We start from the raw sequence: 57,671 nt of genomic DNA, 5'->3' as shown, positions 1-57,671 counted from the left end.
CGATCCGAACCATGGGGTTGATGCAAACTCCCGAAGAGTTTAATAACATGGTGATCATCGAGGACAATTACCGGATTGTAAGGTTTGGCGATATCGGTACTGCCGAACTGGATACTGAAAACCGGAAAAATATCCTCCGGCGCAACGGCGTGCCGATGGTCAGCTGTGTAATCATCCCGCAGCCAGGTGCCAACCAGATTGAGATTGCCAACGAGGCTGCATTGAGAATCGAGCAGATGCGCAAAGACCTGCCCGAGGATGTCAAGCTGGATATTGCGTTCGATAATACAAAGTTTATCCGTGCTTCGATTGCCGAAGTGGAGGAGACGGTCCTGGTAGCCTTTATCCTGGTGGTTGTGGTTATCTTCCTCTTCTTGCGGAATTTCCGCGTTACGCTCATTCCTACGCTGGTTATCCCCATATCACTTGTCGGCACATTCTTCATCATGTACCTTGCCGGCTTCTCCATCAACGTGCTCTCCATGCTCGCGGTGGTACTCTCCGTGGGTTTGGTGGTGGACGATGCCATTGTTGTGGTTGAGAACATCTATTCCAAAGTGGAAAAGGGTATGACTCCCAAAGAGGCATCAATAGAGGGCTCGAAGGAGATATTTTTTGCCGTAATTTCGACAACAATTACCCTGGTAGCCATATTTTTCCCTATCATCTTCCTGGAAGGGATGACGGGACGGCTCTTCAGGGAGTTCAGCATCGTGATATCGGGTGCGGTAATCATCTCCTCGTTTGTAGCGTTGTCCTTTGTGCCGATGCTGTCATTCAAGCTGCTGAAGAAGAAAGAGAAAGAGAACAAGTTTTATGAAAGCACCGAAAAGATCTTCCTAGGCATGAATACTTTCTACAACAAGATACTGGGAGCTTTCCTGCACCGCAAGTGGTTGATTTATCCTGTAACGGGATGTGCGTTTGTATTGATTGTGATTCTCTGGAATGCCATTCCGGCCGAGATGGCTCCATTGGAAGACCGGTCACAGATAGGGATCCGTACATCTACCCCGGAAGGGGCCACATACGAGTTTACAAGAGATTATACCGAAGGGATCTCCAGGATAGCCGACTCGGTTGCTTGGGAAAGAGAATCGAATATCACGATGATCAGGGGCAATTTTGGATTGGTCCGGATGGTCTTGCCGGATATCAAGGAGCGGGAACGGAGCCAGATGGAAATTGCCAATGCGTTGTCGGTTGCCGTTAGGAACCAGACAGCAGCCCGCGCCTTTGTACAGCAGCGGTCCACTTTTGGTGGACGCCGGGGCGGGATGCCCATACAGTATATCTTGCAGGCTCCCAATATTGAAAAACTGCAGGAGTTTATACCGCCCTTCATGGAGAAGGTGAACCAGAGTCCCTATTTCCAGATGGCCGATGTGAACCTGAAGTTCACCAAGCCGGAGACCCGGATTGTGATTGACAGGGACAAGGCTGCATTGCTGGGCGTTAGTACCCGCGATATCGGTCAGACGCTACAATACGCATTGAGCGGCCAACGCATGGGTTACTTCTACATGAACGGAAAACAATATCAGGTGTTGGGAGAGATAAATCGCCAGCAACGCAATTCGCCGCTCGACCTGAAGACCATCTATCTGAAAAACAGTTCGGGTGAGATGATCCAGATGGACAACCTGGTCAAACTTGAGGAGACTGTCGCTCCGCCACAACTATACAGGTACAACCGTTTCAACTCGGCAACCATCACGGCCGGATTGGCAGAGGGTTATTCACTTGGAGAGGGACTTGAAGAGATGGACAGGATTGCGGCGGAGGTTCTGGACGATACCTTCCGGACCGCATTGGAGGGTGAGTCGAGAAATTTCCGGGAAAGCTCCTCCAGCCTGCTTTTTGCTTTCGGTCTGGCCATCATCCTGATCTTTCTGGTGCTCGCTGCTCAATTCGAAAGTTTCAAGGATCCGTTCGTTATCATGTTAACGGTTCCGCTGGCACTCTTTGGAGCCCTGCTGTTCATGTGGCTGTTCGATGTCACCATGAACATATACAGCCAGATTGGTATCATTATGCTGATTGGACTGGTGGCCAAGAATGGAATCCTGATCGTTGAGTTTTCCAACCAGCGGCAGTCTGCCGGGATGAGCAAGTATGAGGCGGTAATTGGTGCTTCTGTACAGCGGTTGCGTCCAATCTTGATGACCAGTGTCTCCACCATTCTGGGATTACTCCCCCTGGCCATGGCCAGCGGTGAAGGAGCCAACGGACGTATCGCCATGGGTATCGCCGTGGTTGGGGGTATGCTAATCTCCACCCTGCTTACCCTGTTTGTTGTTCCGGCCATGTATATCTATTTATCCACCGACAGAAAATCAAAAACAAGAGAAACCATCGACGTTCGACATGTTTAACTCAAAGAGATTCATACTTCCGGTCATTCTACTGCTGTTACCCTCCCTTTTGGCTGCCCAGACAGTTATCGATTTAAAGGAGGTGATACGTATCGGTCTGGAAAACAATTATGATCTGAAAATCAGCAGGAATGAACAACAGATTTCAGACAATAATGTAACGCCCGGTAATGCGGGTTTTCTCCCTACAATAGGATTGAATTCGGGATACAATTTCCGGAGTAACAATATCGACCAGTTTCCGGCCGACGGCAGTGAAACTGTATCGACGAGGAGTTCAGTCACACAGACGGTTGATGCTGGAGTAAACCTTAACTGGACAATCTTTGAGGGATTCAAGGTACAAACCAACTATAAGCGCCTTCAGGAGTTGAAATCGGTTGGAGAACTCAATACGCAGTTGGCCGTTGAAAACTTTATCGCCGACATCACGGCCGAGTATTACAACTATGTCCAGCAGGCACTCCGGATGCAGAACCTAAAACAGGCGCTAAGTCTTTCACGGGAGCGGTTGCGTATCGTGGAGGCCCGCTATCAGATCGGCTCGCTCTCCCGTCTCGACCTGCAACAGGCGCGCGTCGACTTCAATGCCGACAGTTCGCAGCTGATTCAGCAATATGAGGTGCTGCACTCCTCACGCATCCGGCTTAATGAGATGATGGGGGTGGATAATGTGGAGCAACATTTCCTGGCCGCCGATACCACCATCTCGTTCGATCCAACGTTGTCGAAATCGGAGCTTTACAATAATATGTTGAAGGTCAATACATCCCTGCTTCTTGCTGAAAAGAACAAGGTGTTGAGCGAGCTCGACTTGAAAATGGCACAGAGCCAGAATTATCCCTACCTGAGGTTAAATGGCGAATATGGCTTTACCCATTTCGACTATAATACGGGAGGAGTAGACAAGCAGCGAAATTGGGGGCCAACCGTGGGAGTTACATTGGGGTTCACTATTTTCGACGGATTTAACCGGAGCCGCGAACAGAAGAATGCCCGGCTCAGGATAAATAACCGGGAACTGCAGTTGGAGCGACAAAAACTGATGCTTCAGAGCGATTTTGCCAATATGTGGCTTGCCTATCAAAATAATATCGAGCTTACCAATCTCGAGAAGGAGAGCCTCGAAAATGCACAGATCAACTACGAGATTGCGATGGACAGGTACAAACTGGGTGATCTCTCGGGAATCCTGCTGCGTGAAGCGCAGGTAAGCCTCCTTCAGGCGGAACAACGGTTGCTCACCGCGCAATACCGTACAAAACTCTACGAAATTTCACTCCTGCAGATCAGTGGAAGAATAGGGGAGTACCTGTCAGCTCAGTGATGCATGCATCGCTTTGGCAGCCTTCCGGCCGTCACCCATGGCCAGAATTACCGTTGCCCCGCCCCTTACTATGTCTCCACCGGCAAAGATGGTCTCGTCGGCGGTTTGCATGGTCTCCGAATTGACCACGACTGTGCCCCACGAGGTGACCTCCAGTCCCGAAAAAGTGGAGGGGATCAGCGGATTGGGCGATACGCCCACACTCACGATAACTTCGTCAACATCTACCCAGATCCTGTCGCCTTCTATCTCAACCGGTTTCCTTCTGCCGGAAGCATCGGGTTCGCCCAGTTTCATCCGCTGCAGCAACATCCGTTGCACGCGCCCCTTCTCATCCCCTTCATATCTGATGGGGTTGTGCAGTGTGAGGAACTCGATTCCTTCCTCCTTGGCATGTTTCACCTCTTCAACCCGAGCCGGCATCTCGGCTTCAGAACGGCGATAGACGATCATCGCCTTTTCTGCTCCTAACCTGCGGGCGGTGCGCACAGCATCCATTGCCGTATTTCCACCACCGATCACAGCAACTCGCTTTCCCATCTGGACAGGAGTGTCGCTTTCGGGATCGGCAGCCTGCATCAGGTTTACCCGTGTGAGGTATTCGTTGCATGACATTACACCGTTGAGATTCTCGCCAGGAATATTCATGAAGTTGGGCAATCCGGCACCGCTGCCAATGAAAATGCCCCGGTAGCCGTCGGCTTTCAACTCCTCCTGGGTGATGGTTTTGCCAATGATGCAGTTGGTGATGAACTTGACTCCCATCTTTTTCAAAACTTCGATCTCCACCTCTACAATATCGTTGGGCAGTCGAAATTCGGGAATTCCATAGCGGAGGACGCCGCCAAGTTCGTGAAGTGCTTCGAAAACGGTGACATCGTAACCCAGCTTGATCATGTCGCCGGCAAAGGCCAGTCCCGCAGGTCCGGAACCCACAACTGCAATCTTGATACCATTGGGCGGAGCAATTTCGGGAATGGAGATGTTGCCGGTTTCACGTTCAAAATCGGCGGCAAACCGTTCCAGGTAGCCGATGGCAACCGGTTCCTTCCCCAATTTCTGTGTATAGAAACATTTGCTCTCGCACTGTCTCTCCTGTGGGCAAACCCTGCCACATACGGCCGGTAAGGCACTGGTCTCCTTCAACGTTTTCGCTGCCTCCAACACCTCTCCCCGTTCGATGTTCTTGATGAACTTGGGTATGTTGATTTCAACCGGACACCCGGTGATACAGGTGGGATTGACGCAGTCGAGACAGCGTTGTGCTTCACTCTTTGCCTGTTCTGGTGTCAGTCCCAGGTTTACCTCGTCGTATGTCCTGCTCCTGACTACCGGATCCACTTCCGGCATCTTTACCCGTACGAGGCTGATCCGATCTCTATTTTTTAATGTCCTGCGCAACTCTTCGCGCCACGATTGAGCCCTTTCGGCCTGTAAATATTCTTGTGTTGGCATTCGATTCTCCTTATTAATTATATGCTTTCAAGCGCATCAACATCTCATCAAAATCGACCTGGTGCGCATCAAATTCAGGTCCGTCAACACAGACAAAACGGGTTACTCCTCCCACCGTGACACGACAGGCCCCGCACATGCCGGTGCCGTCTACCATAATCGTGTTGAGCGATGCAACGGTAGGTACATTATATTTTTTTGTCAGTTCCGATACAAACTTCATCATGATGGCAGGTCCGATGGTTACGCACAGGTTTACCGGTTCACGCAGAATTACCTGTTCCACACCGGCCGTGATCAATCCCTGTTGTCCGTATGAACCGTCATCGGTCATCACAATCACTTCATCACAATTTTTCCTGACCTGATCCTCCAGAATCACCAACTCTTTGCTCCGGGCGGCCAGAACAGTGATCACCCTATTGCCTGCACCTTTCATGGCCTCGATTATCGGAAGCAATGGAGCAACCCCCACACCGCCACCTGCACAAAGAACGGTGCCGAAATTCTCGATATGTGTGGCTTTGCCCAATGGGCCGACCAAATCGGTGATGTAGTCCCCCGGTTCAAGCTGACAAACCTTCTCCGAAGATTTGCCTACACGCTGTATCACCAAAGTGATGGTGCCTTTCACCGGGTCGGCAGAGGCGATGGTGTATGGAACCCTCTCACCCTTTTTCCCCACCCTGACCATTACAAAGTGACCGGCCTTACGGCTTCTGGCAATCAACGGAGCTTCAATTTCCAGACTGACAACCTTGTTGGAAAAATTCTCCTTTGCTATGATTTTGTTCATGCGATCTGCTTAATTTTTTACAAAAATAAAGATTTTAATTCAGATAACGTGTCGCTGATTCTCAAAAATCGTTTAACCCGATACAATCGAGCATAATCGTTGCCAATCTATGGCTGTGGCAGAAAAATTTGCTCTTGTTAAACCAAATCATTAACTTTGTGTCGAATTTCATATTCAATATGGGCTTGACCGGTTTTGACAGCGGGCAGAAGTGGTTTGTAAGCATGCAGTGCATTGTGGGTTGGCACTTAAATCTCAATCTTCAAAACAATAACTGGCAATAACAATTACGCTCTTGCTGCGTAACCGAAGTAGAGTAGGTTAATCGCTTAATCCCGACCAAGGTGTCGGGACAAGACATCACCCGGAAGCTGTGGCTCCGAAGCGTGCCGATCAGGTGGTGCAGGTAAATCGGAGATAGGACGGGAGAGGCTTCGGCTCCCATCCGAAAATTAAGAAGATAAGGATGGAGTCTGGTGGTTTCAGTCGTGCTCCATCCCGACAATCAAAATGAAACTAAGCATGTAGAAAGCAAATTATTTCCTCGTTTGGACGAGGGTTCGAATCCCTCCAGGTCCACAGTATACGCTGTATGTCAGTGGTTTAGTTAATTTACGCACAGTTTTACGCACAGTTTAGCGTTTGACTGTGCGTTTTTTTTTGAAGTTAATCAAACAAGTCAAGTCTCATTGTGTGCTACCATTTTTTTGGAATAAATATGGATTCAATGGTGTTTCGCGTACAGAGTAAACTCATTTTTTATCCAACTCCACTATTTCACCCAGTTGGTAGCCGATGGTCCAGTAGCACAACTCTCCGTTTTCCCTGTACGATGTCTTGATAAATTCGCCTTGAGACATTGTTTCAACACCTTCGATCATCTCGTCGTTGAAACGATAAATCCTGCCGTCCTCTAACCTGTAGGGCATAATACAGGCTCCCTTCACACGGATCAGTGCCGTATCACGATCTTTTTTGTAGCCTACCGCCAGGTTGAGGTATTGATATATCCTGGGTACATAACAGAATATCCCGTTGTTGTATTCAAAAATACCCAGTAATCCATCTACCGGAAGATGCTCGTTCACCAAAATGGTATTATCTCCCCTGACAGTTAAATCGAGGTACTTTTTCATGGTTGTCTCCTTGATATCGCGGTACTCCACATTTTTGCGTCCGGCGACGATTTCATCGAACCATTTCTGCTTGATAGTCAGATAGAGTGTGTTCTCCTTTTTTGGGTGTTCTTCGGTCTGTTCGAATTTAAAATAATTGGGGCTGTTCAAAAACAGCTCGTCCACAACGTTTGTGTTTGGATTGTGATGTACAATGTTTTCCATGTAATATACTATTTGGGGTTTAAAACGGTTGTGTAAATTAAACTGTGTCAGGTTTTATTTTTATAATTAATTTGGCATCATTTATTAATGGGTAATGCCGAGACCTGAGTTTTAGTTGGTCAAAAACGGTTAGGGGTCGATCCCCTAATCGTTTTTAACTATCAATGGTTCAAAGCTTCGCCATCGTTTTGTTGGTCATCAGCAAAACTAATTAAATATATTGAAATCCTTGTATTATTATTTAATTCAAGTTTCGCAAGTTGCTAACTTGCCGATTTTAGTTCATAAAAGTTGATAAAGTGAGCCAGATTATCCGATTTATTAATGATTGCATCGAAGATCTCTTCCTCTTCAATGGAGAAGATCCCGGTCATGATTTTCACCATTTCGAGGATAATACCCCATATCCTCTCCGTTACGGAGAGCTCCATGCCAGAGTGTTGCACATCCCTGAAGATTCCGCCAATGGTCTCATAACTGGTGAACCTTTTAGCCAGGGAAAGCAAATTGTATTGCAATGCCGTGATCGTGGTTGCGGCAAGCTGCGCCGCGAAGTTCCGGGATTGACACTTGCCCATACCCAGCAACCCCTTGGTTTCCTTGAAGAAGACCTCGAGGGACCAGCGCATGGCATAAATCCGATAGGCTTCCAGGAACTCCAGGGAGAGGTTGGTCGTCATTATTCCATTCCAGGACTCCTTTTTTCTCTTCACAAAATAGAGACGTACATCTGTGCCCGCAAAGCGAACGTCAGCGGTAATATACTGACAACCAAGCTTTCGGCTCCTTCTGGCTTCACCCCTGGCTTCAAGCAGATTGATCAGTGCCCGGGCGGTGAGTTCCTTCCCTTCAAAACCGTATTTTGTAACTCCCTTCTTCCCAATCTTGATCATACCCAGGTAATGGCACTTGATGTGCCTGTCACGTATGAAGCGAATCACCTCCGAGCAGGTGAACCAGCTGTCGGCAAGCAGGTAGTCAAAGCGGATGCCCTTTCTAATGGCTCGCTTTATCATGGTTATCATCAACTGGATTTTGCTCTCCCCGTACTCTTTTGCCCGCGTTACAACGGGGGACGCTTCATCTCTATCCTTGGTAAACCGCGATTCGAGCTCCTTGTCGCTCATGCTGAAGTTGTTCTTCCTGCCCTTCTCCCCGAGGATGGCGAAGTCGAGGATGAACTGGCTCTTGCCATCCGTGATGCCCAGAAAGAGAGATTTGAAACCAAGGATCGTCTTGTGTCCCAGGTGGGAATAGACCCTACCGATGTTTTCAATACGCCTTCCCGTTTTGGGAAAGTCGGTATCGTCCACCATCAGGCAAACAGTTTGATGCTTGTGGTCACTTCTCACGCGAACCTTGTTCCATATTTGAATGGTGAAGTGGTAGAGTATCTTGCGCCAATCATAAATTTCGTAGTTTACGAAACGGTAGAAAACATCCTTTTCGCAGCCAAAGAAGCCGCTTAGGGATGATCGACAATAATTGTAAGGATTCTTGATCATGAAACAGGGGAACATAATCAGCAACTCGAGCACCTGCAGCAGGGAATACTTGCTGTTGCATTTGCTCCTGCTCCCGAAGAGGACCTTCTCCGACATGTTGAAACCTTTTAGCATATCCGTCAGGGTAAAAAGGGCACTGTTTGAATCATCTTTCTTGAAAAAAACGCTGATTTCTGATAAAATGGAGTTACTTTTGTATATCGGCATAGGGCTGTTAGTATTTTTGGTTTTGACGCTTAAATATACTAATAATCTGTGAATTACAGAAGCCTCTGTGCCGTTTTTTTATGCGATTATTTTTACTGAATTTTTACTTGCGAAACTTGAATTATTTAATTAAATCAATAATTTAAATCTTTCAGGAAAAAGAATAGCCAGCTGCTGTGCTGTCTGCCCCCAGTTGTGTAGTGGCATTACCCATTTTTTTCGGATATTGCGATAAGCCAGTTAGACTAGTTTTTCCAATGCGGTATCGTTGGTGAATACTCCCTTATTTTTGGTCACCTTTCGTATTTGGCGATGATACCCTTCAACTATGTTAGTAACGTGAGTTCGGGATAACATATTATCCCCAAATGGTTAATTGACTTGACTTTTCCACTTCAAATTTGATTGAAGGCTTTTTGGGAAAGAAACAATATGCCACCAATGCAGCAATTATGTTCATGATGAAATTATGTGTGGAACGATGCCTTGAATGTTCTATCTGGCAGATATTCTTCAGTTCATCATTGATGGACTCAATTACAGATCTTTTGCGTAAGAGAATCTTGTCGCGGAATGACATCAGGGAATTTTTCATATTTGAGCGTATACCGGTCACTAAATGAACTCCCTGGTCAAACAGCATCTCGAAGAGCTTTGTGCTGATGTAACCCTTGTCTGCATATAGTTTACCGAAAAGATCTTTGGTAAGAACATTGATTACGTCAGGGTTTCTATCGTCGACATTGCCTTTTGTGAGAGAGAAATTCAGCAATTCACCCTTTTCATTACAGACCAGATGAAGCTTGAATCCAAAAAACCAGCCCATCGTACTTTTCCCTCTTTGTGCCAGATCCCTGAATACTTTATTCGAGTGGATACGCTTGTTATGACATACTTTGATTGGAGTGCTATCCACATATGTAATGCCTGTGCATTCACCAAATCCAAAGAGTTTGAGCAACAGCATGAAAGGTACAATCACCCTGGGTTGCAACTCGACAAAACGGTTGTAGGAAACGGCATTTGGAAAATAGCTCTTCATGTGCTTGCAAATATAAAACAGGTAATAATTCTTGAAATTATGAAAGGTTCCACAGTGGAAGCAGACCATCACGGCAATAATCTCGCTCTGGGACATTTGCGTTTTCCTGTTTCTCCTTTTCGTTATGTCACCTGCTTGAAGTTGGTGATTCCGGATTTCATTCTCATATTCTGCACAAAAATCGTCGGCAATACAAAATATTTCAATAACTTTGTCTGTTGTGATCATAGGGTTGATGTTTGTTATTTGTTTGATTATCAGCTATAAATATACAAATAATCTCCCTATATCACAACTTTTTTTATGATTTTCTTATCCCGAACTCACGTTAGTAGTATAAATAAGCCGGCGGATAGAGTCAGTATACTGAAAATAAGCTGATAATTTATGCCAGTTGTCACGCCAGGATTTTATTACCAGGGGGTACTGCTCACCCCAGTTAAGTTCAAGATTGTCTAACTCATCCTCTGCTGTCTCTCGGTTTACGGCCTGATAAACCAGCTTCAGATCTTTCAGAAAAGACTTCTGATACTTGCTTGCAACATACTTAACTGAGTTACGTATCTGATGAACTATGCAACTTTGAACGATGGTTTCAGGAAAAACACTGTTAATGGCATCCGAGAAACCGTTAAGATTATCGGTGCTTGCAATTAAAATATCCTGTACCCCACGGGTTTGTAAATCTGTAAGAACAGACAGCCAAAAATTGGCACCCTCACTCTTGGAGATGTACATTCCCAGCAGATCTTTATGTCCGTTGCGATCAACACCAAGTACGTTGTAAATTGCACGGGTAGCAGGGCGATTCTTGTCATCCATCACTTTGTAATGAATAGCATCCATCCATACTATAGGGTAAACCGGATCAAGAGGACGAGTGCGCCAGGATTGGAGTTCAGGCAACACACGGTCAGTAATGGAGCTTATGGTATCGGCTGAAACACGGTTGCCAAGGTTCTCCTCCATCCAGTCGCTGATCTCTCGTGTACTGTTTCCCAGGGCGTATAAACCGATGATACGGTCAGCCACACCTTCTGCTAAAATACGTTCACGCTTTTTTATAAACTCAGGTTCAAACCGAGAGTCTCTGTCACGTGGAGTTTGAACTGTTACTTCACCAAGTGAGGTCTGAACCTGCTTGCGGTTGTAACCATTGCGGCGGTTACCGTTTGAGCGCTCTTCATCATCCATGTGAGCATCCATCTCACCTTCCAGGGCAGCATTAAGAAGGTTCTCCAATAATGGGGCAAATGCACCGTCTTTACCCAATAGAGGTTTACCGGATTTTAGCTGTTCCAGTGCCTTGGCTTGAAAGGACTTGTAATCAAAATCTTCCATAATGTAAACTGTTTAGTAAAAGTAATAAATAATTATTTTTATTCTTTGACACAGTTTAAATTACAGTCTCGCTTATTTAATTGCTTGCTGTTGCTTATCATTCCCTTTGCTTAGTTTGTGTTCTCTTCCTCTTTTTTGTTAATCAATTACATTTATTTAGCTATATTTGTGTGAATTTCTAATCAAATACGTAATGACTCCATTTAAAAAGATCCTAGAACGTTATCGTAAATACTCGTTTTCAGAAAGTGACAAAGGAACCAGATTCGAGAGATTAATGCAGGCATATCTTTTAACCGATCAAAAATATGCATCTCGTTTAGAAAAAGTATGGCTCTGGAATCAATTTCCTGGAAAAGTTGATTTTGGTAGTGGAAATGATGTAGGAATAGACTTAGTTGGTAGAACAACTGATGGTGAATATTGGGCAATACAATGTAAATGTTTTCAAGAAAACACCTATATCGATAAAGCTGCAGTAGATAGTTTTTTAGCTACCTCGGGCAGGTCATTTCTAAATGAAGAAATGAAAACCACTCGATTTAGTCAACGTATATGGATTTCAACTTCTAATAATTGGAGCTCTCACGCAACAGATGCATTAAAAAATCAATTTCCTTCAGTAACAAGAATAAATATTTATGATCTAATTGAAGCACCTGTTGATTGGGATAAATTAGATAAAGGTATTCATGGCGAAGTAGCCAGAACTCCTAAAAAGACCTTATATGCACATCAAAAAGAAGCACTAGATAAAGCCCACGAATATTACAAGCAAAATGATCGTGGCAAGCTAATTATGGCTTGCGGAACAGGAAAGACTTTCACATCGTTGAGGATAGCTGAAAATGAAACCAATAATAACGGATTAATTCTTTTTTTACTTCCCTCAATTGCACTATTAGGTCAAACTTTAAGGGAGTGGAGTGCTGATGCAAATGAACCGATAAATGCTATAGCTATTTGTTCAGATCCTAAAGTATCAAGTCAAAAACAATTAAACGATGAAACAGATTCATTCAGTATGATTGATTTGGCTTATCCGGCATCTACTGACGCTGATTATATTCTGCAGCAATTTGAACATATTAAACAACATAGACCGGCTGGAATGACTGTTGTCTTTTCTACTTATCAGTCCATTGATGTTATAGCTGAAGCACAAAAGAAATTATTAAAAGAGGGATTTTCTGAATTTGATTTTATTATTTGCGATGAAGCACATCGTACAACAGGTGTAACACTTGCCGGAGATGATGAGTCTAGTTTTGTAAAGGTACACAATAATGACTTTATAAAAGCAAAGAAAAGGCTGTACATGACAGCTACTCCGAGACTATATGATGACAATACAAAAAGTAAAGCGGGTGAAGCTGATGCTGTTTTATGTTCTATGGATGATCCTCTTCTTTATGGAGATGAAATTTATAGAATAGGATTTGGTGATGCTGTTGCAAGGGGTCTTCTAACTGATTATAAAGTTCTAATACTAACATTAAACGATCGGGATATTCCTCAAGGAGTACTTGATATGTTTACTAAAGATGAATATGAAGTAGATACGGATGATATTTCAAAAATAGTCGGCACAGTCAATGCTCTATCTAAACAATTCCTAGGAGATGAAGGAGTAACAAAACAGATAGATCCTGAGCCGATGAAGCGAGCTGTTGCATTTTGTTCTAACATTAAAACCTCAAAATCTATTTCTGCAGTATATAATTCTGCTTCCGAATCATATATTGATCAATTACCGGCAGAAGAACGAAAACAAATGGTTTCTGTAGACGCAAGACATATGGATGGGACTATGTCGGCTCCAAATAGAGATGAACTTTTGGGATGGTTAAAAGAAGATACTTCAGAAAATGAATGCAGGGTAATTACAAATGTCCGTGTACTAAGTGAAGGCGTAGACGTTCCGTCTTTAGATGCCGTTCTATTCCTTTCCGCAAGAAATTCTCAAGTTGATGTAGTTCAATCTGTAGGTAGAGTAATGCGCAGATCACCTGGAAAAAAATATGGTTATATCATTATTCCGGTAGTTGTGCCACCGTCAGTGGATGCAAATGTAGCTTTAGATGATAACAAACGATATGGTGTTGTGTGGACTGTACTAAATGCTTTACGTGCTCACGATGATCGCTTTAATGCTACGGTAAATAAAATTGAACTTAATAAGAAGAAACCTAATAATATCCTTTTAGCAAGGTCTAAATATGGATTTGATGAATATGACAATCCTATTAATCTAGACGGCTCAAGGAGTGAGGATAAGGAAGGTGAAGAATTTGCAAAGCAGCTTTCGTTACAATTTGAGAAATTACAAAGCGTAGTTTATGCCCGAATGGTTGAGAAGGTAGGAAGCCGTAGATATTGGGAGCAATGGGCTAAAGATGTTTCTATTATCGCTGAACGACAGATTGAAAGAATTACTTTCCTTGTAGAAAACAGGAAAGAACAGAGAAAAGCTTTCGATAAATTTCTGGTAGGACTACAAAGAAATATTAATCCCAGTATCTCTGAGCGGCAGGCAATAGAGATGTTGGCACAGCACATCATAACAAAACCAATTTTCGAAGCATTGTTTGAGGATTATTCTTTTGAAAAGAACAATCCAATTTCAGATGCGATGCAGAGAATGCTCAATCACTTGGAAGGTGAATCTGTCGCCGATGAATCTGAGAAACTGCAGAGATTCTATGAATCAGTTCGCAAAAGAGTAGAGGGCATAGATAATGCACAGGGAAAACAACGCATCATAATAGTTCCTATGTTTGAAATTGTAAAAGACGGATAGGTAGTCCAGTAAAAAAGCTATATCATTTTAGTTAACTTTGTTTTTGAGAGATAACAATCTTAACTTAAACAATATAGCTTATGAACAGAGGACAAAGTAACAAATTAGATTTCAAAGGGCAAAATATTTACGTAGGAATCGACGCCCATTTGAAAAGTTGGTCGGTGGCAGTGTTATCCCAACATTCTGTTCTGAAGAAGTTCAGGCAGGATCCGAGTCCGGAATCGCTGCACAAGTTTTTGACAACCCATTATCCGGGAGCGGATTATCATTCGGTTTACGAAGCGGGATTCTGCGGGTTCTGGATACACGAGAATCTGACAGGATTAGGGATCAACAACATCGTTGTCAATCCGGCTGATGTGCCGACCATGAGCAAGGAGAAATTACGCAAGACCGACGCGGTTGATTGCGGGAAACTGGCCAGGGAATTACGGTCGGGAACATTAAAAGGCATTTACGTGCCGGATGTCGCCACCCTGGAAATGCGTTCTTTGATAAGGTTGAGAAACAGGATCGTAAAAGACACCACGAGGGAAAAGAACCGGATAAAGTCGTTCCTGCGATTTCACGGGATAGACATCCCGGAAGAATTTACACGTCATTCGGTGGGGAACTGGTCAAAGCGGTTTTTGGCATGGCTGCGCGAAGTGTCGCTTTCCACCGAATATGGGCGGCAGGCACTGAACATACACATAGAGCAGTTTGTACGCCTGCGCGGCATGCTTCTCGAACAAACGCGGATATTGCGCGCATTATCCCGCAGTGAAGTACTCAAGGAGCCGATACGCCTGCTTGCATCGGTTCCGGGAATAGGGATAACCACCGCCATGTCGTTGGCGGTCGAGATAGACGATATCCACCGGTTTTCCAGCGCCGACGCACTGGCTTCCTACATCGGACTGATTCCCATGTGCCACTCCAGCGGGGAAAGTCAGGGCGACGGCAACATCACGGTTCGCAAGCACGCGATGTTGCGCTGTTACATAATCGAGGCTGCATGGATAGCCATAAGGAAAGATCCGGCAATGACATTGGCCTATGAGGGATACCGTAAACGGATGAATGCCCAGAAGGCCATAGTCAAGGTAGCCCGTAAACTGGTGAACAGGATATTTTTCGTGCTCAAACATGGACAGGAATATGTGCCGTGCGTTGTCAATTAACATACAATCCTACAGTGTAAGCAATTTTTCCACGGGGGAAACACTGTCATATTATTGCAGCTTTGAAGTCTGCTTAAATTAGTATGTGACCCCCGCCTATCGTAAACTGATACAGGAATTTGCAGCTCCCGCCGCAAGGCCGGGTAGTCTGCTGTGGAAAGATTGTTTACCGTAGGATGTAGGATCGGGTTTTCTTAGCCATATGGACAGTGTCAGTAATACTGAAAAAGGAGGCAGAATATCCACCTCCTAAAGTAGCATTACTGCATACCGTCAGGGTGCTTATTGCTGACAGGTTGCCCCCCGGCAGAGCCTGTTTCCTCTTAACACCCTGATGCAAAGATAAAATTTAAAAGTTAATTAAAATGAATTGTCCAATTTTATTGGGATTTTAAATGGAAAGAACTATATGATAAGTTTTTTAAAAATGCTTTCCCAAAAATGGCTGAGCAGCTTGGTATTGTGTATACACCAGTCGAGATAGTCGATTTTATTATCCATTCTGTCAATGATGTACTTAAAAAGGAGTTTGATCGTTCCATTTCTGATGAAAACATACATATACTGGACCCTTTTACCGGTACCGGTACGTTTATAACACGTTTATTACAAAGCGGCTTAATAAAAGATGTAGATCTTCAGAGAAAGTACAAACAAGAACTTCATGCAAATGAGATAGTTTTGTTGGCATATTATATAGCAACCGTCAATATTGAAAATGCTTATCACGACCTGATACCCAAGACCGAAGATAATGTCAAAAATCAAAACTATGTTCCTTTTGAAGGAATTGTATTAACAGATACATTTCAATTAGGAGAAACCAATGAAAGTGAAGTGCTTTTTTCGGAAACATTTCCACAAAACTCTGCACGAGCAACAAAACAGAAAAAGACACCAGTTCGTGTGATTATTGGAAATCCACCCTATTCCATAGGACAGAAATCAGCCAATGATAATGCACAAAATCAATCTTACCCCAATTTAGAGAAACGAATTGAAAATACTTATGTGGCATCATCATCAGCTGGATTGAACAAATCTCTTTATGATGCCTATATTAAGGCATTCCGGTGGAGTACAGATCGGTTAAAATCAGATCAAGGTGGAATCATTGCATTTGTTACAAATGGATCATGGCTCGATGGGAACAGCACCGATGGATTTCGCAAGACTATTGAAAATGAATTTTCCAGCATATGGGTTTTTAATTTACGTGGAAATCAGCGTACGAGTGGTGAATTAAGTCGTAGAGAAGGAGGAAAGATTTTTGGATCCGGTTCTCGTGCACCAATTTCAATTACTTTATTGGTTAAGAATCCTGATGCAACTAATAAAAAAGCCACTATTCATTATCATGATATTGGCGATTACTTGAGTAGGGAGGAAAAATTAAAGATAATTACCGGATTAGGCTCTGTTGGTAATCCTAGAATGAGCTGGAAAACAATCCACCCAAATAAGCATGGTGACTGGATAAACCATAGAAATGATGCATTTGAATCATTTATTCCACTTGCTCCGGAAAAGAAGTTTGATTTAAAAGGCCAGTCATTCTTTGTAGTTCAAGGTCCAGGAATCTTGACAAGTAGAGACATTTGGGTTTATGGTTTCTCGCGAAATCATATGGCTCAAAACGTCCGTGCTTTAATCGCTTTCTATAATTCACAGCGTTCTGAGTTTGAAACTAAGCGTATCAACAAGCCAGATATTAAAGTTGGAGATTTTATTAATTCTGACCCAACTAAAATAAGTTGGACTCGAGCGTTAAAGAAAGACCTTGAAAAGAACAAACCTCATAGTTTTCATGAAAGCAAAATTACAGAAGGGTACTATCGCCCTTTCTGTAAACAGTCATTATATTATGACAAAAGTTTGGTTGAAAGTCCAGGTTTAAATCAGATTTATTTCCCAAAACCTAAAACTGAAAATGTAATTATCTCTATACCAGGTGTTGGGGGTACGAAAGATTTCACTACCGTTATTTCCAATTCTCCTACCGATTATCAGGTGCAATTCAACAATCAATGTTTCCCCTTGTACTATTTCGAAGAACGCCAAAAAAACAGCCCAAGCCTATTTGATGCCGCAGGCGATAGAGAATACATTCGTAGAGATGGCGTTTCGGATTTTATTTTCAAAAGAGCACAAAAGCAGTATGGTAAAAATGTTACAAAGGAAGATATTTTCTATTATGTGTATGGTTTTCTTCATAGTCCAGATTATAGGACAACATTTGCTAACGACCTAAAGAAAATGTTACCTCGTCTTCCTCTTGTGGATGACGTCCGGGACTTTTGGAAATTCAGCAAAGCTGGTAGACAACTTGCGGAATTGCATATTGAGTATGAGAGTGTACCACCTTATCCGGAAGTAAAAGTTACGGGAGATGATTCCGGTTACTTCAAAGTACAGAAAATGCGCTTTCCAAAGAAAGGACAGAAAGATACCATCATTTTCAACAGCAAGATTATAATATCCAACATCCCGGACAAAGCTTATGAATATGTGGTGAACGGAAAATCTGCCATTGAGTGGATTATGGAAAGATACCAAGTCACTATTGATAAGAAAAGTCAAATTAAAAACGATCCTAATGATTGGTCTAAAGAAGTTGGTAACCCTCGTTATATTCTAGACCTTCTTTTAAGCATTATAAATGTAAGTGTTCAGACAGTAGATATAGTAAGTGGCTCTATAACGAATAGAGTGGGTAATCAAATTTGAGTTTGGCAGAAAGAAAGTATATCATGTTAATATAGTTGTGCACATCCCTATATCCTCTAGCTCTTCTTTTGGCCAATTGTATTTTGCTATTAATTCCTTCCAATACGCCATTAGTAACCCTTTTATCAAAATAAGCAGTGATCCCACTCCAATGCGATTTAATCATGGAAACAAACTTTTTGTATGGTTCTATTTTTTGATCCATTGCCATATCACACCAAAACCATAAATATCCTTTAGCTTCTTGTGGGTCGGCAATTGTAAAGACATCCATAAATAGTTCCCTTAGTCTATAAGCTTCTCCCAACTTGGGATACATCATAAGCACATAATCAAGTTCACTTTTGTTTTGTGAAGACAGGTTATCGTATTTCTTTAGTACTGTATATTTATGTCCTTTGAGAAGATCATTCCCTTTACGTTCCGCTATACGTACTTCGTCCAATGTTTTGTTTAATGATTGCACTAAGTGGAACTTATCAAAAACTAATTGGGCATCAGGAAGATTCTCCTTCACTCCGGAGATGAAAGCCGGAGACATATCCATGCTGACGATTTCAATTTTTTCTTTACTTCCACCTTTGGACTCTAGTGCTTTAGTGAAATCTTCGACAGTATTTGCATCTTTACCTTCACAGACATGAATGACCCTGCGCTGGTCTAAATCTGCGAAGATGGTAACATAATTATGTCCTTTTTTCCGAGAGGTTTCATCCATACCTATTTGGGTGACTGTGTCTAATTTATCTTTAGATAGCGCACGTTTAATCCAATAATTGAAAACTCTCCAAATGCGGGGAGCGGTAGCTTTGACGCATTCGGAAACCTTGGATACAGGCATCTCACTTTCTATCAAAAGCATGGCATAAGCTTCAAAAAGAAGTGTAAATCCACTGTTTGCACGAGCCCAGGGTACCTGTACCTGATGGATGGTTCCATCTCCTGATTTTATCCTGGGAACACGGGCGTGAAGGTAACAACGGTGTTGAAAAAAGTTTAGATGCTGCCATACCCTATCTACTGTATCATAGGCTGTAGTAGACAAGCCTGATGAATCTGAAAACTTATAACCTCTCTCAAAATTTAAATGCAAATGCAATTCTTTGCCTTTCTCTGATGTAGAATCCAAGAACTCGACACGTTCAACATACCATGGTGAACTTAACCCTAAAGCTATCCTAAATATATCTGTACTATTCATCCGGCAAAGTTAATAATTCAAGTTTCGCAAGTAAAAATTCAGTAAAAATAATCGCATAAAAAAACGGCATAGATGCTTCTGTAATTCACAGATTATTAGTATATTTAAGCGTCAAAACCAAAAATACTAACAGCCCTATGCCGATATACAAAAGTAACTCCATTTTATCAGAAATCAGCGTTTTTTTCAAGAAAGATGATTCAAACAGTGCCCTTTTTACCCTGACGGATATGCTAAAAGGTTTCAACATGTCGGAGAAGGTCCTCTTCGGGAGCAGGAGCAAATGCAACAGCAAGTATTCCCTGCTGCAGGTGCTCGAGTTGCTGATTATGTTCCCCTGTTTCATGATCAAGAATCCTTACAATTATTGTCGATCATCCCTAAGCGGCTTCTTTGGCTGCGAAAAGGATGTTTTCTACCGTTTCGTAAACAACGAAATTTATGATTGGCGCAAGATACTCTACCACTTCACCATTCAAATATGGAACAAGGTTCGCGTGAGAAGTGACCACAAGCATCAAACTGTTTGCCTGATGGTGGACGATACCGACCTTCCCAAGACGGGAAGGCGTATTGAAAACATCGGCAGGGTCTATTCCCACCTGAGACACAAGACGATCCTTGGTTTCAAATCTCTCTTCCTGGGCATTACCGATGGCAAGAGCCAGTTCATCCTCGACTTCGCCATCCTCGGGGAGAAGGGCAGGAAGAACAACTTCAGCATGAGCGACAAGGAGCTCGAATCGCGGTTTACCAAGGATAGAGATGAAGCGTCCCCCGTTGTAACGCGGGCAAAAGAGTACGGGGAGAGCAAGATCCAGTTGATGATAACCATGATAAAGCGAGCCATTAACAAGGGCATCCGCTTTGACTACCTGCTTGCCGACAGCTGGTTCACCTGCTCGGAGGTGATTCGCTTCATACGTGCCCGGCACATAAAGTGCCATTACCTGGGTATGATCAAGATCGGGAAGAAGGGAGTTACCAGGTACGGTTTTGAAGGGAAGGAACTCACCGCCCGGGCACTGATCAATCTGCTTGAAGCCAGGGGTGAAGCCAGAAGGAGCCGCAAGCTTGGTTGTCAGTATATTACCGCTGACGTTCGCTTTGCGGGCACAGATGTACGTCTCTATTTTGTGAAGAGAAAAAAGGAGTCCTGGAATGGAATAATGACGACCAACCTCTCCCTGGAGTTCCTGGAAGCCTATCGGATTTATGCCATGCGCTGGTCCCTCGAGGTCTTCTTCAAGGAAACCAAGGGATTGCTGGGTATGGGCAAGTGCCAGTCCCGGAACTTTGCTGCGCAGCTTGCCGCAACCACGATCACGGCCTTGCAATACAATTTGCTTTCCCTGGCCAAAAGGTTCACCAGTTATGAGACCATTGGCGGAATCTTCAGGGATGTGCAACACTCTGGCATGGAGCTCTCCGTAACGGAGAGGATATGGGGCATTATCCTTGAAATGGTGAAAATCATGACCGGGATCTTCTCCATTGAAGAGGAAGAGATCTTCGATGCAATCATTAACAAATCGGATAATCTGGCTCACTTTATCAACTTTTATGAACTAAAATCGGCAAGTTAGCAACTTGCGAAACTTGAATTAATAAGATTTCCAATTACCCACATCAAACGTTATAGAGCCTAGTAAGTGATTTACCAAAGATTGAGTTTGAATAAATATTTACAAAGAATATTATCATTTAAAAATATGATCCTCTCATGAATAAAGTAAAATATAATAACATACAAATTGAGGAGTGGGGTGCTGATGCAGTTAAGGCAGCGATATCTAAAACAGATACCTTACATGCATTTATTGAAAAAAATGATAAAAGACCTTTCTGGGATGGTGGTAAGCCCCCGATAAAATACCCATTTTAGCGAAAATGGTTTTTTCCGATCTTTGCCTGCAAACCTATTTTTTATGAAGCCTGTAAGCAAAGAAGAATTCCTGGCGATACTGGAACGCCAACAGAAGAGCGGGTTAAGCATCAAGGATTTTTGTGCTAACGAGTCCTATACGGTCTCCAGCTTCCACTACTGGAAAACCAAGTTCGGACTCACCCGGCCCTATAACAATCATGCGCCGGATGCACCCACGGACATGCTGGCACCAATCAACTTAAACCTGCCCATAAAAGCCCCTGTATCCTCGCCGGCTTCATCCCCTCGCAGCAGTCAGGGAGAGATCAGGATCAAGCTCCCGGGAGGTATCCAGGTCAGCTTCATTGGTAGTGCCCAGGCAGAGATCGCGATCAATTTACTGAATCAAATCTGCTCACGCCATGTTCTGCCTGAATGATAACATGCGCTACTTCTTGTGTCCTGGGAAGACAGACATGCGAAAAGGGATGAACTCGCTCTGTGGTGTGGTTCAAAACCTGATGGGATATGATGTCCGCATGGGTGATGTCTTCATCTTCATCAATCGAAACCGTACGACCATGAAGCTTTTGCATGCGGAAGATGGCGGGTTGGTTCTGTACATGAAAAGGCTCGAGGAAGGTACTTTCCGCATACCCGCGTACGATGAAAAGAGTCGTTCCTATCCCATGCAGTGGCGCGATCTGGTGATGATGGTGGAAGGGATACAGGATGATCCGGGCAGCCGCTTGAAGAGGCTCAAAGCGATGAGAAACGGGTAGTAAAAATAATCAGAAAAAGAGTGAAAATAATCTCCTGAAAGCTTGTCCAGGTCAGGGTTTTTTAGTATTTTTATGACTAAATAAAAGCCCGGTAAATGGACCAGATACAAGCAGTAGAGCTCCTCATACAATCGCAGGCGGAACAAATCCGTCAGCTCACTGAGGCTAACGCGAAGCTATCTGAACAACTCACCGGGATGCAGCAGCGGATGGATAAGCTGCTGGCACAGATCGCCTGGTTCACCCGCCAGTTCTACGGGCGTAAAAGCGAGAAACTCTCGCACCTGGATCCGGCCCAGCTCTCATTGTTTGAAACGATTGCAGACGAGGAGGAAAGGCTTGCCGAGATCGAAGCGGCCCGTGCTGCTGCCGAGAAGCAGATAGAAGAGCAGGCACCCGCCAGGAAGAAAGAGAGATCCAACCGGAAGATGTTGGAGGGTCTTCCCGTGGTGGAGGTTGTGCTGGAGCCGGAAGAACTTGATCCGGACAAGTACAAGCGTATCGGTGAGGAACGTACCCGTACACTTGAGTTTGAACCCGGGAAGCTGTATGTGAAAGAGCTTGTGCGCCCCAAGTACGCTTTAAGAGACAACGCTGCCCCGACGGTTGATGGCACACCCGGTGTGATCATCGCCCCCCTCCCGCTACTGCCCATATACAAGGGACTTCCCGGTGCCAGTCTCCTCGCTGAGATCCTGCTCCAGAAGTATGTGTATCATCTCCCCTTTTACCGCCAGGTACAGCAGTTGGGACATCTGGGGGTGAAGATACCGGAGAATACGATCTCCGGCTGGTTCAAGCCGGCCTGTGAGCTCCTGAAGCCGCTCTACGAGGTTCTGAAGAAAGAGGTTATTGATACTGATTACCTCCAGGTGGATGAAACCACACTTCCGGTGATCAACAAGGAAAGTCACAAGGCAAAGAAAGAATACTTGTGGATGGTGAGAGCGGTCATGAAGAAACTGGTTTTCTTTTATTACAACGATGGTTCCAGGTCACAACAAACCGTGGGTACCTTACTGAAATCCTTTACCGGTTACCTGCAAAGTGACGGGTGGCAAGCCTACAATGTCTTTGACAAGGAGGATCAGGTGTGTCTCGTTGGCTGCATGGCCCACATAAGGCGCTATTACGAGAAGGCCCTGAATGAGAATAAGGCGCTGGCAGAACATGCCCTGAAAGAGATCCAGCATCTGTACCGTGTAGAGAGGATGGCTGACGAGCGAAACCTCTCGTTCGAGGAACGGGCCAAACTCAGGGAGGAACTTGCAGCTCCTGTCATGAACTCGCTTGAAGCCTGGATGGAGAAAACCTACCCGAAGGTCCTTCCCCAGAGCCTTATCGGAGAAGCCATCGGTTACTCCTACTCACTTTGGCCTCGAATGAAAAATTACCTGCTGGATGGCAGGCTGAAACTCGACAACAACATGGCTGAAAATGCCATCCGCCCCATTGCCTTGTCTCGAAAGAACTTCATGTTCTGTGGCAACCACGAGGCAGCCGGTAACACGGCCATCATCTGTTCCCTTTTGACCTCATGCAAGGAGCAGGGGGTGAACCCTCGGGAATGGCTCATTGATGTGATAGGCAAGATGCCTTATTACCAGAAGCCGGGGAATGATGAAAACCTGAAGAAGCTTTTGCCGAATTACTGGAAAAACGAAGGAAACTAGCGAATCTCCAGTGAAAATCTAATAACGTGAGTTCGGGATAACATATTATCCCCAAATGGTTAATTGACTTGACTTTTCCACTTCAAATTTGATTGAAGGCTTTTTGGGAAAGAAACAATATGCCACCAATGCAGCAATTATGTTCATGATGAAATTATGTGTGGAACGATGCCTTGAATGTTCTATCTGGCAGATATTCTTCAGTTCATCATTGATGGACTCAATTACAGATCTTTTGCGTAAGAGAATCTTGTCGCGGAATGACATCAGGGAATTTTTCATATTTGAGCGTATACCGGTCACTAAATGAACTCCCTGGTCAAACAGCATCTCGAAGAGCTTTGTGCTGATGTAACCCTTGTCTGCATATAGTTTACCGAAAAGATCTTTGGTAAGAACATTGATTACGTCAGGGTTTCTATCGTCGACATTGCCTTTTGTGAGAGAGAAATTCAGCAATTCACCCTTTTCATTACAGACCAGATGAAGCTTGAATCCAAAAAACCAGCCCATCGTACTTTTCCCTCTTTGTGCCAGATCCCTGAATACTTTATTCGAGTGGATACGCTTGTTATGACATACTTTGATTGGAGTGCTATCCACATATGTAATGCCTGTGCATTCACCAAATCCAAAGAGTTTGAGCAACAGCATGAAAGGTACAATCACCCTGGGTTGCAACTCGACAAAACGGTTGTAGGAAACGGCATTTGGAAAATAGCTCTTCATGTGCTTGCAAATATAAAACAGGTAATAATTCTTGAAATTATGAAAGGTTCCACAGTGGAAGCAGACCATCACGGCAATAATCTCGCTCTGAGACATTTGCGTTTTCCTGTTTCTCCTTTTCGTTATGTCACCTGCTTGAAGTTGGTGATTCCGGATTTCATTCTCATATTCTGCACAAAAATCGTCGGCAATACAAAATATTTCAATAACTTTGTCTGTTGTGATCATAGGGTTGATGTTTGTTATTTGTTTGATTAACAGCTATAAATATACAAATAATCTCCCTATATCACAACTTTTTTTATGATTTTCTTATCCCGAACTCACGTTAATAATGCGCTAATAAATGCTTATAGGCACTCTAATAATACGCTAACAATTTACTAGAGAATCCGCAGTTGTCGGAATGAATAATCAGATCAAATCCGTGGGTGCGTATGCTCCGGAATAATCAAGAGGTAGTTACTCGGGTGCTTACAATTTAAGCAATAGATAAAAAGTTTTTCAATTAAATAGTTATTGCTCATTGCTGTGCATTTATTTAGCATATCGATTATATATTTTAGATGTCTGAACTGTATGATAGGGCTATGCTTTAGGACTTATTTTACTTATAATTATAAAAGATGAAAAAAGTTAAAAAGTCGGGATGTTTCACTACTTTAATTGGAATTGGATACTTGGTATATCTATGGAATAAATTTGGTGAAGGAACCCAGATAACTAGTGGTGACGCAGTAATTGCTTTATTTGAATATCTATTAGTAGTTGGGATAATATGCCTTATCCTAATTATACTGATATCTGTGATTGGGTTTAAGTTAGTGAAGAAAATTAAAAAATCACTAAACGATAAAAAACAATAATGACAAAAAGGAATCTTTAAGAGGAAGTGTTGATGGTAAAACTTGCAGACTTACTGTTCAATAGTAAATCTGCAAGCAGGTTCATGAATCAATTAATTCTCTAATTATAACTATCTCAGATTCTTATTCAAGTAAGCATTCCTTTTTTTATTTTATCTGATTCTTCACTTATCAAATATCTCCAAAGCATTGATTGCTGAAGTGATGACATTGGAATATAATTGATATATTTTTCCAGAAATTCTTTGTTATAATACTCTGTTAAATACCTATTATCAATAATTTCGTTCCAGTCCCAATAGTCAAGAAATTTATCTAATAACTCTATAGTACTTATAGATTTTGATAATTGCTGCCAGTCCCAGTAATCATGAAATTTATTTGCATTATCAAATGTGAAAGTCAGTTCATTGCAATATAAAGAAAATTCGTGCCAATCTATGTGTGCTTTAAATTTTTCAAGCATAGAAGTTGTCCACAGCATGTCGCTGTTTTGAGAAACAGCTTTCCAGTTTACTTTATTCTTATGCTTTTCCAGGAGTTGCTCTGTCCATAGAAACTCCTTGGAAGTCTCTTCCCAAGCGGACTCTTCTAATACAGCCGCCATGAAATCTGAATTAATGCTTTTTGTTGTTATAGACTCATATTTTAGTGTATAATATTTTGAATATCCTCAAAGTAAACAGAAGAATATGCCAAATAATGACATTAGTTTAAAGTATTTCAATTAATAAATTTAATACATGGCTATGCCTTAATTTGGCGTATCACTCTGTTATTTTTGAAGGAAAAATATTGATTATGCCAATTATAATATCATACGATACTTCTACCTCAACTAAAGAGAGGTGGGGATATTGGTTACATGAAGATAATAGCTCAGTTTATAAAACTCCTTTATCTGAAAGTGATTTTAACGATATAAATTATTTTGTGAAAGATATGAGTATTTCAATAAAATATGATCCTGATGATTTTGATAGAACTGATTTAATTAGTGATGTTTTTGAAGAGCAAAATTTCGAGATATATAACAAGTTGTCTGATTTCACACATTTCTATTTTCTGTTTGAATATTCTCCTGATAGTCCTTTACAAATTGATGAAATGAGTGAAATAATGATGAAGTTTTTTAAGTTAGTAATAGCTAATGATTCGGAGCCAAAATATTATTTTTTTGCAGCTGAATCACGCAATAAAATTGCAAATTCACTTTGCATTGAAATCCTAGCAGGAAAATTGCAATCTTATTAAAATTCTTTTTTTAAATAAATATTGTTTTTTATATAAATATGTTTCATATTTTTACATTAATTTAAATTTTCACCATGGCAAAAGTATTTAGAATTACACCCAAACGAATAAAGAGGAATAATGGAACAGTTCAGACACCGAATATGGTGATTACAGTAACAACTCTTCATCATACTTCAGATCCATTTTATAATGGTGCAAAAGAGATAAGAGAAGCATACATGAGACTCTACAGATTTGATTATACAAAGGCGAATTGTTATAAAAGTGATTTTAAGGTAGAGAGGTTGGATTAAGACATAAATAATAAAAAGAACATTAAAACTTTAATATTATGAGAATAAAAAGTATTGAAAAACTTTTAGCAGTAGTGTTAAGTATAAAGAAAAAAAATGATGCAGTTCTTGATGCAACAGGAGGTCGTTTTAATATATTCCAGACACTAGGCGTAAATCATTATGAAAACAAACATTCATTGATATTAGCAGCCTTATTAAACCCAGGTGGGACCCATGGACTAAAAGATGAATTTTTAAATTTATTTGTAAAAATGATAGCTCAGAAAAACAGTAGTTTAGATTTTGACTGCAGTAATGTGACTGTTATAACTGAGCATGTAATTACTGATGGAAGATTAGATATTATAATCAAAAATCCAGAACAAGCAATTATTATAGAAAATAAAATATATGCTCGTGATCAATCAGAACAATTAATAAGGTATAATAACTATGCTGAACAAAAATATGACATCGGAAAATATATAATACTTTATCTCACTTTATGGGGCAACGAAGCTAGCAAACAAAGTAGTGGAGCTACTGAATATATTTGCCTTTCTTATGAAAACGATATAATAGAATGGCTTGAAGAATGCTTAAAAATATCATTACGTCATCCTACTGTAAGAGAGACATTAGTCCAATATATCAATCATTTAAAACAACTGACAAATCAAGATATGGAATCAAAAAATTCAGAAGAAATAGTGAAAGCTTTAGCAGATAATGTTGAATCATCAATAATCGTTTATCAAAACTTCAATAACATGAAATCAATGTTAATTGAAGAAATGGTTAAAAGGGTGTCTGAAAAATTTGACTTAAATTATTCTTTGAAAAATGAAAATAGTTTCCATTTTTATAAAAATGATTGGCCAACAGGTGCAGGTATTTATTTCGCGGAAAATAACAAACAATTATATTTTGCTTTTAAAAACCAAGCAGCCAGCGTAGGAAAAGCTGAACCACAGTATTTAATTAAAGAATTATTTGATATAGACCCCATACCATTTGATCAATATGGTTACAAACTTATTGCACCACATTGGAATTTTGATAATGAAATACTTATTGACATAAGTAATGGTAAATTTGAAAAAGAAATAGTTATTAAATATTTAGATTTAGCCTTAAGATATTTGGAAAAAAATGTCAATGTGGAAAATAATATCAAGGAACCATTTAACGGTTAATTTTCGATGTTAAATAAGCATTGCGCATCTCCTTCACAATCTCCTTAACCTCCTCCCTAAACCACTCAGGTTTTAGGACTTCAACTTGGGCTCCGTGCGATAAAAGTTCTTGCCGAAAGTCGTAGGTAGGTTTAATGTAGTATTCAAAAATGGTGTAGTAGTCATTGGAGGTAATAACCTTTTGTGAGCTGTGCAACGGAAGTGCTTTTATATAGTCATCTTGTCTTTTGAGTACCTTTATCCGGACAATTTCAGTTGGGATGTCTTCTCCTGAGATGATACCAAAACTGTCACCGAAATAGGATTCAAAATCTACATCTTTAGGTAAATTAAATGTGCTTTCAGTTATCTCAACACGTTTTACACGATCAAGTGAGTAGGTTTGCAATTTAGCGCTGTAAGGATTATATGCAAGAAGATACCAGCGTTGTTTAAATACTTTTATAAAGTATGGGTTTACATCGAATGTTGCCGGATTTTCTTGCCAGAATGCTTGGTAGGTAATTGTAAGAGAGAAATTATCGCGCATGGCTTCAATTATGGTGGTCAGGTATTCCTGTCCGAGTGGTATTTTCTCAAACAGGATGCGATGTTTGATCTTGTGACTCTCATTGATAAGGTTGTTTACTGCAAATGTGTTCAACAGCCAGGTTCTCACACCACCTTTTTCTATATCTTCTGAGTTTTCAATGTAGTACTTATAACCGTTGCGCTTGTTACACTCAATGTTGATATCAAACATCTGTTCGATTGCTTTTCGATGGTTGTGAAATGTGCGCAGTGGATAATCTTCCTGTTCGCAGTTTAGAGACGACCGTTGCCAGTGCTCATTGATCTCTTCAAAGGTTATATCACTTTTCCGATATATGAGATCTACCAGCCATACATATCGATTAAAGAGGCTGGAGGTGCTGTCTTTACTGCTTTTTCTTTTGTTTATCATCTTATCGATTCTCTGGCTGTCAATGGGTTACTAAGTTTTTTATCTCAAAGACAATATTATTACACGCCAAATATTTGCACAAGATATAGTATAATTCTTAAAGAATAAATATTTTTCAGATAAAGTTTTATTGTTGTGCAATATTTTGGCATATATGCGGATTATTTTTGTAAAAGATAATAAACAGATGAGCTATGCATTATTTAAACTCACATATTGAAAGACTTCAAGAGAATCTCTCTGAAATCAAATTAAAGTTTGGAAATGGAATTGAGGAATTTGATTGTTATTTTATCTGTAAAATTCATACCTCAAAAAATAATATTTACAATAACTCTTCATTTTATGGAAATGGTAAATTGTATGAGACAACAGAAATAAAGATCACTTCGGGTGGCAAAGATAATGAAAACGACAATATGGTGGTGCTTCATATTGGGTTTAACCCAGACGCTCTAAGCTACGAAGATTTATTGCCATATGGATCTAAATCTGCTTATTCCAATCTTCCTGAGATATCTGAATCTTATGATGAATTTGGAAATCGTATAGATAATCTGGGGGATAAATTGTATTACAAATACAATAGAGATGGGTATATAATATCAAGTAAAAGTTGGTGTAAAAAAAGACAATTATGGATAAACAGGTATTACTTCGATGAAGACAATATGAGCAAAATGTTGATTGGGGATGATTTTAACAATTTGATTCTTTTACTGCACTGTAAATATAGTGAAGGAAATGAAACTGAAAGGTTTATTTATGACTCGGGACTTGAATTAGTGCTAAGAACAGAGATTGAACATGATGAGAATGAACGATTGGTTTCATCGACGAGTTATTTGCCTGACGGGAAAGTAGCATGGCGTATCGGTAATGAATTTGCCTATGATATTAATAATGAACTTGTTTATAAAGAACTGGAATTTGAGGATGATGAACTTGGCTCAATAACCCTGTTTTTATATCATCACAAGTACCTCGAAATGTGGGATAAAAGCTTAAACAGGAATTATCCATTATCACTTGGCGATTTGCTTAATATAGCTTGTTTTGGTGAAGATGAGGAGTTGTGGATTGATCCATATCCGGATTTTGAATAAAGATGAAAATACTACATTTATCAGACACCCACAATTGTCACAAGCAATTGAAAGATCTGCCTGAAGCTGATATTATCATTCATGCGGGCGATTTTTCTTTTACCGGAACGGAGAAGGAAACCCTAAATTTTATTGAATGGTTTTATGCACTTCCTTACAAGTATAAAATCTTCATTGCTGGTAATCACGACGATTATTTGTTTGGTGCAAATATTGAGGGTTTACCGGATAACTGTTATTATCTATGCAATTCCGGAGTAACAATCGGGAATATGCATTTTTATGGTGTCCCATTGTTTATAGACGATGTAATATCCGGAGAATACGATAGACAACTTAACAATATACCAAACGACACAGATGTGTTAATAACACATCAGCCACCCTTTGGAATATTGGATTTCTCAGAAAATATAAATTATGGGGACTTTATATTGCTGCAAAATGTGTTGAGAATTAAGCCAAAATATCATTTATTCGGTCATATACATAATGCTTATGGTATGGAGAAAAATGATGAGACTCTGTTTGTTAATTCATCAATACTTGACAATAATTATGAAATCAAGAATAATCCTGTAATACTTAATTTGTAATAAGACATCATTTGCCGATACAAAATTCTTATTTTGAAGTGCTTTATATAAATCAAATAGATCACGTCCTTTCCGCCTTTCATACAACGCCCGAACTTTTGTCCCGATTAATTCGTCTAACTTATACGTTATTATCTGGCACTTTCCCGTAAACCATAGATTAGTTACACTGAAATCAACTTTTTCAAAGCCTAATATGCTGAAATGTTCTCTGCAATTAATTTCAACTTTTAAGCGTAAAGTGGTTACGGGAATATCCGTAGAGTCTATCTTGAAAACCAATGTATTGTTGTTTCTTTTCTGTTTTACTGTCGGAACGCCTAAAAATGACAGGACTTCACGAAGTTTGTCTATGGTCGGCTGTAAGCATTCGGTAAACCCCGTCCTATTTTAACTTCTGATCCTTGCTATATTTGCCCACAAAAAAAATATGTGGACATTAAATCAGTTTGAGGAGATTTTTGATCGTTACCAGGCCAGCGGGCTTCGGATAAAAGAGTTCTGCCGGAACGAGTCGATAGTGGAATCCAAGTTTTATTACTGGCAAAAGAGATTGCGAGAGCATAACTACAGGACTGGGCGAGAGTCCGGTTTCGTTCCGATCGTCTTTACCGGCTCCAATCCATCACCGGCAACCAAAGAAGTTGTCCATCATCAACCGATTCCGGTGCATGTTGACCCCACCCCGGGAAATGTTCTCGAAATAGTCTATCCCAATGGAGTAAAAGTGCGTGTTCCAAAGGGGACTGATCCAACACAGCTGCGTTCATTAATCCTCCTGACCCAATAAGCCATGTTCAATCTGAACGCCTCGATGCGTTACTGGCTTTACCCGTTTCCAACGGACATGCGAAAAGGGTTCTATACTTTAAGTGGGTTGGTCACTGAGAGGATGGGACAGGATGTACGCAGCGGTGACGTGTTCATTTTTCTGAACCGTCATTGCACGAGTATGAAAGCATTACATATGGAGCACGGCGGACTGGTGATCTACTATATGAAACTTGAGAAAGGCAATTTTGCACTGCCCCCGCTTGATGAAAAAGGCAAAACTCACCCCTTTTCCTGGCAAAAACTAATGTTGATGGTACAGGGTATTGACGCTGAAAAATGTCACTATAAAAAACGTTGGAAAAGCGCATAAACAGACGATTTTAGTCACTTTTTCTCTTGCATATATTGCCCCTTTTTTGTATCTTTACTCCCGTTATCCGATAGGAAAAAGATGCAAGAAAACAAGGAAAATCCGAACGAACTTCTCGAACTCCTTTTGGAGAAATGCGACCATTTATATCAGGAGAACATGCTCCTGAGGGGTAAACTGGAAGATCGCACGGATGTTGATGCATTAAAATCCTCTTACGAGAAAACCATATCCGAGAAAGATACTAAGATCGTCGACCTGGAAAAGCAGGTAGCTTATCTCAGGCGCCGCATATGGGGTAAATCCAGCGAGCGCTACATCCAGGAAGATCCGCAGCAGCGACGTATCGACTTTGACGGCTTTGACCTGTTGCCCGGGGAAATAGAGCTTGTAGAGGCAGCCAGGGCAGAGATAGAGACCTTCAGGGAAAGACGCGTGAAGGAGCGGGTGAAACGAAAACCGGTTCGCAAGCCTTTATCTGAAGACTTCCCCCGCATTGAGGAGCACCTTTATCCCGATGAAATAAACGACAACATGGATGCCTGGACCGAGTTAGAACCGGAGGTCACCGAGGTGCTGGAGTATGAACCCGGGAAATGCTATGTCAGGAAGATTGTCCGTCATAAATATGTTTTAAAAAGCAAGCCATCACGGGAGTCTGAAGAGAAGTCTTCTCTCATTGTAACGGCATCACTTCCGACAAGATACCAGCCTATCGCACGCAGCTATGCCGGAGCATCCCTTTTGGCGGAGCTGATGATAAACAAGTACGTGAATCACCTGCCTTTTTACCGCCAGATACAGATGATGAAACAGCTGGGCGCCAATCTGCCACCACCCACGGTCAATGATTGGTTCAAAGATACGGCCGATTTACTAAGACCGCTTTACTATCGACTCAAGGAACTGGTTCTTGCCACCGATTACATCCAGGTGGATGAGACAACCGTGCCCGTGATCAATAACGAGAAGCATAAAACCGTCAATGGATACATGTGGATGGTGCGTTCTGTCATGGACTCACAGCTCTTCTTCCATTATGACCATGGCTCAAGGGCTCAGAATGTTGCCTTGTCCTTGTTGAATGACTTCCGTGGTGCCATGCAGACAGACGGGTATGCCGTGTACAAAATGTACGAGCAGAAAAAAGGTGTACTTCCCCTGGGATGTTGGGCCCACGCCAGAAGGAAGTTTACAGAGTCGTTGAAAAATGACAAATCCCGTGCTGAGTATGCGCTTGAACAGATCGGCCTTCTCTACGAGGTGGAAAGGGAGGCTGATGACAAAAACCTCTCCTATGAGGATAGGGCCAAGCTCAGGGAAAGCCTCGCTTACCCGATCATGGTTGCCTTTGAAAAGTGGTTGGTTCGTGAATATGAAAAGGTTCTGCCCAAGAGCCCGATAGGAAAGGCGATAAAGTACACTTATGACATCTACCACCGTTTGACACGTTACCACCTGGATGGCAGATACCGCATTGACAATAATCTCGCCGAAAACAGCCTGAGAGGCCTGGCCCTGGGAAGAAAGAATTACCTTTTTTGCGGTAACCATGATGCTGCCGAGGATGCTGCAGTCATGTATTCATTGCTGGGGTGCTGCAAGGCTGCCGATGTGAACTTCCGTGACTGGATGGTTTATGTGCTGAGTCGTATCCACGACTATGACGAAGACTACACCAGAGATCTTGCAGAACTGCTCCCGGGCAACTACTCCAGGAGAAACCCCTAAAAACTCCACATCGACTCCGAATGTTTTGGAGGTTTTTGAAAGTCCACTTTCTTAGACCAGGAAATCATAGAATCAAATACGGACATCACCGAATGCTTACGGATAAGGATAAAAAAAAATTTAAAATTTATAATTTCACCGATTACGAACGAAAGATTGTGTATCTTATAGATAGGCTTGAACACGAGGCTTCGAAATATTCAGTTTTAGAGCCTATTGATTATGTAGAAGCTTCAAATATTGACTTTTCGGATATACTTAAAACCTATAAAAAAATAAATATTACAGATAATAATGTTTATACTTATATAAACCAAGATTTACTTAACATCCTACTAGCTTACGATATGCATGAAAATAAGCCACATAAAATTTTGCAAGCTGCGCAAGAAATTGCAAAATGGTTGCTTGACAAAAGTGATGATGATTTTCCGAATGAGATTAAAGTTATTAATTATTTTCAAGCATTAAAGAGAGAGAGAACTCTAAGTGAGAAGGAAAATATCATTTTATATGATATAGAGCAGAATTCTGAAGAGCTTTTATACAAACTTGGTGCAAATATATTACTAGATAACCTTAAAGGTGCTCAGATTCAATTTAATAAATTGAGTAAAGAAGACAAGGAGAAATTTAAAACTTATCCTATTTATAATTTATGGAATCCTAAATCCATTCGAGATAATTAATCCTAAATCCATTAATGGATAATTCTGCATAATTTAAACTCCTTGCACTCATGGTCTTTTAAGTTTGATATTTCTCATAATTAACTATTTTATATACTTATCAAATCTTATTGTATGTATCTTAAATTTTCAAATCTTGGAAAAACTGATCTGAAAATAGTCTATTTTTGCTCTCATGAAAAAGCAACTAAACACCCAGAAAATAGAACTTATTCAACATGAGAGTTCTGAGCAGAGGTACCCGTACATAGGTAATGTACAGGCTGGTTTCCCATCTCCTGCAGAGGACTTCTTCCACGACTATATAAGTCTGGATGAACTCCTGGTAGATCATAAGGAAACAACATTCTTTGCAAGGGTCTCCGGAAGTTCTATGGGTAATGATTTCAGTGATGGGGATCTTCTGATTATTGATAAAAGCTTAGAGTGGGAAGAAAATAAAATCGCTCTTTGTTTTATCGACGGTGAGTTTACTTTGAAAAGAATTAAGTTGAAGGATGGTAAATGTTACCTGGTACCTTCTAATAAGGACTTCCCATTAATAGAAGTGAACTACGAACAGGGTGTAACTATATGGGGAGTAGTGAAGTATTCCATACGAAAGCACTGAAATATTAAACAGTAAATTTAAATGTACGCACTTATAGACTGTAATAACTTTTACGCTTCCTGTGAAAGAGTATTCAATCCTACTCTAATCGGAATACCAGTTGTTGTTTTAAGTAACAACGACGGTTGTGTTATTGCACGGTCAAATGAGGCTAAAGCAATTGGCATACCTATGGGAGCACCTGCGTTCGAGTATGAGCATCTATTCCGAAGATACAAGGTTAAAGTGTTCTCGGCCAACTTCCCTCTCTATGGTGATATGAGCAGACGTGTTATGAGTCTGTTATCAAATTACAGTCCTCATCAGGAGATCTATTCTATTGATGAATGTTTCCTGAATCTGGAGGGAATTAATGTGGACCTGCAGAAGTACGGACTTGAAATGAAAGCAAGAATTGAAAAGGGTACCGGTATACCAATAAGTATTGGAACTGCTCCAACTAAAGCCCTGGCTAAACTGGCCAACAGGATTGCAAAGAAGTTTCCAAATGAGACTGGTGGTAGTTATGTCATTGATACGGAAGAGAAGCGCATTAAAGCTCTGAAATGGCTTAAGGTTGAGGATATATGGGGTGTAGGCAGAAGAAATGCTAAGAAGCTTTATGCTATTGGTGCTTATAAAGCTATTGACTTTGTGAATCTCTCTGAAGCCTGGGTAAGAAAGAATATGACCATTACCGGGTTGAACTTGCAAAAGGATCTGAAAGGTATTCCAACTATCGAAATGGTTGAGCCTGAAAAGAAGAAGTCTATTGGTACTTCTAGAACATTCGAAACTGATCTTCGTTCTTTTGACGAAGTACGTGAACGTATAACCACTTTTACTTCTATGGGTGCCGAGAAATTACGAGAACAGAATTCTTTCTGTAAACGATTGATTGTTTTCATTGGTACCAATCCTTTTAAGGAGCATGAAACGCAGTATTACCCGTCTATACAGATTAAATTGCCTTTCCCGACTAACTCTACCCTTGAACTGGTGAAGTTTGCTCATGAAGGCTTAAAACAGATATTCAAGAAGAACCTTTATTATAAACGAGGTGGGGTATTGCTGACTGATTTTGTTGATGCAAGTGTTTACCAGCCCTCACTTTTCTTTAATTCTGATCCAAAACACAAAAAACTGATGGAGGTAATCGATAAACTTAACGATAAGTATCATCGTGATGTTGTTCGATTAGCTTCACAGGACGAGAGGAAGCATAAGATGAAACAGGCTCATCTCTCTCCTCACTATACTACTGATATCAATGAAATACTTACAGTTGAGGTGTAGTTGATTAATACCTAATCTTAAGCTTAGAACTTGGTGTAAGATTTATTGTAGTCGTATCATTGTCTTCTTCCCAATCATGGTATTCAATTCCAATGTCGTTTTCTTTTTCTTCTTCGGTTGATTCTGGTTCTAATATTTCCGATGATCCACATGAAGGGATAATAAATAGAATTATTGATAATAATATTGCTCTTGAGTTCTTCATATTACTTAAAAATCTCATTTAAAATTCCCAACTCAAGTTAATAGTTTTCAAAGCGGAATTTCTCTTTTTTTTCGAGAGATACCGTTTTATTTTCTTTTCATCTTCACTGTTTCTTGCACGTTTAACGTGTTGATTTACTTTTTATGGTGGCGTTTTTATATATATTAACATTACCACTCTTCCAAGGCATGGCAATTCCTTGTCATAAACCCTTTTACGACACGAAAGATGGCGATGGACGATTAAGTGAAAATCCGTCATCCGGTCATCGTTGTCGTTATTCGCTGCTCAAAATCACGCCACCCCGCTTTTCGGTAATACTCCTTAGGCATTTTTACCGTGACCTGCCTGCCGGATTTCACCACTTTACCCGGCACTCGGATAAACCATTCTCGGAAGGTAGAGTGCTCTTGACGCCAAACCCAAAAGTCGCCCCGGTATCGCATGAGCACCGATAAACTGTAGGCAAATGACGAAAGTTGCCAAAGAATATCGTTTACCCAAAAATCATGCGTGATGGTTTTTCCCGCACAAAGCGAGTTTTTGGTTTGCTCGATCCAATTCTCACTCTCTGATCGGGATCCATAAAGGGTATGGAGCTGCAAGGCATCCAATCCTTTCAGGTTCGAGCAATAGCAAAAGTACTCATACTCGGGTACAAATTGTTTTTCGCCAAAATAATCGACTTCAACCATTTGCTTTATGATGCGCACGGCATAAAACATGCGGGGATTCCTCCAACCGCTACATTGATGTGTAAACTGACAGGTCGCCGTCCGTGGGCCAATCGGCTGCCAAGTCTGCCCGGCAAGTAAATCTTTCAGGTTTTTCAGCTTTACTTTCACCAAATATTCATGTTTACCGTCTTCTAACAAATTAAATAATCCACCATTGAAAAAACCGCTGTCGGCCCTGAAAAACACCTTCTCCACCTTTTGGGGAAGAGCGGCCAAGGTTTCTTTGACAAACTCACAAACTCCGTTTGAGGTGTAAGCTGAACCCGGGCGGAGCCATGAATTGACAAGCAGTTTCATCTCCGTGACAAAACATAAGATGGGGTGATAGCTTTTCGAACCCTTCTTATGCGAGTTATAACCCACCTCAGCCCCTTGTTGGTTGCCGTAAACGGTAAATGTGCTTGAGTCGCAATCAAGTGTCAAGCGGCTTAAACCGCAACGGGAAACTTGCATGCCTGTAAAACCCAACAACAGCTCGTGAAGCGAACGGGCGCCCCTTTCACCCAAACCTGTCAAATGGCGGCGTATGGTGTCCTCGTCAATGTTCTTGGGTAACTTCAACAAGCGGGCAACCAAGGCGTCAAAGGTGAAGTTTTCAATCCGCTTCAAACGGTGAACACCGCACAACGATGCCAACAGGATACTTGAGAGTATTTGGGCTGTGCTGAAACGGCTTGCATTGTGCCGGATGGTTGGGAAAAGATGTTCCAGCCGGCGATAAATGCCACAATGGTTGATAAAATCAGAGGTTACGCTTAACCCTGAATATGACGTTAATTGTTCTGAACTGAACTCTTTCTTTACTGAACTGGCAGTAAATGAGATTTTTTTACTATTTTTGTATTGCATGTGTCGGGTGAGTGTTATTTTTTATTTAACACCTTAAAGATAAATACTTTATCTGGCACATGCAACTTTTATTTGAGACTTTTAGGTATTATTACAAATTTAAACATTTAACCTTAATTGTCAATTTAAACAGGCTAATTTATAATTTATTTAAGTTTCGCAAGTAAAAATTCAGTAAAAATAATCGCATAAAAAAACGGCACAGAGGCTTCTGTAATTCACAGATTATTAGTATATTTAAGCGTCAAAACCGATACTGTTCCAAAAAGTGTGTCTGTACCTGTAAAAAAAGAACATAGTCTAAAAACTTTATTAGTTTTGCAAATAACCATAACAAACAATAAAATTCAAAGACTATGTTACTATCAAAGGAACAGCTTTCTTCCGTAATGGCCAAACATTCAGAGCGCGAAAACGGGTTACACGATTTAATGGAAATCATGCTTGAGAGTATGATGCTGGCAGAGCGTCGCGAGTTTTTAGACCAGTCAAAAGGTAACAAAGGGAATGGTTACCGTCAGGGTCGCAGTTTCGGGCATGGCCGTGTTCTGGAATTCAGGATTCCACGTGACCGTTACGGCAACTTCCATCCAAAGATTCTTGCATTGTTGCGTGACCAGGAACTGGAGTGCGAACGTTTGGCCGGCAGCCTTTATTGCAGGGGTTTGACCCAGGGGCAGGTCGGCGAGATCTTCGGTGAGATTTACGGTGAGCATTACAGCAAAGCCAGCATTTCGCGCATGATTGACTACTTGCGCTCCGATGTGCAGGAGTGGCTGAACCGTCCGTTGGAGGGTTATTACCCGATTGTATTCATTGCCGTCCGATAAAAACCGATTTTGATTCTTCGTTACTTTTAACCGGCTTATTATCAGTCGTTTCTTTTTATAATTTTTCTATTTTCAAAAGTAAGCCCCCCTGAAAAGGGTAAGCATCTCTAAATCCTGGTCATCTCGTTGCCAATCTCGTTCCGGGTTTTCTAAAAATTTTATCAAGTGCAGGTAATTAAACAGGTGTATCCTGCAAAATGACACCAGGTTGGAGAATGCCCAAGGCCGTTTCAACCGCTTCTGTATAACCGTGAGCAAGAGGTTCACGATCAAAGCGCAATATACCTGTATTTTTATCGCGTTCTCGTTATCCCCGAGGAAGTACTTCAGGGGGAAGTTTGATTTTAACTGCTTGAATAACAGCTCTATTTGCCATCTTATTTTATACAAGGCCGCTATCATGTCGGGCCGCATCTCGAACAGGTTGGTGAGGAACTCGAACTTCCTTTTCAACACCCTGTCGTAGAACACCACCTTGCGCAACTTCAGCTTGCTCCCGCCATCATCTTCCTTCACGGTCACCTCGATGATAGTGTCTTCCAGCACGCCGCTGTGGATGCATTCATCGATGTAAAGTTCTTGCTCCACCTTGTAAACGGCGTTCTCCTTGATGCGGGTAACGAATCCGGCTCCCTTTTCACAAAACAGCTTGAAGGCTTTATAATCGTTGTATCCCTTGTCGAAGACGTAAATAGTGTTGTCATCCGGTTCCAGTTTCCTCAACAGCAGGTGATCGTTCGTGGCAGCGGATGAGAACCATATCATCTTGGGAACGGGCTCGTCGACATTGATAACGGTGTGCACCTTGATCCCCCCTTTGCGTTTACCGTTCGAGGGTGTTCTGCCGACGCACTTCAAGATGTCCTGGAACAAACTGATAACCGTGCTGTCGAAGATCTCGACCTGCTTGTTCAACACATCTTTAAAGCGGGTGTCCGAGATCACGTGTTGGTACTCGCGAAGCAGGTCGTGGTACACGCCCGAGAAGAAATCAACGCTCCTGCGCTTGTTGGCGTCCGACAAGGTGCTCCGGTAGGGTATGTGGCCGAGCTGGAAATGCCTGGTCTTGCCTGAAAGACCGAGCATTGCACCCGCCACCTCGCGCAGGGAGGAGCATTTGGCGAAGACGCAAAACAACATGCTTATAAGGTGATCCTTAGCCGTGAAACGTTTCACGTAATGATCGGCCTTGTACCGTTTGCTGTTTCGGGCGATAATCCTTGTATCTACCATAGATATGAGCTGTCCGAATACCGATTGTCCAAAAAAATAAGTACTTTTGTTCATTGTAGACTTGTTTTGTGATGAATACAAAGCTACAATTATTAGTACGACGGGCAAAACTCAAATTTGCCCGCGTACTTTTTCTAAAAAGTTTTTATCGGACAACAGTGGATTGTATTGGTGGATGCCATCCATATCAAGATCCACCGTAAACGTTCAGTAGCCACTGAGGCTTTCTATGTGGTCCTGGGGGTGAAAGAGGACAAGAAGCGTGAGGTGCTGGGTATTTACAACCGCCCCACGGAGAGTGCCGCGGGCTGGGAAGATATCTTCCGGGATGTCCAAAGTCGTGGGGCAGGTCATATAGGACTGCTGGTAAGCGACGGGCTGACAGGCCTGGACTCGGCCCTGTCGGTCGTTTATCCGAAGACCCTGCTGCAGCGGTGCGTCACCCATTTGAAGCGCAACATGCTCTCCAAAGTGCGCCATGGTGACAAAATGGAGCTGGCGGAGGATTTACGCGAAGTGTTCCGTACGGGCCAGAAAGACTACACCAAGTGCGAAGCCTGGCAAAACTGGACGGCACTTTGCCAAAAATGGGGAAAGGATTACAGGAGCATCAAAAGGATGGGGGAGGATATTTCCTACAAATATTACTTCACCTATCTGCAATTCCACCCCCGTATCCAGTCAATGGTCTACACCACAAATTGGATAGAGCGGCTTAACAAGGACTTCCGGCGCGTATTGAAGATGCGAGGGGCAATGCCCAATGAGGAGTCGGTACTGGTACTCATCGGTAAAGTGGCGATGGACAAGGATGCTTATAACAGGGAATTACCCGGTATTGACAGGGACAAGACGTTGTTCCCCGGTGAGTGAAGGTATTTCCCGCCAACCCATGACAAAGGTCCTTAATTCCTCTTACTTGCACAAGGACAAGCAAGTTGCATGCTGCGCATGTAATCCTTGTGCAAGTATCGGAATTAAAAAATACATGTCATGGATTAGGTGAAATTAAAAAAAAGAAATAAATTTGTTATAAGACTGATAAAGCAATAGACTAGAGACACACTAAATGTAACACTACCTTGGCAAGAGTAATACAACAGTATCAAAATATGTCAATCAGCGAGTACAGCCTGATTTGATTACGCTTAATTCGATTGCAGATGCGCTAGAAGTTGATGTTAAAGATTTGTTAGTAAGCAATAAATAATGACCATCGGCTTAAATCCAATTTCACAAATTGACTTATGGAATATAACAAGGGAGATAACATAAAGGTTCAAATCTCTAATATCACTGATATTGGTGCATTTGTAAAACTTGAAGGTAGAGCGTCGGGCATGATTCATTATTCCGAGGTTCCGTGTAAGTTTGGGCAAGTTTCGAATTATCTTGCGATCGGACAGGAAATTGAAGTTGTTGTTCTTGGTCCAGGAAAGCCTGATAAATATGGCAATCCACGGTATAATCTTAGCAAGAAAAAAATTGATGAACAAGCGATAAGGGAACAAGTTGCCTTAGATATAGACAATTTGGGTGGAGAAGAAAAATCCATCAGAGAAATTTGGAAAATTTTCACTCAAATCAATAAATGTCTGCTTCAATACATGAAGCAGCCAATTTTGCTTGATGCTAATTCTGCGAGGCTTAACAAGGCAGATGGTAAATTGGTTGTAAAGCTAAATACAGAATCTAAGTTTGAGTTGTTTCAGAAATCGTTTAAGCAAAGATTCAATACTGATTTAATACCGATTGGTAAAGATTCTTGGAACTTTTATGCCAATATTGACACAATCCCTTCAAGTTCGTTAAAGGCTTTTGAAGAAGAATGTGAGTGTCTATATATGAATTTCTTTCCTCAGCCATATGTTGAGGGACGGATTTGGAATTATAAGAAGGAACATAGAGAAAATATTGAATCTCAGCTTGAAGACTGTTTTCCCAATATAGTTATTGTTTCTAATAAGAAAGGGGAATTGTCCTTTCGACAGGCTTATAGTTCTCATTCTCAGGCACGAGATTTTTTCATTGCGCTTCGTGATATCTTGACTGAGATTAAAGAAGGCTGTACTGTTGAAGATGAAGAAACCGGAGAGGAAAAAGAGTACGAACCAATACCCTTTGACTTTGAAATTTTCCCATTAGAGGAACAAGATAAGTTTTTAATTGAACGTAATGTTTTTGGGCAGCAAGAGCATGAAGCTGTTGTTATAGGAACACTTCGTGGTGAAACATTCAGTTGTGATGGCATTGAGGTTGGTAAACTGAAAAATGTAAACTATCCAAGTCTAACATTTATCATCGACAAGGATAATATTACCGCAGTTGACAAATTGGTCAGTGATAAGAAACTCTCTAAGGTGTCAACAGATTTGACGGGTGATTCCGAGAAAGTAAATCGATTACAGGAGTCCTTTGATTTTATTACAGAGAATTTCGAGCAGCTAAGAAATCCTATGCTTGCGAGCTATTTGTTTGATGCTAGTAAAGCGACTCCAACTGACGAAAAAAAAGTAAAGAGCAGAATTGAACAAATTAAAGCTAATCAGCTAAATAAACACTTAAACGAGTGGCAGATAGAATCAATTGCAAAGGCTGTCGAAGCAAAGGATTTAGCCGTAATACAGGGGCCTCCAGGAACAGGAAAATCAACTGCTATAGCTGAATTAATTTGGCAATTAGCATTGACAAATCCTAAAGATCGTACTCTGCTCACCTCAGAAGCGAACTTGGCAGTAGATAATGCATTAGACCGTTTGAAATTCTCTGATCATAACATTGTAAAGCCCATACGAATTGGCGCTGGTGATAAATTCTCGTCTGAAGGCTTACCATATGCAATCACAGAGATGATGAAATGGGCTGGTATTGATTTTTCCAAAAATTATATATTGGCAGAAGACAATCGAGCTATTGAAGAGTCTGATGAGTATAAACTATTTAATCAAGACAACATCGTCTTGGTTAGATGGATGAAGAATATCATTAATCGCTCACAGATTCAAGATGAGACAATAGAAAGAGCATGGTTTCATTTCATGCTCAATCTACCTATGGAGTTTCGTAAAAAGGTATTTAATCTTTATCGTAATAATTGTAATGTTATAGGAGCAACTTGTAGCTCCATCACTGAAAAGAACTATGCTGCTATAGAATCTCAGAAAGAAGATGTAGAAAGTCGTTTTATGAAACGATATAAAACCGTTTTTATGGACGATGAGCATTTAGCATTTGATGTGGTCGTTCAGGATGAAGCATCAAAAGCGACACCTTCAGAATTATCTATGCCTTTGGTTTATGGAACAAAGTCAATTATAATTGGAGATCATCGTCAACTTCCGCCAAATCTTGATAGAGAAGATATTCTATACAAGCTTCATTACCAAGCACTACAATCTGTTGATGTAGAAGAGAAAGAGCAAATTATCGAGTTGGAAAAATTTGTCAGGTATCATTTTGACCAACTCGAAAAATCGCACTTTGAACGCCTTTTTACTCAAGCGAACGATTCTATCAAGGGGACATTTAGAAAACAATATCGAATGCATCCTGATATAAATAAAGTTATTGAGCAATTTTACACAAAAGATGGCGGATTGGAATGTGGTTTTATTAATGAGGACTATGAGTCTGAAGGCACCCCGTTCTCACGTTATCACGGGATAAACATCGAGGGACTTATATCACCAGAGAATCATGTGATTTGGATTGATACTAATTCACCTGAAATTGCAGAAGGTACATCGCGAACAAACCGTGGTGAAGTGGATGCTATAGAATGGGTGTTGTCCCAGATGGCTTCGTCAGATTCATTTGCTTCTTACAATGATAAATTTGTAAATGAAGAGGACAAAGAGATAGGATTGATTACTTTCTATGGAGCTCAGTTAAGGTTATTAAGACAGCTGCAGGGGAAGTATTCAGGGAAACTGACATTAAAGCCAAGTTCTGTTGATAGATTCCAAGGTATGGAAAGGAATGTTGTAATTGTTTCTCTAGTAAGAAGTAATTGTATTGCAGAAAATGAGAAGCAGGCTCCAGACTATCGCGTTTATAAGGATTTGGGCTACAGAAAGCAAACGGACTTTGGCTTTGCAAAATCCCCCAATCGTCTGAATGTAGCTTTGTCTCGTGCCAAGCGTCTATTGATCATAGTGGGCAATAGTGCACATTATTCTACATACAAAAACAAAGAAGGAGAAGCTATTTATAAGAATGTCTTTGATAGCATCAAAAACAATCCGAATGGTAGAATAATTCATTGGGAACACAAACTAATGAAGAAACGCCCACGTCCTATTTCTAAGAACCGTTCAGCAAATCTCAACACTAGAGATATTAATCCTGAAACCGATGGACATCTTAGAGTGATTGAAACTTGGCTGAAACCAAATGCTAATAGGATAAATCCTAAAATAGCTGTCCTTGAACTTTCGACTAAGGCTGTGAAGTGTTTGATTGGTAAAGATCAGGAATTGATTAAAAATGCTAAAGTTGACGAATTTAACTTCCAAAACTTTATTAGAAATGCCAATAAAACAGAAACTGGTAAGGGCTTGGATGCTCAGAATGACATGAACTTACGTTATTTTGAGAGAAACGTTTTACCAACAATTCGTAATTGGAAACGAGTAATGATGCAGGAAGATGTTGATGTAGTTTATACTGTAGCAACTGCCGCATACCGTACAGCTCGTAATCGTGATGATATCATAGCATTTATAAAAGAGAAGACTGGCATTAATGTTCGTATTCTTTCTAAAAAAGAAGAATCGGTTTCCACTATGTTTGCTTATCTATTCAGTTCTAGGTATAAGCAACAAATGTTGTCTTCTCAACATGTTATTATGATTGATCAAGGTGGTGGATCTACTGAAGTGTCTGTATTCCAAAATAGTGACCTTGTTAGTTCATATAGTATAAATCTTGGTACTACGGCTTTACGTAATATTTTATTCTTGGATTCAGATAGAGATACTCCTGTTTCAGAAGCGTTAAAGCGTAGTGACCAGAAGTTGAAGGAACGATTGGTCGTATTCTACAAAAATATGGGGGATGCTATGACATCGGAAACTGAGAGTTTCTGTATTAGTGTAGGAACTGCTATTACGCATGCAACTGGTGGAAAGAATAATGCAGCCCAGCATGATAGAGTAATGACACGCGAAAAAATTGAAGCTTGTATTGAGACCTGCACTCAGGCTATTCTGGATCAATTCGATACAGTTGAACAACTGAATGAGTTTGACTTTGAAGCATCTGGAAGTAGTAAACGACTCGATGACCAAATAACAATGCGTTTAGGTTTGCCGATGTTCCTGTCACTAATGGATCGTTTCAATATTAAAGAAATTCATGTGAGTGGTACTGGACTTTGGTATGGGATTTATTTACAACATTTACATAACATAGCAGACAATTGATTATGCAATATAGTGAAATTATAAATGATGGCACCCTTGTTTACAAGTCTCAACCAAAAGACAGTAAACTACGTGAATGGTCTGTAAAGGAGACTGTATGTGCTGTAAGGTTTTATAAAACCGAACCTCTAACAGAGTTGGAGGTAGTTTTGCTTCGTCTTATAAATTCTTTAGAGGGTAATAGAATTACCAAGGAGGATATAGCTCTAACTCTTGGTTTTGATGTTGCAGATAGAGCTTTTGGAGGCAAACGTTTCTATCGTGACCAGGCAGAAGTATCACTATTTAACAGCATGATCGATTCTGTTTTCAAGTGGCATCTGGTAGTTGAAGAAACAGAAGAAGTGAATTGTTGTTTAGACGAACAGTTAAATGTTGAAGTTTCCGAAGGTAGTACTGAAGAGAATGCAGATAAAAAAGCGGCAATCAAATATATCCGTCTTACAGGATTGGGTAAAAAAGCTTTGGAAATGAACTGCAAGTTCTCTTTCTTTGATGGCAAGAAATGTATTCTTGAAAATGTAAACAAGTCCATTTTACCAATAGATACTATTGATTTTCCTTTCTATTCAGCCTTAGGGGTATGTTCTGAAATTACAGACATTGTGCCTGTTAAAGACTTCAATCCTGATCAAATCAATATTGATTATTCTGACGATTTAATTAATCGTATAAATCTTCAATCAAACAGGTCCACAAATGTTTTTGAAGCAAGTATGCTTCCTGAATGGAAATATTATTCTAAGTATTTTGACGTTTGTCTATATCAATATGGTGGAGAATATTATCCTATTGTTATGTTTGATGACAAGGTGTCTTCTCCAGCAACAGATATATTATTTCGTGAACAGAACGCATATCTCTTTAATAAGAAAATAAAGAAAGCTTTATATTCAAAACTGATTAATAACGCAGATTCTACTATTAATTACAATGAAATCCGTTATTTTGAAGATGAGATAGAACAAGAAGAGTTCGATTTCATTGTTAGGGACAAACGAACTGACTGGAGTGATTCTGACACATATAATTATGTTGTTAGAAATGTGTTGTGTAATGATAATAACTGGGACTACATTTCAAGATGTTGTCCAGAAGATATTATTATCTCACATTTGGCAGAACCATATTCTAGATTTGACATGATAACGCTTTCGCGCAGATTGCCAATCCATTTCATTATAGAATATTGCGCAAATCATAAGTGGGATATGAGCATTGTCCTTTCTCGTAATGATATTACTAAGGAGCAAGCTCAGGAATTAATGCTCTGTGATGAAAACACAAGTGTTGAGTGGGATTGGGAAATTGTTGAACCATTCCTTGATGTTGATTTCGTTATTAACAATATCGAACGCTTAAATATTGATTTTTACAACTTAACCAGTTGGTTACCATCTAATCATCAAGACTTAATTGTAAAGTATTGTAATAAAAGATGGAATTGGTTGTTTGTGGCAAAAGAAGCGGATATTACACTAGTAACTGATAGTATAGATGTGATAAAAGATTATATTGCTGCATACACCAACATTCTTCTTGATAGGATTTTTACAGACCCAGAGTTTGTTAAGTCAATCGTTTCTAATAGGTCTTTCGCAGAAGTTATAAAGGTTATTAAGTCAAATGGACAATTGAATTCTTACAATCTTGGTTCTAAGTCAAATTATATATGGTCAGATGACTTGATCAAGTATTTGGAGGACTGTAGCCTGTTGTCTTGGAAAACAATAGGGACGGTAAAAGGATTCGCTCAATTCCCTTATGTCGAGTGGACACCAGAATTTTTCAAAAAGTATCATCATAAGATTGATACCCCTGAGGACTTCACGTATATCTCTGAAAAGGTTTCAGATCTTGCACTTATAAAAGAATATTCTGAGTTTGAATGGGATTGGAATGCTTTGTCTAGAAATACAAGTTTTTCACTATCAGAAGAGTTTCTTGTTCTTGGTAAGGATAAGGTATTGTATAGTGAATGGATGCGTGTTTCAAATAAAGAATTTACGCTTGACTTTTTTGCCTCTCATAATCAATGGATGAGAAGTGACGAAAATGCTTCTTATGTGTCATCAGTAATTAGCAATTATGATGCAGTACTCGAATATAGCTCTTTCCCTTGGAATTGGTGTGTTCTGGCTAAGAATAAAGCAATTGTGGCTGATGAGAGATTCTGCACCTCGCTTAGCAATCACCGAGAAGCGATTTCTCCTTGGTTGAATTTGGCATCTCCTGAACAGATTGAACAGTATTTTGATGAATTAGGTCTGGCTGTATACATAGATGGCATTGATGAAAGACTTGCATCAATCAATCTTTTATATTGTAGTAGTATTTGGACCAGATTATCCTCAATTCTAACCATTGATTTTATCTATAGTAAGATTAAAGAAAATTGGGATAAAACAATTATATCTCAACGGTTAGTCCCTTTATTTGAAGAAGTACCAGAGCGTTTGGATAGTTGTAAGGAGAAATTGGACTGGAACGTACTATCTCAAAATCTTTCTGTTGATTTTATACAGGGAAATTTTGCTAATTACGTTGATTATTGGGATTGGTCAGTTATAACTCAAAGAGTAGATGCGGTCTTCTTGCATCTTCATTTCAAAGAATATATTTCTTTTTGGAATCAAGGAATAGCTATAGAAAAGATAACTCCGCTTCTTTCATATGATGATATTGTTGATTCTGAGCTCGAAAGGGTTTGGGATTGGGATTTGATATCTGCAAGGGTTGAAGATAGTGTTCTGATAAAGATTCTAGCAGAAAAAATGGATTTCCTTGATTGGGATATTGTTTCCTCACGAATCTGTAATATTGCAGACAATGACTTTGCCACATTGATAGACAATAATCCTGTTGTCTCAGAACATCTTGATTGGGATTATATAAATGAAAACATGGCATTATCAGTGATTCTGAAATATAGGGATCTTCATAATGCATCTTGGGATTGGTCTATAATAACCCGCCGTTTTGATACAGATTTTGTTATTGATAATTTATCAAAATATGCTTCATATTGGGATTGGAATGTAATATTGAATGAGAAAATCCAGCAAACATATGTCAAAGAGAATCTCGATCACGTTAGGGATGCAATTGCCGTACTCGAAGACAATATTAAGAAGAGTTGCTGGACAACAATATCACGTTTGTACTCTCCAGTAGAACTTTTGGAAATATCCGAAATATATAATCCAACCAATGGTTATGAATGGGACTATAGTTATATATATAGTACACTTACTGACATAGATGGTTTTGTAAACGAAGCACATGCCTATATTGACAGAAAAGCCTTGTCAGCATGTAAGGCTGCAGACAATATGTTTGAGTATGACTCCGAAACATATGTTTATAGGACATGGAAGACAATTATTAAGTCAAAGCTTAATGATGATAAATACAAATGGGATTTTTCATCCTTAACAAGACTTGATGCTATTCAGAAGAAAAATGATGTTTTCTTTGAAATAAAGCCTGATAGGTGGGACTGGAACTATATAAGTCAATTCGGTATTTGCCTTCTTCCTGAACATAAAGGAAAGTATTTACGCAAGTATCGTGATCGTTTGAATTTTGGGCTAATCTCAACACGAGAAGATATTAACATAGATGACGATATGGTTCAAAGTTTCATTGAAGAAGAATGGAACTGGAAAGCCTTATCAGCAAATAATAGCACAAAAATCTCATTTGGCTTTATTTTTGAGAATAGAGAAAAAGCATGGGATTGGAATGCACTTTCTAAGAATTCCAGTATTAAATGGGATGAGACAAAACTTCGTGAACTCTTAAAAGATTCAGAAATAAAGTCTTCAATATCTTGGGATGATGTTGTGTCAAAGAGAGAATTGCATTTTAATGATGCACTACTTGATTTAATGAAGGACATCAATTTCAGTTGGTTTAATTTGTCAAGTAATCCATCTTTTATTCCATCGATAGATTCTCTTAAACAGGCATGTGAAAAGGGTGCAGAAATAAACTGGAGCGCACTCTCTAAGAACCAACAAATAGACCTTTCATTCGTAAGAGAATATAAAGATTTCCTTGACTGGAAAATACTTACATCCAATAAGAAAGTAGTAGATATTAATGAAGAAAATATTCTTGATGAGTTTGCAAAACTACTCGATTGGTCATATGTTTCAGAGAATATCAATCTCACAAATCATATATTCGTAAAATATAAGGATTCTTTAATTTGGGAAATCGTAAACAGACGGTTCAACTACAATGAGTTTGACCTCTCTGACATTGAGACTGTTAAGGATTTTATTGATTGGACAAAATTGTCTTCTGCATCAATTGTTTTTCCTGAAGAATTCTTGCACCAATATCGAAATAAGATAGATTGGGTAGCCTTCAGTAAAAATGACTCGGTTGACTTTAGTGCAGATTTATATAAGGATTTTGAAAAGGAACTGAATAGAGTCAAATTTGTTGATATACTGTCCCATTGTAACACAAATGGCTATAGCAGTTTAAAGGTTTACCATTTCTCGCATATGTTTAATGCGATAGATATAATAAAGAACAGAAAGATATTAAGTAGAAACAAGGCAGAGGAAAGTAAAGCATTGAAATACGATGCAGCTGGTGCTGTAGTTCATCGCACAAATAAAGCTCATCCGTATGCTAGATTCTATTTCCGTCCAAAATCTCCAACCCAATTTTATAACGAATGTTTAGGTTGGGATGATACACTACTTACAAATTGGTCAAAGCCCAAGTCATATTATCCGGAAGCATGTAATTTGCATTTACCAAAGTGTCCATTGCCGGTATTCTTTGAGTTTGACATCTGTGAAATTATTGCAAAGATGCCAGAAAAATGCTATTATAGCAATGGAAACATGCAAACCAATTTTGCATCTGTATATAAGATTGATGTAGATCCAACAAGAATCAGAACAAAATATCTATATAATGACATATCTGATGCATTTTATATGGTAGATTGGCATGATGACAATGCCCGAGCACTTCATCGTTCGTATATGGGGGAAATTAAAGAGCAATCTCAACAGGAATTCTTAGTATTTGATGAGTTGGATTTCTCTAAATTGGATTCCTTAAAGATATTCTGTTATGATGAATTCCAGAAGGAGTTGTTAATTAAGTATCTGGGTGATGACGAGATAGTTGATAGGATTGAGGTTAATCATGCCATGTACTCTTATGACAAGAGATCTCTGGAAATGTCTGAAGATGATAACTCTATTACTATTTCTTCTGATTATGACTTGAATGGCTGTGCATATATTCTTGTCAAAGGTGGATCTATTGTTAACAAGAAAGCGATAAAGAATGAAATTTCATCGGGAATAATAATCTATCCTTCAGTTACTTTCAATAAGAATAATCCACCTTCGGAAATATATCTCGTTGATCCGAATCCAAGAGCAGATACAAAGCAGTGGCTTATCTATAAATCATGATTATATGGATAATATAACATTTATAAAAGGAAATATATTCAATACAAAAGCACAAACTGTAGTGAATACGGTCAATTGTGTTGGGGTTATGGGAAAGGGGATAGCGTTAGTTTACAAACTACGCTATCCTAAGATGTATGATATTTATAAAGATTATTGTCGTCAACATCTCATTAATATTGGTAAGCTATGGATATACAAAGGTGATGAGAACGACCCATGGGTTCTTAATTTTCCAACGAAATTTCATTGGAAATATCCCAGTAAATACGAGTATATAGAAAAGGGATTAGCTAAATTTGTTGAATCATATGAAAGTCATGGAGTAACATCAATTGCTTTTCCATTACTGGGTACTAATAATGGAGGGCTAGACAAGGATGTTGTAAAAGAAATAATGATTCGTTATCTCTCAAAATGTAATATCCCAGTCGAAATATACGATTATGACCCAATGGCCTCAGATGATTTGTATGAAACATTTAAGAGTCGTTGGCTATCCATTCCAGATAACAAGAAAAAAGCCGTAACAAAGATACGTACTCAAAAACAAATTGATACGATAGATTCTGCTGTTAAGTCAGATAATTTACGGTCTATGATTTCCTTAATTAATTATCCGGGAATTGGTATAAAGACTATGGAATGTTGTTTTAAGGTTGTAATGAATTTCAATTCTGAACCCTCGTTGTTTGATTGAAAAATCACTATAGTATAGCCATGACAACAAAACAGATAACCGCAGTAAATACTAATGAAAAGATAAAACGGCTCTATGAAACGGCATTTCCTGAAGACGAACAAATCCCATGGAAGGACTTGATGCGCCTGGTTGAGGAAATGCCGTTGGATTTCACTGCATACTACGATGGCGAGAACTTCATTGGCTTCACCATCGTCTATCCACGTAAGTCTATCAACTGGTTCTGGTACTTTGCCGTATGCGAAGAGTTACGGGGCAAAGGCTATGGTCAGAAGATACTGACTCAGATGATAGAACACTATAAAGGACAATCCTTTGTCCTGGACATGGAAAGTCCTACGCAGGTCAGTGAGAACATTGACCAACGCAAACGCCGTCAAAACTTCTATTTTCGCAACGGCTTTAGGGACACAAATGTCTATCGTACCTACAACGACATCACCATGACAATAATGATGAGGGGTGAAGGTACGTTCACCATGAAGGATTGGGATGACATCATCCACGAACTGCAACAGTTCTGGTGGCCTGACGACATCGAAGAAGAGTAGTGTGGCTTTTTGCCAGACTGCTATCTGTCACGTCTAAAGTCATTCCTGCTATCACCTCTCCACCATGCACTAAGCACAAGGAAGATGACACGGAAGACTATGACGATAATAATAATGCTTCCAATATCACCCATAAATCATACTTTTAGATACTGTTCCAAAAAGTGTGTCTGTACCTGTAAAAAAAGAACATAGTCTAAAAACTTTATTAGTTTTGCAAATAACCATAACAAACAATAAAATTCAAAGACTATGTTACTATCAAAGGAACAGCTTTCTTCCGTAATGGCCAAACATTCAGAGCGCGAAAACGGGTTACACGATTTAATGGAAATCATGCTTGAGAGTATGATGCTGGCAGAGCGTCGCGAGTTTTTAGACCAGTCAAAAGGTAACAAAGGGAATGGTTACCGTCAGGGTCGCAGTTTCGGGCATGGCCGTGTTCTGGAATTCAGGATTCCACGTGACCGTTACGGCAACTTCCATCCAAAGATTCTTGCATTGTTGCGTGACCAGGAACTGGAGTGCGAACGTTTGGCCGGCAGCCTTTATTGCAGGGGTTTGACCCAGGGGCAGGTCGGCGAGATCTTCGGTGAGATTTACGGTGAGCATTACAGCAAAGCCAGCATTTCGCGCATGATTGACTACTTGCGCTCCGATGTGCAGGAGTGGCTGAACCGTCCGTTGGAGGGTTATTACCCGATTGTATTGGTGGATGCCATCCATATCAAGATCCACCGTAAACGTTCAGTAGCCACTGAGGCTTTCTATGTGGTCCTGGGGGTGAAAGAGGACAAGAAGCGGATACTGTTCCAAAAAGTGTGTCTGTACCTGTAAAAAAAGAACATAGTCTAAAAACTTTATTAGTTTTGCAAATAACCATAACAAACAATAAAATTCAAAGACTATGTTACTATCAAAGGAACAGCTTTCTTCCGTAATGGCCAAACATTCAGAGCGCGAAAACGGGTTACACGATTTAATGGAAATCATGCTTGAGAGTATGATGCTGGCAGAGCGTCGCGAGTTTTTAGACCAGTCAAAAGGTAACAAAGGGAATGGTTACCGTCAGGGTCGCAGTTTCGGGCATGGCCGTGTTCTGGAATTCAGGATTCCACGTGACCGTTACGGCAACTTCCATCCAAAGATTCTTGCATTGTTGCGTGACCAGGAACTGGAGTGCGAACGTTTGGCCGGCAGCCTTTATTGCAGGGGTTTGACCCAGGGGCAGGTCGGCGAGATCTTCGGTGAGATTTACGGTGAGCATTACAGCAAAGCCAGCATTTCGCGCATGATTGACTACTTGCGCTCCGATGTGCAGGAGTGGCTGAACCGTCCGTTGGAGGGTTATTACCCGATTGTATTGGTGGATGCCATCCATATCAAGATCCACCGTAAACGTTCAGTAGCCACTGAGGCTTTCTATGTGGTCCTGGGGGTGAAAGAGGACAAGAAGCGTGAGGTGCTGGGTATTTACAACCGCCCCACGGAGAGTGCCGCGGGCTGGGAAGATATCTTCCGGGATGTCCAAAGTCGTGGGGCAGGTCATATAGGACTGCTGGTAAGCGACGGGCTGACAGGCCTGGACTCGGCCCTGTCGGTCGTTTATCCGAAGACCCTGCTGCAGCGGTGCGTCACCCATTTGAAGCGCAACATGCTCTCCAAAGTGCGCCATGGTGACAAAATGGAGCTGGCGGAGGATTTACGCGAAGTGTTCCGTACGGGCCAGAAAGACTACACCAAGTGCGAAGCCTGGCAAAACTGGACGGCACTTTGCCAAAAATGGGGAAAGGATTACAGGAGCATCAAAAGGATGGGGGAGGATATTTCCTACAAATATTACTTCACCTATCTGCAATTCCACCCCCGTATCCAGTCAATGGTCTACACCACAAATTGGATAGAGCGGCTTAACAAGGACTTCCGGCGCGTATTGAAGATGCGAGGGGCAATGCCCAATGAGGAGTCGGTACTGGTACTCATCGGTAAAGTGGCGATGGACAAGGATGCTTATAACAGGGAATTACCCGGTATTGACAGGGACAAGACGTTGTTCCCCGGTGAGTGAAGGTATTTCCCGCCAACCCATGACAAAGGTCCTTAATTCCTCTTACTTGCACAAGGACAAGCAAGTTGCATGCTGCGCATGTAATCCTTGTGCAAGTATCGGAATTAAAAAATACATGTCATGGATTAGGTGAAATTAAAAAAAAGAAATAAATTTGTTATAAGACTGATAAAGCAATAGACTAGAGACACACTAAATGTAACACTACCTCAAAACCAAAAATACTAACAGTCCTATGCCGATATACAAAAGTAACTCCATTTTATCAGAAATCAGCGTTTTTTTCAAGAAAGATGATTCAAACAGTGCCCTTTTTACCCTGACGGATATGCTAAAAGGTTTCAACATGTCGGAGAAGGTCCTCTTCGGGAGCAGGAGCAAATGCAACAGCAAGTATTCCCTGCTGCAGGTGCTCGAGTTGCTGATTATGTTCCCCTGTTTCATGATCAAGAATCCTTACAATTATTGTCGATCATCCCTAAGCGGCTTCTTTGGCTGCGAAAAGGATGTTTTCTACCGTTTCGTAAACAACGAAATTTATGATTGGCGCAAGATACTCTACCACTTCACCATTCAAATATGGAACAAGGTTCGCGTGAGAAGTGACCACAAGCATCAAACTGTTTGCCTGATGGTGGACGATACCGACTTTCCCAAAACGGGAAGGCGTATTGAAAACATCGGTAGGGTCTATTCCCACCTGAGACACAAGACGATCCTTGGTTTCAAATCTCTCTTTCTGGGCATCACGGATGGCAAGAGCCAGTTCATCCTCGACTTCGCCATCCTCGGGGAGAAGGGCAGGAAGAACAACTTCAGCATGAGCGACAAGGAGCTCGAATCGCGGTTTACCAAGGATAGAGATGAAGCCTCCCCCGTTGTAACGCGGGCAAAAGAGTACGGGGAGAGCAAGATCCAGTTGATGATAACCATGATAAAGCGAGCCATTAACAAGGGCATCCGCTTTGACTACCTGCTTGCCGACAGCTGGTTCACCTGCTCGGAGGTGATTCGCTTCATACGTGCCCGGCACATCAAGTGCCATTACCTGGGTATGATCAAGATCGGGAAGAAGGGAGTTACCAGGTACGGTTTTGAAGGGAAGGAACTCACCGCCCGGGCACTGATCAATCTGCTTGAAGCCAGGGGTGAAGCCAGAAGGAGCCGCAAGCTTGGTTGTCAGTATATTACCGCTGACGTTCGCTTTGCGGGCACAGATGTACGTCTCTATTTTGTGAAGAGAAAAAAGGAGTCCTGGAATGGAATAATGACGACCAACCTCTCCCTGGAGTTCCTGGAAGCCTATCGGATTTATGCCATGCGCTGGTCCCTCGAGGTCTTCTTCAAGGAAACCAAGGGATTGCTGGGTATGGGCAAGTGCCAGTCCCGGAACTTTGCTGCGCAGCTTGCCGCAACCACGATCACGGCCTTGCAATACAATTTGCTTTCCCTGGCCAAAAGGTTCACCAGTTATGAGACCATTGGCGGAATCTTCAGGGATGTGCAACACTCTGGCATGGAGCTCTCCGTAACGGAGAGGATATGGGGTATTATCCTCGAAATGGTGAAAATCATGACCGGGATCTTCTCCATTGAAGAGGAAGAGATCTTCGATGCAATCATTAACAAATCGGATAATCTGGCTCACTTTATCAACTTTTATGAACTAAAATCGGCAAGTTAGCAACTTGCGAAACTTGAATAATTTATCCTTTAACCGTTGTGTCACACTTTTTGTAGATATACCATCCCGGATATTAACTGTAGTCCATCTTTGGATATAACGGTTTGATTTGTGCCAGTGATATCGGTCTATGTGTGCCAGTGTTTTCGGTTCAAACCGGTTCTTCGTCAAATTTGGTGCAGGTTATCCTGAGTTGGAAAGCACTACCTTTCGTCTTAACAGTTCAAATCCAGCCCTGCCATACATCTCTCTTTTCTTGTTTTTTAATCTGTTTACGTGACCCTCTACAACTCCATTACTCCAAGGGTATTTAATGGCGTTTTTTACTGCTTCCAAATCATGATTAATACCATTTATAAAACTTTTAATCCTCATTATTTTAGTCGATTTATACTTCTCGAGCCATTGGTCTAACCTAAGCTCATCTTTACTGTTTAAAATCTCTCTAAAAGTGTTGTATGCTTCTCTCATGTTTTTTAATAGAATAGAGGAGTTAATAATCTCTTCTGCCAGTATGTGAGACTTGCTGTTTATTTCACCCCAAAAGTATACCAGTATTTCAATCCAAAAGTATACCATTTTAATTTAATCTCCAAGTCCGTTTCCCTGTTGGGGGCGGTACCGCCCCCAACAGGGAAACGGGCGTTCTTATTCTGACTGTTATTTTCATTTTCCATTCATCATTTTTTCTGTTTCTTTCAGCCGGTATGAGTCTCCGGACATATTTACAAGATATGCCTTATGGGTTACCCTGTCTACCAGTGCCGCTGTCAGGACGGGGTCACCAAAGATCTCTTCCCACCGGTCAAAGCCGAGGTTCGTGGTAATGATGGTCGATTTCCTGCCCGTTCTTAAGGAGAGATGGTTAAACAACAGTTCAGAGCCTTGCTTGTCAAAGGATACATATCCAAACTCATCGCATATGACCAGGTCATATTTTTCAAACTGGGCTTCTACCTGTTTCAGTGTGCGCCCGGAGTGGGATTCACGTAACTGTGTCAACAAGCGGTGTACTGTGGTGAACAACACTTTATACCCCTGCATGCAAGCCTTAAGCCCCAACCCTATGGCGATGTGTGTTTTGCCCGTACCCGGGTTGCCGGAGAGGATCACGTTCCGGGCCGCCGGGATGAAGTCCAGTCTTTCCAGTAAAGGGAGTTTCTCCCTGGCACCCGGAGGTAACTGGTCACGCTCAAGGTCGGAAAGATACATTTTAGACGGGAACCGGGCATTCCTTATTTGCGCTTTCTTCCGGTTCTCAAGCCTGAGTTCATATTCACGTTCCATGAGCATTACCAGGTACGCTTCATAATCAAGCCCCTGTCGGGCCGCTTCTGTTGCCAGTTCCTTGTAATCACGCCTGAAAACAGGCAGTCGGAGCTCTTTACTGTATGCTGTTATTTGCCTGTTGATAGTGTCCATCATAGTTTGTTTTTTGCATTAGCCCGGCGATGCCGGCAAGTTGTTCTTTGGCCTTGATACTTATCGTATCTTCCGGCTCCCAGGTTGGGTTTACACGGGGTTTATTTCCCAGCAGGGCCCGAAGCTTTTCCACGCTGATTCCCTGGCAGCCGGTGTCCAGTAATCGCTTAAGGGATTCCTCGAGTCTCTCACGGCTCACCATTTGCCCGCGGCAGTATGTGAGCAGGTCGATAAATTCACGGGGTTCGCTTTGGAAATAATCCATGTACAGCCCTTTAAGGTAATGGCTGCCGGCAAGTGCCAGGCTACCAGCCAGGGCGCCCGGTTTCTTCTTGAATGTTGACAGGTAATGCTCTATCTCCACATTCCAGGAGTGTTTTTCGTAACTACGTACATGAACGGCCACCCGTTTGTTTTGCACGTACACCTGCAACTCGCGGCTGCGGACACTCACATCGACAAACTCTCCCACCAGGTGATCGGGAACCGAGTAGC

Annotated in this window: 44 protein-coding genes, 1 other RNA gene and 6 pseudogenes (2 of these 51 cut by a window edge); 33 read left to right on the top strand and 18 right to left on the bottom strand. The window is 41.1% G+C overall.

The annotated features are described in order from the left end of the window. On the top strand, positions 1–2,375 hold the 3' portion of the coding sequence (locus ING2E5A_RS10590) for an efflux RND transporter permease subunit (protein WP_071137372.1). It extends 679 nt beyond the left edge of the window; the window shows 2,375 of its 3,054 coding nt (coding positions 680–3,054); its start codon lies beyond the left edge, outside the window; it ends in the stop codon at positions 2,373–2,375. Next, complete coding sequence (locus ING2E5A_RS10585; protein WP_071137371.1) at positions 2,368–3,702, top strand: TolC family protein; 1,335 nt, start codon at positions 2,368–2,370, stop codon at positions 3,700–3,702. Before ING2E5A_RS10590 ends, ING2E5A_RS10585 begins: the two co-directional genes overlap by 8 nt. On the opposite strand, the gene gltA is transcribed toward ING2E5A_RS10585, so the two are convergent. Beyond that, positions 3,691–5,157, bottom strand: coding sequence for an NADPH-dependent glutamate synthase (gltA, locus tag ING2E5A_RS10580; protein ID WP_071137370.1), 1,467 nt, complete (start codon positions 5,155–5,157; stop codon positions 3,691–3,693). The two genes, ING2E5A_RS10585 and gltA, sit on opposite strands and share 12 nt — an antisense overlap. A gap of 13 nt (positions 5,158–5,170) precedes the next feature. Continuing rightward, on the bottom strand, positions 5,171–5,953 hold the full coding sequence (locus tag ING2E5A_RS10575; protein WP_071137369.1) for a sulfide/dihydroorotate dehydrogenase-like FAD/NAD-binding protein: 783 nt from the start codon (positions 5,951–5,953) through the stop codon (positions 5,171–5,173). A 181-nt stretch (positions 5,954–6,134) separates the two neighbouring features. Here ING2E5A_RS10575 and ssrA point away from each other — a divergent pair. Beyond that, positions 6,135–6,535, top strand: a transfer-messenger RNA (tmRNA) gene (ssrA, locus tag ING2E5A_RS10570). A gap of 170 nt (positions 6,536–6,705) precedes the next feature. Here the strand turns inward: ssrA and ING2E5A_RS10565 are convergent. From ING2E5A_RS10565 to ING2E5A_RS10550, 5 genes and pseudogenes are all read right to left on the bottom strand, one after another. Beyond that, entirely contained in the window at positions 6,706–7,293 is a 588-nt protein-coding gene (locus ING2E5A_RS10565; protein WP_083373305.1) for an ASCH domain-containing protein, read from the bottom strand. Positions 7,294–7,556: 263 nt separating this feature from the next. Beyond that, positions 7,557–9,005, bottom strand: coding sequence for an IS4 family transposase (locus tag ING2E5A_RS10560; RefSeq protein ID WP_083373304.1), 1,449 nt, complete (start codon positions 9,003–9,005; stop codon positions 7,557–7,559). A 129-nt stretch (positions 9,006–9,134) separates the two neighbouring features. Then, positions 9,135–9,347: pseudogene (locus ING2E5A_RS15085) on the bottom strand (IS256 family transposase); the annotation flags it as partial. A gap of 16 nt (positions 9,348–9,363) precedes the next feature. Next, entirely contained in the window at positions 9,364–10,275 is a 912-nt protein-coding gene (locus ING2E5A_RS10555) for an IS982 family transposase (protein ID WP_005842164.1), read from the bottom strand. 87 nt (positions 10,276–10,362) lie between these two features. Beyond that, positions 10,363–11,388 (bottom strand): annotated as a pseudogene (locus ING2E5A_RS10550) (IS256 family transposase); the annotation flags it as partial. Between the two features lie 193 nt (positions 11,389–11,581). Between ING2E5A_RS10550 and ING2E5A_RS10545 the strand changes: the two are divergent. The 3 genes from ING2E5A_RS10545 to ING2E5A_RS10535 all read left to right on the top strand — a co-directional run bounded on the left by ING2E5A_RS10545 (position 11,582) and on the right by ING2E5A_RS10535 (position 18,081). Then, on the top strand, positions 11,582–14,188 hold the full coding sequence (locus tag ING2E5A_RS10545; protein ID WP_071137368.1) for a restriction endonuclease: 2,607 nt from the start codon (positions 11,582–11,584) through the stop codon (positions 14,186–14,188). 80 nt (positions 14,189–14,268) lie between these two features. Next, the gene (locus ING2E5A_RS10540; protein WP_071137244.1) at positions 14,269–15,354 is read left to right on the top strand and encodes an IS110 family RNA-guided transposase; all 1,086 of its coding nucleotides are present in this window, start codon (positions 14,269–14,271) and stop codon (positions 15,352–15,354) included. A 369-nt stretch (positions 15,355–15,723) separates the two neighbouring features. Then, positions 15,724–18,081, top strand: a complete 2,358-nt coding sequence (locus ING2E5A_RS10535; RefSeq protein ID WP_394332606.1) for a type ISP restriction/modification enzyme — start codon at positions 15,724–15,726, stop codon at positions 18,079–18,081. Here ING2E5A_RS10535 and ING2E5A_RS10530 read toward each other — a convergent pair. Further along, positions 18,050–19,282 carry an ISL3 family transposase gene (locus ING2E5A_RS10530; RefSeq protein ID WP_071137366.1) on the bottom strand — a complete coding sequence of 411 codons (1,233 nt, stop codon included), beginning with the start codon at positions 19,280–19,282 and terminating at the stop codon, positions 18,050–18,052. The two genes, ING2E5A_RS10535 and ING2E5A_RS10530, sit on opposite strands and share 32 nt — an antisense overlap. 137 nt (positions 19,283–19,419) lie before the next feature. Here ING2E5A_RS10530 and ING2E5A_RS10525 point away from each other — a divergent pair, with 137 nt between their 5' ends. The 5 genes from ING2E5A_RS10525 to tnpC (ING2E5A_RS10510) all read left to right on the top strand — a co-directional run bounded on the left by ING2E5A_RS10525 (position 19,420) and on the right by tnpC (ING2E5A_RS10510) (position 23,604). Beyond that, a complete protein-coding gene (locus ING2E5A_RS10525) occupies positions 19,420–20,868 on the top strand; it encodes an IS4 family transposase (RefSeq protein WP_083373303.1) in 1,449 nt (482 codons plus the stop codon). A 137-nt stretch (positions 20,869–21,005) separates the two neighbouring features. Continuing rightward, positions 21,006–21,167 (top strand): hypothetical protein, encoded by a 162-nt coding sequence (locus ING2E5A_RS15385; protein ID WP_154670081.1) that lies wholly within the window; start codon positions 21,006–21,008, stop codon positions 21,165–21,167. 43 nt (positions 21,168–21,210) lie between these two features. Beyond that, positions 21,211–21,588, top strand: a complete 378-nt coding sequence (gene tnpA / locus ING2E5A_RS10520; protein WP_071137365.1) for an IS66 family insertion sequence element accessory protein TnpA — start codon at positions 21,211–21,213, stop codon at positions 21,586–21,588. Continuing rightward, entirely contained in the window at positions 21,572–21,931 is a 360-nt protein-coding gene (gene tnpB / locus ING2E5A_RS10515) for an IS66 family insertion sequence element accessory protein TnpB (RefSeq protein ID WP_071137364.1), read from the top strand. The genes tnpA (ING2E5A_RS10520) and tnpB (ING2E5A_RS10515) overlap by 17 nt, the downstream gene beginning before the upstream one ends. A 95-nt stretch (positions 21,932–22,026) precedes the next feature. Further along, positions 22,027–23,604: an IS66 family transposase gene (gene tnpC / locus ING2E5A_RS10510; protein ID WP_071137363.1), complete on the top strand. Its 1,578-nt coding sequence runs from the start codon at positions 22,027–22,029 to the stop codon at positions 23,602–23,604. Positions 23,605–23,649: 45 nt separating this feature from the next. On the opposite strand, the gene ING2E5A_RS10505 is transcribed toward tnpC (ING2E5A_RS10510), so the two are convergent. Then, positions 23,650–24,561, bottom strand: coding sequence for an IS982 family transposase (locus tag ING2E5A_RS10505; RefSeq protein WP_005842164.1), 912 nt, complete (start codon positions 24,559–24,561; stop codon positions 23,650–23,652). Positions 24,562–24,959: 398 nt separating this feature from the next. On the opposite strand from ING2E5A_RS10505, the gene ING2E5A_RS10500 reads away from it, so the two are divergent. Further along, entirely contained in the window at positions 24,960–25,199 is a 240-nt protein-coding gene (locus ING2E5A_RS10500) for a hypothetical protein (protein WP_071137362.1), read from the top strand. A 127-nt stretch (positions 25,200–25,326) separates the two neighbouring features. Here the strand turns inward: ING2E5A_RS10500 and ING2E5A_RS10495 are convergent, their stop codons facing one another. After that, positions 25,327–25,806 carry a hypothetical protein gene (locus ING2E5A_RS10495; RefSeq protein ID WP_231960374.1) on the bottom strand — a complete coding sequence of 160 codons (480 nt, stop codon included), beginning with the start codon at positions 25,804–25,806 and terminating at the stop codon, positions 25,327–25,329. A gap of 194 nt (positions 25,807–26,000) precedes the next feature. Between ING2E5A_RS10495 and ING2E5A_RS10490 the strand changes: the two genes are divergently transcribed. The 3 genes from ING2E5A_RS10490 to ING2E5A_RS10480 all read left to right on the top strand — a co-directional run bounded on the left by ING2E5A_RS10490 (position 26,001) and on the right by ING2E5A_RS10480 (position 27,927). Beyond that, positions 26,001–26,453, top strand: a complete 453-nt coding sequence (locus ING2E5A_RS10490; RefSeq protein WP_071137360.1) for a hypothetical protein — start codon at positions 26,001–26,003, stop codon at positions 26,451–26,453. Positions 26,454–26,527: 74 nt separating this feature from the next. After that, a complete protein-coding gene (locus ING2E5A_RS10485; protein ID WP_071137359.1) occupies positions 26,528–26,749 on the top strand; it encodes a DUF6140 family protein in 222 nt (73 codons plus the stop codon). 38 nt (positions 26,750–26,787) lie between these two features. Then, positions 26,788–27,927, top strand: a complete 1,140-nt coding sequence (locus tag ING2E5A_RS10480; protein WP_071137358.1) for a PDDEXK-like family protein — start codon at positions 26,788–26,790, stop codon at positions 27,925–27,927. Here the strand turns inward: ING2E5A_RS10480 and ING2E5A_RS10475 are convergent. After that, positions 27,917–28,870, bottom strand: coding sequence for a helix-turn-helix transcriptional regulator (locus tag ING2E5A_RS10475; RefSeq protein WP_071137357.1), 954 nt, complete (start codon positions 28,868–28,870; stop codon positions 27,917–27,919). The genes ING2E5A_RS10480 and ING2E5A_RS10475 overlap by 11 nt on opposite strands. Before the next feature lie 194 nt (positions 28,871–29,064). Here ING2E5A_RS10475 and ING2E5A_RS10470 point away from each other — a divergent pair, with 194 nt between their 5' ends. Next, the gene (locus ING2E5A_RS10470; RefSeq protein WP_071137356.1) at positions 29,065–29,976 is read left to right on the top strand and encodes a hypothetical protein; all 912 of its coding nucleotides are present in this window, start codon (positions 29,065–29,067) and stop codon (positions 29,974–29,976) included. Positions 29,977–29,978: 2 nt separating this feature from the next. Beyond that, positions 29,979–30,572 carry a metallophosphatase domain-containing protein gene (locus tag ING2E5A_RS10465; RefSeq protein ID WP_071137355.1) on the top strand — a complete coding sequence of 198 codons (594 nt, stop codon included), beginning with the start codon at positions 29,979–29,981 and terminating at the stop codon, positions 30,570–30,572. Here the strand turns inward: ING2E5A_RS10465 and ING2E5A_RS15935 are convergent. Continuing rightward, the gene (locus ING2E5A_RS15935; RefSeq protein WP_394332605.1) at positions 30,516–30,905 is read right to left on the bottom strand and encodes a nucleotidyl transferase AbiEii/AbiGii toxin family protein; all 390 of its coding nucleotides are present in this window, start codon (positions 30,903–30,905) and stop codon (positions 30,516–30,518) included. The two genes, ING2E5A_RS10465 and ING2E5A_RS15935, sit on opposite strands and share 57 nt — an antisense overlap. A gap of 97 nt (positions 30,906–31,002) precedes the next feature. Here ING2E5A_RS15935 and tnpA (ING2E5A_RS10460) point away from each other — a divergent pair, with 97 nt between their 5' ends. The 6 genes from tnpA (ING2E5A_RS10460) to ING2E5A_RS10435 all read left to right on the top strand — a co-directional run bounded on the left by tnpA (ING2E5A_RS10460) (position 31,003) and on the right by ING2E5A_RS10435 (position 36,021). Beyond that, positions 31,003–31,362, top strand: coding sequence for an IS66 family insertion sequence element accessory protein TnpA (gene tnpA, locus ING2E5A_RS10460; RefSeq protein ID WP_071137354.1), 360 nt, complete (start codon positions 31,003–31,005; stop codon positions 31,360–31,362). 3 nt (positions 31,363–31,365) lie between these two features. Then, the gene (gene tnpB, locus ING2E5A_RS10455) at positions 31,366–31,716 is read left to right on the top strand and encodes an IS66 family insertion sequence element accessory protein TnpB (RefSeq protein ID WP_071137353.1); all 351 of its coding nucleotides are present in this window, start codon (positions 31,366–31,368) and stop codon (positions 31,714–31,716) included. 81 nt (positions 31,717–31,797) lie between these two features. Further along, positions 31,798–33,447 carry an IS66 family transposase gene (gene tnpC / locus ING2E5A_RS10450; RefSeq protein ID WP_071137352.1) on the top strand — a complete coding sequence of 550 codons (1,650 nt, stop codon included), beginning with the start codon at positions 31,798–31,800 and terminating at the stop codon, positions 33,445–33,447. A 92-nt stretch (positions 33,448–33,539) separates the two neighbouring features. Next, the gene (locus ING2E5A_RS10445; RefSeq protein WP_154670080.1) at positions 33,540–34,136 is read left to right on the top strand and encodes a hypothetical protein; all 597 of its coding nucleotides are present in this window, start codon (positions 33,540–33,542) and stop codon (positions 34,134–34,136) included. 175 nt (positions 34,137–34,311) lie between these two features. Continuing rightward, positions 34,312–34,746: a LexA family protein gene (locus ING2E5A_RS10440; protein WP_071137350.1), complete on the top strand. Its 435-nt coding sequence runs from the start codon at positions 34,312–34,314 to the stop codon at positions 34,744–34,746. 21 nt (positions 34,747–34,767) lie between these two features. After that, a complete protein-coding gene (locus ING2E5A_RS10435) occupies positions 34,768–36,021 on the top strand; it encodes a Y-family DNA polymerase (RefSeq protein ID WP_071137349.1) in 1,254 nt (417 codons plus the stop codon). Between the two features lie 4 nt (positions 36,022–36,025). Here the strand turns inward: ING2E5A_RS10435 and ING2E5A_RS15380 are convergent, their stop codons facing one another. Next, positions 36,026–36,226 (bottom strand): hypothetical protein, encoded by a 201-nt coding sequence (locus ING2E5A_RS15380; RefSeq protein ID WP_154670079.1) that lies wholly within the window; start codon positions 36,224–36,226, stop codon positions 36,026–36,028. Between the two features lie 257 nt (positions 36,227–36,483). Next, complete coding sequence (locus ING2E5A_RS10430; protein ID WP_071135938.1) at positions 36,484–37,812, bottom strand: IS1380 family transposase; 1,329 nt, start codon at positions 37,810–37,812, stop codon at positions 36,484–36,486. A 356-nt stretch (positions 37,813–38,168) separates the two neighbouring features. On the opposite strand from ING2E5A_RS10430, the pseudogene ING2E5A_RS10425 reads away from it, so the two are divergent. Further along, positions 38,169–38,630: pseudogene (locus ING2E5A_RS10425) on the top strand (transposase); the annotation flags it as partial. An 84-nt stretch (positions 38,631–38,714) separates the two neighbouring features. On the opposite strand, the gene ING2E5A_RS10420 reads toward ING2E5A_RS10425, so the two are convergent. Then, positions 38,715–39,929 carry an IS4 family transposase gene (locus ING2E5A_RS10420; RefSeq protein ID WP_071135810.1) on the bottom strand — a complete coding sequence of 405 codons (1,215 nt, stop codon included), beginning with the start codon at positions 39,927–39,929 and terminating at the stop codon, positions 38,715–38,717. A gap of 108 nt (positions 39,930–40,037) precedes the next feature. Between ING2E5A_RS10420 and ING2E5A_RS10415 the strand changes: the two are divergent. The 9 genes and pseudogenes from ING2E5A_RS10415 to ING2E5A_RS10380 form a co-directional block, all read left to right on the top strand. Further along, positions 40,038–40,748: pseudogene (locus tag ING2E5A_RS10415) on the top strand (IS256 family transposase); the annotation flags it as partial. 217 nt (positions 40,749–40,965) lie between these two features. After that, positions 40,966–41,085 (top strand): annotated as a pseudogene (locus tag ING2E5A_RS15375) (helix-turn-helix domain-containing protein); the annotation flags it as partial. A 37-nt stretch (positions 41,086–41,122) separates the two neighbouring features. Continuing rightward, positions 41,123–45,298 carry an AAA domain-containing protein gene (locus ING2E5A_RS10410; RefSeq protein WP_071137347.1) on the top strand — a complete coding sequence of 1,392 codons (4,176 nt, stop codon included), beginning with the start codon at positions 41,123–41,125 and terminating at the stop codon, positions 45,296–45,298. A gap of 2 nt (positions 45,299–45,300) precedes the next feature. Continuing rightward, entirely contained in the window at positions 45,301–50,748 is a 5,448-nt protein-coding gene (locus tag ING2E5A_RS10405) for a DarT ssDNA thymidine ADP-ribosyltransferase family protein (protein ID WP_071137346.1), read from the top strand. A gap of 4 nt (positions 50,749–50,752) precedes the next feature. Continuing rightward, positions 50,753–51,448 (top strand): macro domain-containing protein, encoded by a 696-nt coding sequence (locus ING2E5A_RS10400; protein ID WP_071137345.1) that lies wholly within the window; start codon positions 50,753–50,755, stop codon positions 51,446–51,448. A gap of 20 nt (positions 51,449–51,468) precedes the next feature. After that, positions 51,469–52,002: a GNAT family N-acetyltransferase gene (locus ING2E5A_RS10395; protein WP_071137344.1), complete on the top strand. Its 534-nt coding sequence runs from the start codon at positions 51,469–51,471 to the stop codon at positions 52,000–52,002. A 252-nt stretch (positions 52,003–52,254) separates the two neighbouring features. Continuing rightward, positions 52,255–52,806, top strand: a pseudogene (locus tag ING2E5A_RS10390) (transposase); the annotation flags it as partial. Between the two features lie 103 nt (positions 52,807–52,909). Next, positions 52,910–54,070 (top strand): IS256 family transposase, encoded by a 1,161-nt coding sequence (locus ING2E5A_RS10385; protein ID WP_071136337.1) that lies wholly within the window; start codon positions 52,910–52,912, stop codon positions 54,068–54,070. 235 nt (positions 54,071–54,305) lie between these two features. Continuing rightward, positions 54,306–55,754, top strand: a complete 1,449-nt coding sequence (locus ING2E5A_RS10380) for an IS4 family transposase (protein ID WP_083373300.1) — start codon at positions 54,306–54,308, stop codon at positions 55,752–55,754. A gap of 183 nt (positions 55,755–55,937) precedes the next feature. On the opposite strand, the gene ING2E5A_RS10375 is transcribed toward ING2E5A_RS10380, so the two are convergent. The 3 genes from ING2E5A_RS10375 to istA all read right to left on the bottom strand — a co-directional run. Beyond that, positions 55,938–56,333 (bottom strand): transposase, encoded by a 396-nt coding sequence (locus tag ING2E5A_RS10375; RefSeq protein WP_083373299.1) that lies wholly within the window; start codon positions 56,331–56,333, stop codon positions 55,938–55,940. A gap of 87 nt (positions 56,334–56,420) precedes the next feature. Next, complete coding sequence (gene istB, locus ING2E5A_RS10370; protein ID WP_071138159.1) at positions 56,421–57,176, bottom strand: IS21-like element helper ATPase IstB; 756 nt, start codon at positions 57,174–57,176, stop codon at positions 56,421–56,423. Then, positions 57,139–57,671: the final stretch of an IS21 family transposase gene (gene istA, locus ING2E5A_RS10365; protein ID WP_161941936.1), read on the bottom strand. The gene runs 1,048 nt beyond the window's last position; 533 of the gene's 1,581 nt are visible here — the last part of the coding sequence; the start codon falls outside the window, past its right edge; it ends in the stop codon at positions 57,139–57,141. The genes istB and istA overlap by 38 nt, the downstream gene beginning before the upstream one ends.

The sequence above is a fragment of the Petrimonas mucosa genome (assembly GCF_900095795.1).
GTDB classification, from domain to species: domain Bacteria; phylum Bacteroidota; class Bacteroidia; order Bacteroidales; family Dysgonomonadaceae; genus Petrimonas; species Petrimonas mucosa.
This window is presented reverse-complemented; position numbering and strand designations above follow the sequence as displayed.

Excerpts from the sequence above, each read along its gene's own strand:
- ING2E5A_RS10585 (WP_071137371.1), top strand. The coding sequence starts at position 2,368 with ATGTTTAACTCAAAGAGATTCATACTTCCGGTCATTCTACTGCTGTTA.
- gltA (WP_071137370.1), bottom strand. The coding sequence starts at position 5,157 with ATGCCAACACAAGAATATTTACAGGCCGAAAGGGCTCAATCGTGGCGC.
- ING2E5A_RS10575 (WP_071137369.1), bottom strand. The coding sequence starts at position 5,953 with ATGAACAAAATCATAGCAAAGGAGAATTTTTCCAACAAGGTTGTCAGT.
- ING2E5A_RS10565 (WP_083373305.1), bottom strand. The coding sequence starts at position 7,293 with ATGGAAAACATTGTACATCACAATCCAAACACAAACGTTGTGGACGAG.
- ING2E5A_RS10560 (WP_083373304.1), bottom strand. The coding sequence starts at position 9,005 with ATGCCGATATACAAAAGTAACTCCATTTTATCAGAAATCAGCGTTTTT.
- ING2E5A_RS10555 (WP_005842164.1), bottom strand. The coding sequence starts at position 10,275 with ATGATCACAACAGACAAAGTTATTGAAATATTTTGTATTGCCGACGAT.
- ING2E5A_RS10545 (WP_071137368.1), top strand. The coding sequence starts at position 11,582 with ATGACTCCATTTAAAAAGATCCTAGAACGTTATCGTAAATACTCGTTT.
- ING2E5A_RS10540 (WP_071137244.1), top strand. The coding sequence starts at position 14,269 with ATGAACAGAGGACAAAGTAACAAATTAGATTTCAAAGGGCAAAATATT.
- ING2E5A_RS10530 (WP_071137366.1), bottom strand. The coding sequence starts at position 19,282 with ATGAATAGTACAGATATATTTAGGATAGCTTTAGGGTTAAGTTCACCA.
- ING2E5A_RS10525 (WP_083373303.1), top strand. The coding sequence starts at position 19,420 with ATGCCGATATACAAAAGTAACTCCATTTTATCAGAAATCAGCGTTTTT.
- ING2E5A_RS15385 (WP_154670081.1), top strand. The coding sequence starts at position 21,006 with ATGAATAAAGTAAAATATAATAACATACAAATTGAGGAGTGGGGTGCT.
- tnpA (WP_071137365.1), top strand. The coding sequence starts at position 21,211 with ATGAAGCCTGTAAGCAAAGAAGAATTCCTGGCGATACTGGAACGCCAA.
- tnpB (WP_071137364.1), top strand. The coding sequence starts at position 21,572 with ATGTTCTGCCTGAATGATAACATGCGCTACTTCTTGTGTCCTGGGAAG.
- tnpC (WP_071137363.1), top strand. The coding sequence starts at position 22,027 with ATGGACCAGATACAAGCAGTAGAGCTCCTCATACAATCGCAGGCGGAA.
- ING2E5A_RS10505 (WP_005842164.1), bottom strand. The coding sequence starts at position 24,561 with ATGATCACAACAGACAAAGTTATTGAAATATTTTGTATTGCCGACGAT.
- ING2E5A_RS10500 (WP_071137362.1), top strand. The coding sequence starts at position 24,960 with ATGAAAAAAGTTAAAAAGTCGGGATGTTTCACTACTTTAATTGGAATT.
- ING2E5A_RS10495 (WP_231960374.1), bottom strand. The coding sequence starts at position 25,806 with ATGGCGGCTGTATTAGAAGAGTCCGCTTGGGAAGAGACTTCCAAGGAG.
- ING2E5A_RS10490 (WP_071137360.1), top strand. The coding sequence starts at position 26,001 with ATGCCAATTATAATATCATACGATACTTCTACCTCAACTAAAGAGAGG.
- ING2E5A_RS10485 (WP_071137359.1), top strand. The coding sequence starts at position 26,528 with ATGGCAAAAGTATTTAGAATTACACCCAAACGAATAAAGAGGAATAAT.
- ING2E5A_RS10480 (WP_071137358.1), top strand. The coding sequence starts at position 26,788 with ATGAGAATAAAAAGTATTGAAAAACTTTTAGCAGTAGTGTTAAGTATA.
- ING2E5A_RS10475 (WP_071137357.1), bottom strand. The coding sequence starts at position 28,870 with ATGATAAACAAAAGAAAAAGCAGTAAAGACAGCACCTCCAGCCTCTTT.
- ING2E5A_RS10470 (WP_071137356.1), top strand. The coding sequence starts at position 29,065 with ATGCATTATTTAAACTCACATATTGAAAGACTTCAAGAGAATCTCTCT.
- ING2E5A_RS10465 (WP_071137355.1), top strand. The coding sequence starts at position 29,979 with ATGAAAATACTACATTTATCAGACACCCACAATTGTCACAAGCAATTG.
- tnpA (WP_071137354.1), top strand. The coding sequence starts at position 31,003 with ATGTGGACATTAAATCAGTTTGAGGAGATTTTTGATCGTTACCAGGCC.
- tnpB (WP_071137353.1), top strand. The coding sequence starts at position 31,366 with ATGTTCAATCTGAACGCCTCGATGCGTTACTGGCTTTACCCGTTTCCA.
- tnpC (WP_071137352.1), top strand. The coding sequence starts at position 31,798 with ATGCAAGAAAACAAGGAAAATCCGAACGAACTTCTCGAACTCCTTTTG.
- ING2E5A_RS10445 (WP_154670080.1), top strand. The coding sequence starts at position 33,540 with ATGCTTACGGATAAGGATAAAAAAAAATTTAAAATTTATAATTTCACC.
- ING2E5A_RS10440 (WP_071137350.1), top strand. The coding sequence starts at position 34,312 with ATGAAAAAGCAACTAAACACCCAGAAAATAGAACTTATTCAACATGAG.
- ING2E5A_RS10435 (WP_071137349.1), top strand. The coding sequence starts at position 34,768 with ATGTACGCACTTATAGACTGTAATAACTTTTACGCTTCCTGTGAAAGA.
- ING2E5A_RS15380 (WP_154670079.1), bottom strand. The coding sequence starts at position 36,226 with ATGAAGAACTCAAGAGCAATATTATTATCAATAATTCTATTTATTATC.
- ING2E5A_RS10430 (WP_071135938.1), bottom strand. The coding sequence starts at position 37,812 with ATGCAATACAAAAATAGTAAAAAAATCTCATTTACTGCCAGTTCAGTA.
- ING2E5A_RS10420 (WP_071135810.1), bottom strand. The coding sequence starts at position 39,929 with ATGAACAAAAGTACTTATTTTTTTGGACAATCGGTATTCGGACAGCTC.
- ING2E5A_RS10410 (WP_071137347.1), top strand. The coding sequence starts at position 41,123 with ATGGAATATAACAAGGGAGATAACATAAAGGTTCAAATCTCTAATATC.
- ING2E5A_RS10405 (WP_071137346.1), top strand. The coding sequence starts at position 45,301 with ATGCAATATAGTGAAATTATAAATGATGGCACCCTTGTTTACAAGTCT.
- ING2E5A_RS10400 (WP_071137345.1), top strand. The coding sequence starts at position 50,753 with ATGGATAATATAACATTTATAAAAGGAAATATATTCAATACAAAAGCA.
- ING2E5A_RS10395 (WP_071137344.1), top strand. The coding sequence starts at position 51,469 with ATGACAACAAAACAGATAACCGCAGTAAATACTAATGAAAAGATAAAA.
- ING2E5A_RS10385 (WP_071136337.1), top strand. The coding sequence starts at position 52,910 with ATGTTACTATCAAAGGAACAGCTTTCTTCCGTAATGGCCAAACATTCA.
- ING2E5A_RS10380 (WP_083373300.1), top strand. The coding sequence starts at position 54,306 with ATGCCGATATACAAAAGTAACTCCATTTTATCAGAAATCAGCGTTTTT.
- ING2E5A_RS10375 (WP_083373299.1), bottom strand. The coding sequence starts at position 56,333 with ATGGTATACTTTTGGATTGAAATACTGGTATACTTTTGGGGTGAAATA.
- istB (WP_071138159.1), bottom strand. The coding sequence starts at position 57,176 with ATGGACACTATCAACAGGCAAATAACAGCATACAGTAAAGAGCTCCGA.